Source organism: Paenibacillus sp. J22FR5, from assembly GCF_059691975.1.
Genome location: NZ_JCAUAN010000003.1, coordinates 286,256 through 343,926, shown reverse-complemented (window position 1 = coordinate 343,926; position 57,671 = coordinate 286,256). Strand labels below are relative to the sequence as shown.

51 protein-coding genes and 1 other annotated feature (2 of these 52 running past the window's edge) are annotated in these 57,671 nt (G+C 45.7%); of the genes, 13 read left to right on the top strand and 38 right to left on the bottom strand.

Annotated elements, in window-relative coordinates; genetic code table 11:
• The 3 genes from AC58P7_RS07880 to AC58P7_RS07870 form a co-directional block, all read right to left on the bottom strand.
• Positions 1 to 1,565, bottom strand: partial view of a bifunctional homocysteine S-methyltransferase/methylenetetrahydrofolate reductase gene (locus tag AC58P7_RS07880; protein WP_497341501.1) — the 5' portion only. It extends 310 nt beyond the left edge of the window; only the first 1,565 of its 1,875 coding nucleotides appear in the window; the start codon lies at positions 1,563 to 1,565; its stop codon lies off the left edge, out of view.
• Positions 1,566 to 1,688: 123 nt separating this feature from the next.
• Positions 1,689 to 2,519 (bottom strand): diaminopimelate epimerase, encoded by an 831-nt coding sequence (gene dapF / locus AC58P7_RS07875; RefSeq protein WP_497341499.1) that lies wholly within the window; start codon positions 2,517 to 2,519, stop codon positions 1,689 to 1,691.
• 168 nt (positions 2,520 to 2,687) lie between these two features.
• Positions 2,688 to 5,492 carry a calcium-translocating P-type ATPase, SERCA-type gene (locus AC58P7_RS07870; protein ID WP_497341497.1) on the bottom strand — a complete coding sequence of 935 codons (2,805 nt, stop codon included), beginning with the start codon at positions 5,490 to 5,492 and terminating at the stop codon, positions 2,688 to 2,690.
• A gap of 226 nt (positions 5,493 to 5,718) precedes the next feature.
• Here AC58P7_RS07870 and AC58P7_RS07865 point away from each other — a divergent pair, with 226 nt between their 5' ends.
• Positions 5,719 to 7,473 (top strand): Rqc2 family fibronectin-binding protein, encoded by a 1,755-nt coding sequence (locus AC58P7_RS07865; RefSeq protein WP_497341495.1) that lies wholly within the window; start codon positions 5,719 to 5,721, stop codon positions 7,471 to 7,473.
• 59 nt (positions 7,474 to 7,532) lie between these two features.
• Here the strand turns inward: AC58P7_RS07865 and galU are convergent, their stop codons facing one another.
• From galU to AC58P7_RS07840, 5 genes are all read right to left on the bottom strand, one after another.
• Positions 7,533 to 8,414 (bottom strand): UTP--glucose-1-phosphate uridylyltransferase GalU, encoded by an 882-nt coding sequence (galU, locus tag AC58P7_RS07860; protein WP_497341493.1) that lies wholly within the window; start codon positions 8,412 to 8,414, stop codon positions 7,533 to 7,535.
• Entirely contained in the window at positions 8,411 to 9,268 is an 858-nt protein-coding gene (locus AC58P7_RS07855) for a PHP domain-containing protein (protein WP_497341491.1), read from the bottom strand. The genes galU and AC58P7_RS07855 overlap by 4 nt, the downstream gene beginning before the upstream one ends.
• A gap of 12 nt (positions 9,269 to 9,280) precedes the next feature.
• Complete coding sequence (locus AC58P7_RS07850; RefSeq protein WP_497341489.1) at positions 9,281 to 10,192, bottom strand: selenium metabolism-associated LysR family transcriptional regulator; 912 nt, start codon at positions 10,190 to 10,192, stop codon at positions 9,281 to 9,283.
• 112 nt (positions 10,193 to 10,304) lie between these two features.
• Positions 10,305 to 10,742, bottom strand: a complete 438-nt coding sequence (locus AC58P7_RS07845; protein WP_497264055.1) for a hypothetical protein — start codon at positions 10,740 to 10,742, stop codon at positions 10,305 to 10,307.
• A 234-nt stretch (positions 10,743 to 10,976) separates the two neighbouring features.
• Complete coding sequence (locus AC58P7_RS07840; protein ID WP_028558190.1) at positions 10,977 to 11,240, bottom strand: YlbG family protein; 264 nt, start codon at positions 11,238 to 11,240, stop codon at positions 10,977 to 10,979.
• 47 nt (positions 11,241 to 11,287) lie between these two features.
• On the opposite strand from AC58P7_RS07840, the gene AC58P7_RS07835 reads away from it, so the two are divergent.
• Positions 11,288 to 12,292: an asparaginase gene (locus AC58P7_RS07835; RefSeq protein WP_497341487.1), complete on the top strand. Its 1,005-nt coding sequence runs from the start codon at positions 11,288 to 11,290 to the stop codon at positions 12,290 to 12,292.
• A gap of 6 nt (positions 12,293 to 12,298) precedes the next feature.
• On the opposite strand, the gene AC58P7_RS07830 is transcribed toward AC58P7_RS07835, so the two are convergent.
• The 4 genes from AC58P7_RS07830 to AC58P7_RS07815 all read right to left on the bottom strand — a co-directional run bounded on the left by AC58P7_RS07830 (position 12,299) and on the right by AC58P7_RS07815 (position 16,818).
• Positions 12,299 to 12,736 carry a YlbF/YmcA family competence regulator gene (locus AC58P7_RS07830; RefSeq protein WP_497341485.1) on the bottom strand — a complete coding sequence of 146 codons (438 nt, stop codon included), beginning with the start codon at positions 12,734 to 12,736 and terminating at the stop codon, positions 12,299 to 12,301.
• Positions 12,737 to 12,798: 62 nt separating this feature from the next.
• Positions 12,799 to 14,859, bottom strand: a complete 2,061-nt coding sequence (locus AC58P7_RS07825) for a helicase-associated domain-containing protein (protein ID WP_497341483.1) — start codon at positions 14,857 to 14,859, stop codon at positions 12,799 to 12,801.
• A gap of 15 nt (positions 14,860 to 14,874) precedes the next feature.
• Positions 14,875 to 16,548 carry a DNA repair helicase XPB gene (locus tag AC58P7_RS07820; protein WP_497341574.1) on the bottom strand — a complete coding sequence of 558 codons (1,674 nt, stop codon included), beginning with the start codon at positions 16,546 to 16,548 and terminating at the stop codon, positions 14,875 to 14,877.
• A gap of 81 nt (positions 16,549 to 16,629) precedes the next feature.
• A complete protein-coding gene (locus AC58P7_RS07815) occupies positions 16,630 to 16,818 on the bottom strand; it encodes a hypothetical protein (protein WP_497341481.1) in 189 nt (62 codons plus the stop codon).
• Between the two features lie 117 nt (positions 16,819 to 16,935).
• Between AC58P7_RS07815 and AC58P7_RS07810 the strand changes: the two genes are divergently transcribed.
• On the top strand, positions 16,936 to 17,862 hold the full coding sequence (locus tag AC58P7_RS07810) for a LysR family transcriptional regulator (RefSeq protein ID WP_497341479.1): 927 nt from the start codon (positions 16,936 to 16,938) through the stop codon (positions 17,860 to 17,862).
• Here AC58P7_RS07810 and AC58P7_RS07805 read toward each other — a convergent pair.
• The 5 genes from AC58P7_RS07805 to AC58P7_RS07785 all read right to left on the bottom strand — a co-directional run bounded on the left by AC58P7_RS07805 (position 17,807) and on the right by AC58P7_RS07785 (position 24,119).
• Entirely contained in the window at positions 17,807 to 18,880 is a 1,074-nt protein-coding gene (locus tag AC58P7_RS07805) for a Gfo/Idh/MocA family protein (RefSeq protein WP_497341477.1), read from the bottom strand. The two genes, AC58P7_RS07810 and AC58P7_RS07805, sit on opposite strands and share 56 nt — an antisense overlap.
• 20 nt (positions 18,881 to 18,900) lie before the next feature.
• A complete protein-coding gene (locus AC58P7_RS07800) occupies positions 18,901 to 20,052 on the bottom strand; it encodes a Gfo/Idh/MocA family protein (RefSeq protein WP_497341475.1) in 1,152 nt (383 codons plus the stop codon).
• Between the two features lie 136 nt (positions 20,053 to 20,188).
• A complete protein-coding gene (locus AC58P7_RS07795; RefSeq protein WP_497341473.1) occupies positions 20,189 to 22,294 on the bottom strand; it encodes a PAS domain-containing protein in 2,106 nt (701 codons plus the stop codon).
• A 138-nt stretch (positions 22,295 to 22,432) separates the two neighbouring features.
• On the bottom strand, positions 22,433 to 22,846 hold the full coding sequence (locus tag AC58P7_RS07790; protein WP_497341572.1) for a CBS domain-containing protein: 414 nt from the start codon (positions 22,844 to 22,846) through the stop codon (positions 22,433 to 22,435).
• 103 nt (positions 22,847 to 22,949) lie between these two features.
• A complete protein-coding gene (locus AC58P7_RS07785; RefSeq protein ID WP_497341471.1) occupies positions 22,950 to 24,119 on the bottom strand; it encodes an amidohydrolase in 1,170 nt (389 codons plus the stop codon).
• Positions 24,120 to 24,323: 204 nt separating this feature from the next.
• Here AC58P7_RS07785 and AC58P7_RS07780 point away from each other — a divergent pair, with 204 nt between their 5' ends.
• Positions 24,324 to 24,671: a YugN family protein gene (locus AC58P7_RS07780; RefSeq protein ID WP_056612435.1), complete on the top strand. Its 348-nt coding sequence runs from the start codon at positions 24,324 to 24,326 to the stop codon at positions 24,669 to 24,671.
• A gap of 13 nt (positions 24,672 to 24,684) precedes the next feature.
• Entirely contained in the window at positions 24,685 to 25,860 is a 1,176-nt protein-coding gene (gene ftsW / locus AC58P7_RS07775; protein WP_497341469.1) for a putative lipid II flippase FtsW, read from the top strand.
• A gap of 27 nt (positions 25,861 to 25,887) precedes the next feature.
• Here the strand turns inward: ftsW and AC58P7_RS07770 are convergent, their stop codons facing one another.
• Positions 25,888 to 26,265: an Asp23/Gls24 family envelope stress response protein gene (locus AC58P7_RS07770; protein WP_497341467.1), complete on the bottom strand. Its 378-nt coding sequence runs from the start codon at positions 26,263 to 26,265 to the stop codon at positions 25,888 to 25,890.
• A gap of 162 nt (positions 26,266 to 26,427) precedes the next feature.
• Between AC58P7_RS07770 and cax the strand changes: the two genes are divergently transcribed.
• Positions 26,428 to 27,474 (top strand): calcium/proton exchanger, encoded by a 1,047-nt coding sequence (gene cax / locus AC58P7_RS07765; RefSeq protein ID WP_497341465.1) that lies wholly within the window; start codon positions 26,428 to 26,430, stop codon positions 27,472 to 27,474.
• 37 nt (positions 27,475 to 27,511) lie between these two features.
• Here cax and AC58P7_RS07760 read toward each other — a convergent pair whose 3' ends face one another.
• From AC58P7_RS07760 to AC58P7_RS07745, 4 genes are all read right to left on the bottom strand, one after another.
• A complete protein-coding gene (locus AC58P7_RS07760) occupies positions 27,512 to 27,799 on the bottom strand; it encodes an Fpa/YlaN family protein (protein ID WP_497341463.1) in 288 nt (95 codons plus the stop codon).
• 124 nt (positions 27,800 to 27,923) lie between these two features.
• Entirely contained in the window at positions 27,924 to 28,172 is a 249-nt protein-coding gene (locus AC58P7_RS07755) for an HPr family phosphocarrier protein (RefSeq protein WP_497341461.1), read from the bottom strand.
• Between the two features lie 115 nt (positions 28,173 to 28,287).
• On the bottom strand, positions 28,288 to 28,971 hold the full coding sequence (locus AC58P7_RS07750) for a TVP38/TMEM64 family protein (RefSeq protein WP_497341459.1): 684 nt from the start codon (positions 28,969 to 28,971) through the stop codon (positions 28,288 to 28,290).
• Between the two features lie 309 nt (positions 28,972 to 29,280).
• Positions 29,281 to 31,266: a diguanylate cyclase gene (locus AC58P7_RS07745; protein ID WP_497341457.1), complete on the bottom strand. Its 1,986-nt coding sequence runs from the start codon at positions 31,264 to 31,266 to the stop codon at positions 29,281 to 29,283.
• Between the two features lie 350 nt (positions 31,267 to 31,616).
• Between AC58P7_RS07745 and rpsD the strand changes: the two genes are divergently transcribed.
• A complete protein-coding gene (gene rpsD / locus AC58P7_RS07740) occupies positions 31,617 to 32,216 on the top strand; it encodes a 30S ribosomal protein S4 (RefSeq protein WP_056612460.1) in 600 nt (199 codons plus the stop codon).
• Between the two features lie 54 nt (positions 32,217 to 32,270).
• Here the strand turns inward: rpsD and tyrS are convergent, their stop codons facing one another.
• Complete coding sequence (gene tyrS, locus AC58P7_RS07735; RefSeq protein WP_497341455.1) at positions 32,271 to 33,530, bottom strand: tyrosine--tRNA ligase; 1,260 nt, start codon at positions 33,528 to 33,530, stop codon at positions 32,271 to 32,273.
• Positions 33,531 to 33,591: 61 nt separating this feature from the next.
• Positions 33,592 to 33,866, bottom strand: a binding site (T-box leader).
• A 127-nt stretch (positions 33,867 to 33,993) separates the two neighbouring features.
• Here tyrS and AC58P7_RS07730 point away from each other — a divergent pair.
• On the top strand, positions 33,994 to 37,122 hold the full coding sequence (locus AC58P7_RS07730) for a transglycosylase domain-containing protein (RefSeq protein ID WP_497341453.1): 3,129 nt from the start codon (positions 33,994 to 33,996) through the stop codon (positions 37,120 to 37,122).
• Between the two features lie 103 nt (positions 37,123 to 37,225).
• Here the strand turns inward: AC58P7_RS07730 and acsA are convergent, their stop codons facing one another.
• Entirely contained in the window at positions 37,226 to 38,950 is a 1,725-nt protein-coding gene (gene acsA, locus AC58P7_RS07725) for an acetate--CoA ligase (protein ID WP_497341451.1), read from the bottom strand.
• A 221-nt stretch (positions 38,951 to 39,171) separates the two neighbouring features.
• Here acsA and AC58P7_RS07720 point away from each other — a divergent pair, with 221 nt between their 5' ends.
• Both AC58P7_RS07720 and AC58P7_RS07715 read left to right on the top strand, forming a co-directional pair.
• Positions 39,172 to 39,810 (top strand): GNAT family N-acetyltransferase, encoded by a 639-nt coding sequence (locus tag AC58P7_RS07720; protein WP_497341449.1) that lies wholly within the window; start codon positions 39,172 to 39,174, stop codon positions 39,808 to 39,810.
• A 69-nt stretch (positions 39,811 to 39,879) separates the two neighbouring features.
• Positions 39,880 to 41,067, top strand: coding sequence for an acetoin utilization protein AcuC (locus AC58P7_RS07715; protein ID WP_497341447.1), 1,188 nt, complete (start codon positions 39,880 to 39,882; stop codon positions 41,065 to 41,067).
• 90 nt (positions 41,068 to 41,157) lie between these two features.
• Here the strand turns inward: AC58P7_RS07715 and AC58P7_RS07710 are convergent, their stop codons facing one another.
• The 6 genes from AC58P7_RS07710 to AC58P7_RS07685 form a co-directional block, all read right to left on the bottom strand.
• On the bottom strand, positions 41,158 to 41,859 hold the full coding sequence (locus AC58P7_RS07710) for a 5'-methylthioadenosine/adenosylhomocysteine nucleosidase (RefSeq protein ID WP_497341445.1): 702 nt from the start codon (positions 41,857 to 41,859) through the stop codon (positions 41,158 to 41,160).
• 89 nt (positions 41,860 to 41,948) lie between these two features.
• Complete coding sequence (ccpA, locus tag AC58P7_RS07705) at positions 41,949 to 42,956, bottom strand: catabolite control protein A (RefSeq protein ID WP_497341443.1); 1,008 nt, start codon at positions 42,954 to 42,956, stop codon at positions 41,949 to 41,951.
• Between the two features lie 180 nt (positions 42,957 to 43,136).
• Positions 43,137 to 43,544 (bottom strand): hypothetical protein, encoded by a 408-nt coding sequence (locus tag AC58P7_RS07700; protein ID WP_497341441.1) that lies wholly within the window; start codon positions 43,542 to 43,544, stop codon positions 43,137 to 43,139.
• Positions 43,545 to 43,668: 124 nt separating this feature from the next.
• Positions 43,669 to 44,211: a type 1 glutamine amidotransferase domain-containing protein gene (locus AC58P7_RS07695; RefSeq protein WP_497341439.1), complete on the bottom strand. Its 543-nt coding sequence runs from the start codon at positions 44,209 to 44,211 to the stop codon at positions 43,669 to 43,671.
• Position 44,212: 1 nt separating this feature from the next.
• Positions 44,213 to 45,952 carry a phosphoenolpyruvate--protein phosphotransferase gene (gene ptsP / locus AC58P7_RS07690; protein WP_497341437.1) on the bottom strand — a complete coding sequence of 580 codons (1,740 nt, stop codon included), beginning with the start codon at positions 45,950 to 45,952 and terminating at the stop codon, positions 44,213 to 44,215.
• Positions 45,949 to 47,838, bottom strand: a complete 1,890-nt coding sequence (locus tag AC58P7_RS07685; RefSeq protein WP_497341435.1) for a glucose PTS transporter subunit IIA — start codon at positions 47,836 to 47,838, stop codon at positions 45,949 to 45,951. The genes ptsP and AC58P7_RS07685 overlap by 4 nt, the downstream gene beginning before the upstream one ends.
• A 230-nt stretch (positions 47,839 to 48,068) precedes the next feature.
• Between AC58P7_RS07685 and AC58P7_RS07680 the strand changes: the two genes are divergently transcribed.
• Positions 48,069 to 48,635, top strand: a complete 567-nt coding sequence (locus AC58P7_RS07680) for an NAD(P)/FAD-dependent oxidoreductase (RefSeq protein ID WP_497341433.1) — start codon at positions 48,069 to 48,071, stop codon at positions 48,633 to 48,635.
• 81 nt (positions 48,636 to 48,716) lie between these two features.
• Here AC58P7_RS07680 and AC58P7_RS07675 read toward each other — a convergent pair whose 3' ends face one another.
• The 3 genes from AC58P7_RS07675 to aroA are packed head-to-tail and all read right to left on the bottom strand — an operon-like array spanning position 48,717 to position 51,307.
• Entirely contained in the window at positions 48,717 to 49,142 is a 426-nt protein-coding gene (locus AC58P7_RS07675) for a CoA-binding protein (RefSeq protein WP_497341431.1), read from the bottom strand.
• Between the two features lie 13 nt (positions 49,143 to 49,155).
• A complete protein-coding gene (locus tag AC58P7_RS07670) occupies positions 49,156 to 49,977 on the bottom strand; it encodes a C39 family peptidase (RefSeq protein ID WP_497341429.1) in 822 nt (273 codons plus the stop codon).
• Between the two features lie 31 nt (positions 49,978 to 50,008).
• Positions 50,009 to 51,307 (bottom strand): 3-phosphoshikimate 1-carboxyvinyltransferase, encoded by a 1,299-nt coding sequence (aroA, locus tag AC58P7_RS07665; protein WP_497341427.1) that lies wholly within the window; start codon positions 51,305 to 51,307, stop codon positions 50,009 to 50,011.
• A 264-nt stretch (positions 51,308 to 51,571) separates the two neighbouring features.
• Here aroA and AC58P7_RS07660 point away from each other — a divergent pair, with 264 nt between their 5' ends.
• Entirely contained in the window at positions 51,572 to 51,862 is a 291-nt protein-coding gene (locus tag AC58P7_RS07660; RefSeq protein ID WP_497341425.1) for a rhodanese-like domain-containing protein, read from the top strand.
• Positions 51,863 to 51,885: 23 nt separating this feature from the next.
• Here AC58P7_RS07660 and AC58P7_RS07655 read toward each other — a convergent pair whose 3' ends face one another.
• Positions 51,886 to 52,395, bottom strand: a complete 510-nt coding sequence (locus tag AC58P7_RS07655) for a shikimate kinase (protein ID WP_497341423.1) — start codon at positions 52,393 to 52,395, stop codon at positions 51,886 to 51,888.
• 168 nt (positions 52,396 to 52,563) lie between these two features.
• Between AC58P7_RS07655 and AC58P7_RS07650 the strand changes: the two genes are divergently transcribed.
• A complete protein-coding gene (locus AC58P7_RS07650) occupies positions 52,564 to 52,878 on the top strand; it encodes a hypothetical protein (RefSeq protein ID WP_497341422.1) in 315 nt (104 codons plus the stop codon).
• Between the two features lie 9 nt (positions 52,879 to 52,887).
• Here the strand turns inward: AC58P7_RS07650 and gnd are convergent, their stop codons facing one another.
• The 4 genes in view from gnd to AC58P7_RS07630 are tightly spaced (at most 60 nt apart) and all read right to left on the bottom strand, a layout consistent with a single transcriptional unit that may run on beyond the window.
• A complete protein-coding gene (gnd, locus tag AC58P7_RS07645) occupies positions 52,888 to 54,303 on the bottom strand; it encodes an NADP-dependent phosphogluconate dehydrogenase (protein ID WP_497341420.1) in 1,416 nt (471 codons plus the stop codon).
• Positions 54,304 to 54,335: 32 nt separating this feature from the next.
• Entirely contained in the window at positions 54,336 to 55,103 is a 768-nt protein-coding gene (locus AC58P7_RS07640; protein WP_497341418.1) for an SDR family oxidoreductase, read from the bottom strand.
• Positions 55,104 to 55,163: 60 nt separating this feature from the next.
• The gene (gene gntK, locus AC58P7_RS07635; RefSeq protein ID WP_497341416.1) at positions 55,164 to 56,726 is read right to left on the bottom strand and encodes a gluconokinase; all 1,563 of its coding nucleotides are present in this window, start codon (positions 56,724 to 56,726) and stop codon (positions 55,164 to 55,166) included.
• Positions 56,723 to 57,671, bottom strand: the 3' portion of a protein-coding gene (locus AC58P7_RS07630; RefSeq protein ID WP_497341414.1) for a nickel pincer cofactor-dependent isomerase, group 22. 323 nt of this gene lie beyond the right edge of the window; 949 of the gene's 1,272 nt are visible here — the last part of the coding sequence; its start codon lies beyond the right edge, outside the window; it ends in the stop codon at positions 56,723 to 56,725. Before AC58P7_RS07630 ends, gntK begins: the two co-directional genes overlap by 4 nt.

Here is a 57,671-nt window from a genome sequence, read left to right as displayed (position 1 = left end):
AAATGCTTGGTAGCTTCATATATCTGTTCGATCAGCTTGGCATCGTACACTGGCTGCGTCATGATATAATCCGCACCTGCTTCGATTTTGCGTTCCAAGCGCTGAACAGCTTTATCTAAATGTTTCACATTAGGATTGAATGCCGCACCTACAACGAAATTAGCCTTCTGCTTCAGCGGCTTGCCGGAGAAGGCGATGCCTTCGTTGAGCTGTTTAATCATCCGAATAATTTCGAATGAGGTGAGATCGTACACCGAGCTGGACCCGGGGAGATCGCCAAACTTGGCGGGATCTCCGGTCACGGCCAGCACGTGATCTATTCCGAGCGCGTGCAAGCCCATGAGATGGGACTGCGTCCCGATCATGTTGCGGTCACGACACGCGATGTGAATGAGCGGACGTGCGCCCAGGCGTTCCTGCACGAGGTAGCCGAGGGCCAGGTTGCTCATGCGCGTAACAGCAAGGGAATTGTCGGCCATCGTAATGGCGTCGACATGGGCCTCTTGCAGGGCCTTCGAACCCTGCATAAATTTCTCGATGTCGAGATCCTTCGGAGGATCCAGCTCGACAATGACGGTTTTGCGCTGCTTCACGATGTCCAGCAGCGAAGGAATGCCTGCCGGAGGCGCAGGCTTCGCCGGCACGGGCTCGATCACGCGCACAGGAGCTGCATCAGCGGCAGCGCCTGGCGCGGCCGGCACGTAGCCTTGCAGCGCCTTCGCCACAGCGGCGATGTGCTCTGGCGTCGTGCCGCAGCAGCCGCCGATGATGCGCGCGCCAAGATCGGCGAAGCGCAACGCGCTTTCGGCGAAGTACTGCGGCGTCGCCGCATACGTATAGTGCCCGTCCACGTAGTCGGGCAACCCTGCGTTCGGGAACGCCGAGAACGGAATACCCGGGATCTGCGCAAGCTTCTCCATCGAACGAAGAATCCCATTCGGACCTACGCGGCAGTTAAAGCCGATCACATCAGCACCCTCGTCACGCAGTCGCAGGAATGCTTCTTGCAACGGAACACCATCCTGTGTGCTGCCCGTACCTTCGTTAGCAAACTGGCAAATCACGGGAAGCCCGCTCATACTACGGATAATACGCAAAGCAAGTTGAAGTTCTTCCAAATCATAGAACGTCTCAAGTAACAGCCCGTCCACCGGTGAGTCTAGCAGAACACTGATTTGTTCACGCAGTGATTCCTCAACGTCTGACGTTCGCACGTTTTTACGCTTGCCTGCACGAATAGAACCAATTGCGCCTACAACATACGCATCATCGCCAACAACTTTACGAGCCAGTTCAACGCCCGCGCGGTTAATGGCTTCAACGTCGCCTTCCAAACCATACTTCGACAGCTTCTCCCGATTCGCCGAAAAGGTATTCGTTTCAATAAGACGAGCACCTGCCTCGAAATAACGGCGGTGCACGTCAGCGACTGTTTCCGGTCTAAGCAAATTCAATTCTTCATATGAAATGCCCACGGGAAAACCCATCTGATATAAGTATGTCCCCATAGCGCCGTCACCGGTCAAAATTTCCCGTTGCAACGCTGAGCGAAGATCCAATTTCATGTAACATTTCCCCTATCTACCCGACATGTAGTCAAAATAAACGGCTGCTTCGTCCTCTTAGGACGAGTTCGTTTATCAAGATAATAGCCGACTTATCGTATGAACCTATCAATTCTTATATTTTTACAAAGTGCCCGTGAACACTTCTTCCGCAGGTCCCGTCATGTAAACGTGATTATCCTCTTCCAACCACTCGATGAACAGATCTCCACCTTTGAGTGAAACGGTCGCTTCTCGATCTGATAAACCGTTAAGGACAGAGGAAACTAGTGTAGCGCAAGCACCCGTTCCGCACGCAAGCGTAGGTCCAGCACCTCGCTCCCAAACTCGCATATCCGTATAAGCACGATCGCGAACGGTTGCGAATTCGACATTGATTTTACGCGGAAACATCGGATGAGCTTCTAGTTTAGGCCCCCACGTTGCGAGGTCAAAATTCACAGCATCCTCCACATAAATGACACAGTGCGGGTTCCCCATGGAAACCGCTGTGAAGCGGAACGTTGTGCCATCCACCTCAATCGGGTAGTCGACCACCTTGTTGGCATCAACGGTCGTTGGCACCTGAAGACCTTGCAGGATAGGCTCGCCCATATCCACGCGCGCCGTTACGACTTTCCCCTCTTGCACTTGGACTTGAACCTTCTGTACACCTGCACCAATGGTCTCAATCGTAATCTCTGTGGCATCAATTAACTTATGATCGTACACATATTTAGAAACACAGCGAATCGCGTTGCCGCATTGCTCGGCCTCAGATCCATCCGAGTTGATAATGCGCATTTGAAAATCTGCTTTCTCTGAAGGAAGAATAAACACAACGCCATCGGCACCGATGCTAAAAAATCGATTACATAGCTGAATGGCCAGCTGATCCGCCCCTACAGGTAGCTCTTTCTCCCCGGCAACGACGATAAAGTCATTGCCAAGTCCGTGCATTTTCGTAAAATTCATGTCAAGCACCCCTAATGTGCGGTTTAGCCATTATCATAGCGTAAAAACGTCTGTATGCATAGCCCTACGCCTCCGCAGCACGCCACAGTCTCAAAATCGCCATAACTTGTTAGCCAGCTAGAAGAGTACGAAAAAAAGCCGCCTCACGGCAGCTTTTCCTACTCTCCATTACCTAAAACTAGGCTTGGAAGATTTATTATAAACAGAGGAACTTGAGCCTCTCGAACCTTTGGTGCGTTTTGGCGACAACACACTGCCTAGCCCCATAAAGAAGGTTGGAATGCCAGCGGCGATCAGAACGAGAATCCAATCCTTCCAGCCCAGAGGCACGGTTTTGAAGATCGGTTGGAGGGCATCGACATACATAACGCCAAGCATCAAAATGAGCGATGACAAAACAGCGAGCACTAAGTACTTATTTTGCAACGGATTACGATGGAAAATGGAACGTGAACTGCGACAATCGAACACATGGATGAGCTGCGCCATCACCAGAGTTGCGAAAGCAACACTTTGTGCTTTTAATAACGTATCCGCATCAGACGGATTCACGCGTAACACGAGCCAGAAGGCACCTAACGTACACACCCCGATGAGCATACCGCGGGAAATAATTTTCCAACCTAATCGTCTTGCAAAAATACTTTCCTTGGCCGAACGCGGCTTATGCTGCATTAAGTCCTTCTCCGCTTGATCCACACCAAGTGCCATCGCCGGCAGACCATCGGTGACCAAATTCACCCATAGGATCTGAATAGGCACGAGCGGAAGCGGCAGTCCCGCCATCATAGCGATGAACATCGTCATAATCTCACCAACGTTAGACGCAAGCAGATAGCGAATAAACTTACGAATATTTTCATATATACTGCGCCCCTCTTCAATTGCTGCAACAATCGTTGAGAAATTATCATCGCTCAGTATTAAGGAAGAAGCTTCTTTCGATACATCCGTTCCCGTAATCCCCATGGCAATCCCAATATCCGCAGCCTTAATCGCTGGCGCATCGTTAACACCATCCCCCGTCATGGCAACAACGTGTCCATTGCGCTGCAGCGACTTAACGATCCTTAGCTTATGCTCAGGGGATACCCTAGCATAGACGTAGGTATCATTAACTTTGGCATCGAGCTCATCGTCCGAAAGCTGCCCGATCTGCTGACCGCTCATACTGACGCCATTGGCCGGAATCATTCCCAACTGCTTCGCAATAGCTTCCGCTGTCGTTTGGTGATCACCTGTGATCATAACGGTCTTGATGCCCGCTTTACGGCACTTGGAGATCGCTTCACGCACTTCTTTACGCGGAGGATCAATCATGCCGGTTAGCCCTACAAAAACTAAACCATTTTCAACATCCTCATAATCATCATACCGATCGCTCACTTTTAGTTCTTTATACGCAATACCCAATACGCGAAGGGCGGATTTGGCCATGCCTTCATTCGCTGAGATCACCTTTTGTTTCAGGGTCGATGTAAACGGAATAACCTTACCGTCCCACAAAATATAACTGCAATGCTGCAGAAGTACGTCTGGCGCACCCTTCGTGCAAGCCATACGGCCATGCTCAGAAGACACGAGCACAGACATCCGTTTACGTTCCGAGTCAAAAGGAAATTCGGCGATCCGTTTATATTTTTCCCTCAACGAATCTTGGGTAATCCCGCTCTTGGCGCTGAGAACAACTAACGCTCCTTCGGTTGGATCCCCTTTAATATTCCATATAGAGGCAGGTCCGGCGGAACCTTCTTTACCTTTCTTTCTTTTCGTTTCTTGCTTCTCTTCTATTAACGTCGCGTTATTACAGAGAGCAGACACATGAAGCAGCTTGCTGAGGGAAGGATGTTTGTGTGCGTCCGTATGCTGACCGCTTAGTAGAATGTTCCCAACCGGTGCATAACCATCCCCTGTTACCTCCATCACATCGCCGCCAACCCATAAATGGGTCACGGTCATTTTGTTCTGAGTCAACGTCCCCGTTTTATCTGAGCAAATGACAGAAGCACAACCTAAAGTCTCCACAGAGGGCAGCTTTCTAACGATGGCTTTCCGCTTAATCATCCGTTGTACGCCAAGTGCGAGCGCAATCGTGACAATCGCAGGGAGACCTTCGGGAATGGCAGCAACAGCTAAGCTAACACCAGCCAAGAACATCGCATAAGGTGGTTGTCCATGCATAATACCTGCAACAACAACGAGAATGGTTAAGGCGATAGCAACGATGATTAGAATTTTACCTAATTGCTCCAAGCGGTGCTGAAGCGGCGTTTCCATAGAATCCGTATTTTGAATAAGATCGGCGATTTTACCCATTTCGGTGCTCATCCCGATGCGAACAACAACAGCCTTCGCTGTGCCACGAGAAACCATGGTCCCCATAAAACCCAGATTGCGCTGATCGCCAAGGGGCACTTCCTCGTGCGGGATGGATGCTGTGATTTTGCTTACCGCAATCGATTCCCCGGTGAGCGCTGATTCCTCGATATAGACGCCATTCGTTTCAAGGAATCGCACATCTGCAGGGACTCTGTCGCCGCTTTCCAGAAAAACAATGTCACCTGGCACTAAGTCACGAGCTGGAATTTGATGTACAGCCCCTTCTCTCCAAACATTCGCGTTAGGCGCAGACAACTCTTTCAGCGCACGAAGCGAACGCTCCGCACGAAATTCCTGCGTAAAGCCCAATATCCCATTCATCACGATAATGATAACAATCGTAATTGCATCTAAATATTCACCAAGCAAGCCTGATATCAAGGTCGCCCCCAATAAGACCAGCACCATGAAATCTTTAAATTGATTCAAAAGCAGGGTGATTGGAGAAACACGCTGCCCCTCAGAGAGTTCGTTTCGCCCTATCTCCGCCTGCCTTTTCCAAGCTTCTTCCCAGGGCAATCCTTGCTGCATATTCACCTGCTGATCTCGCAAGACATCCTCCGAGTTCATCTGGTACCACTTATTCTGACTCATCCGCCCTTCTCCCTCCCACATCCACTTGATCTTATCTCACACTTATACGTATTTGTATTCAGACAAGCAGGAAAATATCCCTGAAATCATCTTTCCTCTCCAGCACCCCTTAAGTTTTTGTGAAAAGTATGGCATCATAGAGATTAGCAAAATTTTTATGCATAGAGCTCATTGACATGTCACTAAGCAAATCACAATGAGTTCCCAGAATGGAGTTGTATGTATCATGGCTTTAGACGGACTCGTCCTTCATGCAATTGTTCACGAGCTTCAAATGTATGTCGGAGGCCGAATTAATAAAATTCATCAACCGAGCGAAAATGACATTGTGCTGCAAATTCGCACGCAAAGGCAGAACGTGAAGCTGCTGCTTTCTGCTAATCCTACTTATCCACGGGTTCAAACCACAGAACAAGTGTCCATCAATCCAATGGATGCCCCCATGTTCTGTATGCTCTTGCGTAAATATTGTGAAAGTGGCGTCATTGAGGCCGTAGAGCAAATTGGCATGGAACGGGTGATCCGGTTCCAGATTCGTCATCGTGACGAACTAGGCGATGTCTCCCTGAAGCATATTATTGTGGAAATTATGGGACGTCACAGCAACATTATTCTTCTCGACCCTGAGACAGGCACCATTCTAGATGGCATCTATCATGTGACACCAGCGATTAGTTCATATAGAGTTGTCATGCCAGGAAGCAAGTATATGACCCCGCCTGAACAGGATAAGCAAAATCCACTAGAAGTGGATGCCGCCGAATTCGCGCGAGCACTTGAGGGTACGCAGTCGGATGAGGAAGATGCACCGCCAGTCAAACCCGAGCAACAGTTGGTTGCTGCATTCAGCGGACTCAGTCCCCTGATCGCCAAGGAAATTGTGTATCGCAGTCTGCAAGGAAAGAACGAAGTCGATAACGTATCTCTGTGGCAGGCGTTCAGCGAAGTAATGACCGCCATGCGCGAGAACCGTTATGAACCTGTCATTGTAGAACAAGAAAAAACAGGAAAGCTGTTCTTCGCGATGACGCCACTCACGCATATCACTGGTACTTCAAAGTTCTATCCAACACCTAGTGCGTGTTTGGAGCAGTTCTACGGCGATAAAGCCGAAAGAGATACCGTGAAGCAACGTGTCTCCGATTTATTGCGCTTTTTACAAAATGAAGTGAACAAAAATGTTAAAAAACTGGAAAAACTTCAGGATACTGTGGAAGACTCCAAGGACGCGGATAAATTTCGAATTCTAGGAGAGCTGCTAACCGCTTCCCTGCATACGATTAAGAAAGGCGACAAGGAAGTCCAAGCCATTAATTACTATGATGAAAATCAGCCTATGATGACCATCACATTGGACCCGCTCCTTGGCCCTTCGGAAAATGCACAGCGCTATTTTAAAAAGTACAACAAATTAAAGAACAGCACCGTGATCGTCGAGGAGCAAATTGCTCAAACACATCAAGAAATTACGTACCTAACAACCCTGCTACAACAGCTAAGTGTCGCCTCCTTGCCCGATATTGAAGAAATTCGCGATGAGCTTATGGAGCAAGGCTATGTGCGTGACCGCAACAAGAAACAGCGCAAGAAAAAGAAAAAAGATAAGCCTGCACTAGCCTGCTACGAATCCACCGAAGGCGTTCCCATCTATGTTGGGAAAAATAATACGCAGAACGAATATTTAACGAATCGACTTGCTTCCTCTATGGATACATGGCTGCATACCAAGGATATTCCCGGCTCCCATGTCGTCATACGCGGAGAATTCACCGACACCACCTTGCTCGAAGCCGCGCAGCTAGCTGCTTACTTCAGTCAAGCCAAAAATTCCAGCCAAGTGCCTGTCGATTACACGACGATCAAGCATGTCCATAAGCCGAACGGCTCGAAGCCTGGATTTGTGATCTATGTGAATCAGAAGACGCTTTATGTGACGCCGGAAGAGGAAGAGATCAAACAATTGAAAATGACCATCAAATGAACAGCAAAAACCCTATCGGGATCCATGGATCTCGATAGGGTTTTCAACTTATATGTAGGCTACTGTTTGTCCCACTGACTAATCAATGAAAGTAAATAGGCCTTTACCTGGTCTTGCAGATCCGGACGCTGCAAAGCTAGCTCAATCGTGGCTTCGATATACCCCAACTTGTCTCCAACATCATAACGCTTCGCCTGCATCAAGTAAGCAGCCATCTGTTGCTCCTTATTGAGCACTCGCAGCGCGTCTGTTAATTGAATCTCGCCACCACGGCCAGGTTCTTGCCGCTCCAGAATGCGGAAAATTTCTGGCATAATAATATAACGCCCGATAACAGCCAAATTCGATGGTGCCTGATCACGATCCGGCTTCTCCACCAAATCCTCAATCAATCGATAGTTGGCGTAACTCGTCGCTGGAGAAATGATGCCGTATTTGCTCACGTCGGCCCAAGGTACTTCTTGAACAGCAATGACCGAGGTTTCCGTTTGTTCATAAATATCCATCATTTGCTTAAGTCCCGGTGGTGAAGATTGGAGAATATCATCTCCGAGCAGAACGGCAAAGGGCTCATCGCCAATAAATTTACGCGCACATTGAATGGCGTGGCCTAAGCCGAGTGGCTGCTTCTGACGGATGTAATGCACATCTGCCAAATTGGAAACCGACTGCACAATTTCAAGCAGCCGTGTGTTCCCTTTTTCTTCAAGCATCATCTCCAGCTCGACCGATTTATCAAAATGATCCTCAATCGCACGCTTGTTACGACCTGTCACAATGATAATATCTTCAATGCCAGATTCGATCGCTTCTTCCACAATATACTGGATAGCGGGTTTGTCGACGATGGGCAGCATTTCCTTCGGCTGCGCTTTGGTTGCGGGTAAGAACCGAGTGCCAAGTCCCGCCGCGGGGATAATGGCTTTACGAATTTTTTTCATGAATGCTCCTCCTTCTTGGACTGCAATCGCTCAACGACGTCCATACCTATTCGTCTCGAACCAATAGCCGCATGGAAAGCGACGCCATCTCGAACGCCATGGAAATCGGAGCCCGCAGTCATCAGAAGACCCTTGCGCTGAGCAAGTAGCCTATACCTCTCTTCGTCTTCTGACGAATGATCGGCATGATACACTTCAATGCCATCTACTCCCTGTAGGGTAATAGCCTCAACAAGTGCATCATCGTGATAAATACCTGGATGAGCTAGCACCGCTTTGCCCCCAGCATCATGAATCCACGAGATTGCGGTAGCTGGCTCAATACGCGGTGGATTGGCATAAGCGGCCGCTCCTGTTGCCAAATAACGATCAAATGCTTCCGTGATCGTGCTCACATAGCCTTTATTTAAGAGCACCGCAGCAATATGAGGCCGCCCTACGGTGTCCCCTTTTCGCTTCACATTCGCAACTTCTTTGAGAACTTCCTCCATCGTGATTTCAATCCCAAGCTCCTGTAACCGCGCTACGATCATCTCGTTCCGTGTATCCCGTGTGTCACGTAAAGATGCCAAGCGTTGCAGGAATTGATCATCCTCGATATTGATGAAATAGCCAAGAATGTGAATGTCCTGTCCACTCGCAACCGTTGAAATTTCAACCCCAGGTACAACAAAGATGCCCAGCTCGGAGCCCGCCTCTAGCGCTTCCGCTACCCCGGAAATCGTATCGTGATCGGTGATCGCAATTGCACCTAAGCCTGCGTCGAATGCCATTTGTACATTCGCTCTAGGCGATTGCGTCCCGTCTGAAGCCGTTGTATGTGAATGCAAATCTGCTTCCATGCGATCCCCCATTTTCTCCTCCTATTATAGAAACCGGCTTAAATCCTCTTGTCTCAAAAAAGTCATGAAACTTACAGCAGAGATAGGCAGCAAGGTCGAGTTTAAGTAAATCGCATAAAAACTGCGTTCAAAGACGATATTCTCGATTTTCTTCACTTTAAAGAGCCCCAGCGTCACCTCATGCTTCACAGAGGATTGCGATAAGATAGAAATCCCCAATCCCGCTTCAACAGCTGATTTAATGGCTCCTGTGCTTCCCAGCTCCATTACGATCTTCATCGTGGAACAATCCATATTGCAGCGAGCGAATTCTTCCTCCATCACCCTTCTTGTACCAGAACCCTGCTCACGCAGCACAAAAGGGTACTTCAGCAGTTCTTCGAGCGTAACAACCTCAACATCTGCAAGCGGATGATCTGACGGCACAATAAGACGAAGCTCATCGCTGAGTATCGGTTCAGTATGAACATCTGGATGATGAATCGGTGCTTCTACAAGACCGAAATTGAGTTGATGACTAAGAACCTCGTCTAAGATCTGCGTCGTGTTCATAACCTTCATGGAAACGGAAATGTTCGGGTAATCTTTGCTGAAAGGGCCCAGAAGACGAGGTAAAATATATTCCCCCATCGTCAAGCTGGCGCCAAGCTGAAGACGCCCCTCAATCATCATCGTAAATTTCGACATCGCCACATCGGTGTCACGAATGAGCTCAATGCTATTTTTGGCAAAAGGCAGCAGTGCTCGTCCCGCCTCCGACAATTCGATCTTTTTGGTGCTCCTATGGAAAAGCTTGACACCAAAGTAATCCTCAAGCGACTGTACTTGCATCGTCACCGCAGGCTGGGTCATATGTAATGCTCCGGCTGCATGTGAGAAACTGCCTTTTTCCGCAACGGTATAGAAAATGTGTAATTGATGAAAATTAAGTGCCATGGTATACCGCCTCTCTCTTTGTTACCATTATATGAAATCAAGCACGCACAGTCCAATCAAGACGCCAAAAAAGAGTATGTCTGCCCCAGACATACTCTGATCAATTGAATGATTAACGACGCTTGCGACTATTCTTAATTAAGGTCATACGACGAGAGTGCCTTAACCAGGAATAGTACGACTTCAAATCACGCAGCTCCATGGTCTCTGACATTTTACCAAGAAAGGTGACTATTATCATTTTGTGCAGAGGATTGCCTACGAGATCGGTCTCATGTTCCAAATGCGAAAATTCAGCCACAACCACCAAATCATCATCAATTAAATAAACGTCTTCTTCATTCCGATAATAAGGGACCATGCTATCATTTTTAAGCTTTTCCCACAAGAAAGCGCAAATTTCCTCGAGTGAATTGTTATTGCTTGAAATACGATCGCTCCATCTCAGCTTTGCATGATTCGTGATCACGATATCCGCCACTTTTTTGTCGCCTAGCTGTACGAAGAATGGTTCGTAAGTACTCCATCTCCCCATCACCTTATCTTTCATGATCACATCCCCTTTCCTATTTAAATGGGACCTATTACCTACTCCCTGACGTTTGTAAGTTATATTTTACTGTATTATAACTTTTTTTCCCATGTAAGAATATATAAAATTATTAATAAGTATTTATGAAGACAAAAAACTATGCCTAATTTTCGGAAAATTGCGAAAACTTCTGTCGATGCGCCTAAAAAATAAAAAAAGCTTCTCACGAAGCTTTCATTTTGCACTGCAGTCTCAAAGCGTGTAAAATCTAGTTTTGTCAGGCACGTCACTACTATATTCCGTTTTGATTTCATTCCGGTATGATTTCTCAACCTTTTTGACGTAAGGCAGCTTGAGAAGGCTGCGTGTGGTCTCTTCCACTTTACTGGCATGTATATAAAGAACTGCATAATTCATTTTCTTGGATATGTAATGAAGGGAACCGAACCGCTCTAGATTTCTTGCGGCTTTGATATCGTTTACCCAAATGATTAATCCGCTTCGCTCAATCATCATGATTGCAACCTCTTTTCAATAATCCTAATATGGAGTGATCTCACAACATGAAGCCAACAGACACTATTGTCCGCGTTTATCGCGGAAACGTAACTGAAAGTATACATCGCGTCCACCTTGCTGTTGTGGACACCCAAGGAACGCTCCTGCACAGTGCAGGCGATCCGCATCTACTAACCTTCGCCCGTTCGACGGTGAAGCTGATTCAAGCCTTGCCGGTCATTGAATCCGGCGCTGCTGATCATTTCGGCCTGACGGAGGCCGAAATTGCCCTATGCTGTGCTTCCCACAATGGGGAAGCTCAACATGTGAGCACGGCCCGCGGCATCCTCGGCAAGCTTGGGTATCATGCCATGCACCTGCAATGCGGTGCGCACGAGCCTTTCCATGCGCCAACTGCGCAGGCGATGCGCGAACGCGGGGAGTCCCCCTCAACCTTGCATAACAATTGCTCGGGCAAACATTCGGGTATGCTATCTCTAAGTAGCCACCTCGGCGCTTCACCGGATACGTACATGAGCCCTGAGCATCCTGTTCAGCAGTTGATGCTGGATGCTGTCAGCGCCATGTCTGATGTGCCTAAGGAGCAGATGGAGCTTGGTATCGATGGCTGTGGCGTGCCCGTGTTCGGCATGCCAATCGACCATCTCGCACTCGCCTTTGCCCGATTGGGCAGCCATGAAGGGCTATCTGCAGAGCGTGCAAACGCTTGCCAGAGAATTGTCGATGCTGTGCGAAAATATCCTCAATTCCTCGCAGGAAGCGATCGCTTCGATACGCGATTAATCGAGGTAACAAAGGGTCGAATCGTAGGCAAAATGGGCGCCGAAGGGATCTTCGCCCTTTCAATCCCAGAACAAGCCATTGGCTTTGTCTTAAAAATAGAAGACGGAAATGTTCGTGCCTTATATCCCGCGGTCACCGAAGCGTTGAAGCAGCTAGATTATCTCTCGGAATCCGAAGTTAGTGAACTCGCTGCCTTCCATACACCAGCTGTTCACAACTGGCAAGGAACCGAGGTCGGACGAATCCGCCCCGATTTCTGCCTGTAAGTAATACTAACCGCAATTCCCGCTGCAGCTTCCACCAGAACTGCAGCCTTTGCCGGTTGGCAATGGGTTGTTGCTTGGGACTTTAATCGAATCAGATACAGCATGAGCAATCGTTGTAGAGACAGTAAACAATAAGTCGTCCAAACGATCTTCAGCTTCTTTATACTTGCGAACAGCTTCTACAGCTAAGAGTTTCTCTTGCACGTCATTCACAGCCGCTAGCGCATCGTGATAACTCGGATGGTAATGACCAAAACGCTCGCATTCCTCAAAGGCATCTTTTTTCCTAGCAAAAACAGCCTGCAAATCTTTAACTTCCTTGCTGTTCTCAACCGCGTTCTTCCAATATAAATAATCTGCAACTTCCGCAGAAGAATTAATCATGTCACCCATATCGTAGGCCTGCATTAGGATAGCCGACATATCCAGTGTTTCTGTTTCCATTGTTTGTAACATTACGACAATCCCATCCTTCCTCTCGAAAAATCTATAACACTTCTATCATATCACAGTTCGCCAAGAGTTTCTTCCTTTTCTCTAACACAGCCATCGTTGATCCCCGGTAATATGAGCTTCATCTCCTTCCACTCCTCACTTGGCCAAGAAATCTCCTGATATTCTTCCCAACCATCCAGAATCCAACCGGTCCGATCTTCACGCAGCATCCGAGGAATAATGAAACAGTCGCGGCCTTCTTTCCGCAGCTGTAACACGCTTTTCCATTCAATGGCCTTACGAATCATATCTTTCCGTGTTGATACGTGATAGTCGCGAAACTCCTTGATCCAACTCATTGGAATTTGCTGCATATCTGGATAAAAGTCATTACGTTCTGGCAAATGGGGGTCAATTTCATAGAGCTGAATTGTATCTCTGGAGTAGCATAGCCCTACAACTGGCTGCTCATTTATGGTTGGAAGATTACCTTCATTCTCGATAGATGAATTTGGAGTTAAGCGACGATTGGGATGGAACCCCATCGTTTCCAAGCATTTCGTCAAATGTTTCACATGCTCGTAAGAAATAATAAAAGTAGTTTCGCTAAGGCGATCCCCTAGCAATGATTGACACTTCTCATTTCGGAGCAAAGCCTCCGCAATATCTGCAGATTGACAACGAAGCAGCGTGACGTCCTCGACATAAAGCTTATCCTTTTGCTCCTCCCATTGCTGTAGTGTGATGACGATCTGATCAGGCACCTCATAGTAAGCATTCTCTTGCAAAATGCGAATAACGTCTGAACTCTTCAGCTCATGATCTAGCGCGCGTTGGAAGCTCTCTTTGGTCAAACGGTAGGTTCGTACGAGATCCGTGCTTTGGAGGTCTGCAAACGCAGCAACTTCCCACTCTAATCGAAGCGTGGCATCAGGAGGCAATAACAATTCGAAATCTGGCTGGACGTAGAGAGAGGGCGAAATGTTAGGCGATTGATTAATTGGAGTAACGGGTAGCGCTCCAAGAGCCTGCTGAGGGCTGATTAGCCATCTGAACCAAAGATGTTTCGCCTGATCTTCCGCTAATTCGAGGAAACGAAAAACAGTCAACGGCTTCAACCAAGTCGTAACCAATTCCTCTCGAAAGGCGGCTTCGTCCATTGGTTTAGGTTCTATTGAACAACCTGTTTGGATAGCTAGAAGCAGTTCATTTAGGTTGTACCATTGCCCATCAATTGCCCTCTCCATGATGGCAATGCCATGCTCTAACCAGACTGGTGCGGGAATCAAAGCCTGACGCCAAATGTGATACAGCTGAGCTTGCTGGTGGTCATAAGAGCTCTGGAGCCAGCATTGCAACAGCGGTTTATGAATAAGAAAAGCATTACCCGCTTCATTTCTATAAAGAAACCCCATCCGCAGAGCCATTTCAAGCATCAACGCGGAAGACTCCTCATACACGTCAGTAAAGGCATAAGAAACCCCTGACATCGTGAGGATTCTTCTCGGCAGGCTGACATGTTCAGTAAGCTTTTGCAATTGCTTTTTATGTAAGGTTCCTTTATTCGTAAGGGGAAATGCTGGCTGTCGTGAGCAGCTTACCAGAAAATGAAACAATTGCTGCGCTATTCCTCGGGGATTTCCTTGCATTTCTTCATCCATTTCTACACGGTGGTCCCCAACTTCTCCTGCTGGCAATAGAAAAAGTTCAGTTCTTAACTCGTTCATGGGGTTCAGCGCAGTAGGAAATAACAAACGCTGCCATCCCGCAAAAGCATCCTCAGGAAGAATAAATAATTGATCACCCCATGATTTGCGAAATGCAACAATGATGCCATATCGTCGTAGTCCCCATAAGCCCAAACTTACTTGAGCGCCTGCCATTTGGAGTGCGGCTTCCTTTTCCAACTTATCGCTTGTAAAGGGAAGACAGCCAAACGTTGACATCACAAGACGTAATGTTCGCCTCTCATCCGAAGATAGCCTGTTGTGTAGTTCAACGAGATGACTAGGAAGGGTGAGCAGCTCCTTCAGTGACTCGCAAGGCGTTCGAAGTGTAGAGCACCAAGTCTGATTTAGGATCCGCTCCTTTAACGCATGCGGCATTTTCCGTTCGATCTGTTCGTATTTCATTCTGCCCCCCCTTTCTCATCTTGCTACTTGATGCCAGCTCGTAATCTCATACTGATAGCCTTGTTCAACGAGAAATAGTTGCCGTTTCAACGCAAAATCCTGTTCCTTCGTGTCTGAACTGACTAGTGAATAAAAGACAGCTGTGTTTTCGCCGTTCCTTTTGGGTCTGAGAATACGCCCGAGTCGCTGGGCTTCTTCTTGCCTTGAGCCATAGCTGCCGGAAACCTGTATGGCGATCGCCGCATCCGGGAGATCTACCGCAAAGTTAGCTACCTTCGACACGATCAGGAGCGGAAGCTGCCCCTTTTTGAATCGCTCATAGAGCTCCTCACGGCGTTCATGTGGCATGCTGCCGCATATCATAGGTGCTCCTGTATGGGCCGCGATTTGTTCGAGCTGATCGATATATTGACCGATAATTAACGTTGGCTCTTCGGGATGAAGCTTCAGTAAGTGATCGATGACTTCTAGCTTAGCTACATTCTCTCCTGCGATGCGGAACTGATGTCTTGCGCCTAAGGCACTGTAACGATCACGGTCAAGCGAAGACAGCGGTACGCGTACTTCTTGGCAGGTTACCTTCGCTAGCCAGCCCATCGTCTCTAGCTGCTTCCACGCCATGTCATATTTCTTAGGCCCGACCAAAGAAAATACATCCCCTTCTAAGCCATCCTCCCTGATCAGCGTCGCAGTTAATCCGAGTCTACGTGTAGCTTGAATGTCAGCTGTCGCCCGGAAAACAGGGGCAGGTAGAAGATGAACCTCATCATAAATGATGAGCCCCCATTCCCTCTCACTAAACAACCGCAAGTGCGAGAACTCGGCCTCCTTACTCCCCCGATGAGTTAGGATTTGATACGTGGCAATGGTGATCGGTCGAATCTCCTTCGTGGTGCCATTATACTCGCCTACCTGATCGCTCGTTAGGCCAGTCTTACTCAGTATTTCGCGTTTCCATTGCTTCACTGAAGTGACATTGGACGTAAGGATCAGCGTCGCGCAGCTTGCCTTCGCCATGGCTGCGATGCCCACCACCGTCTTTCCTGCTCCGCAAGGAAGCACGAGAACACCACTCCCATCGTGACCTACCTGTTGGAAAGCTTCTACAGCTTGCTTTTGATAGTCACGTAATTGGAAAGGCTCATCCGCTTGGTCATCTTCTCGCCATGGAATTTTCAAGAATTCACCGCTGCGATACGAAGCCAAATCCTCTACTGGATAGCCGAGTTTCATCAACTCTTGCTTCAAAATCCCGCGATAATTCGGTGATATGGCAATAGCCCGTTCACCACGGGTGTCCTTCAGATATGTTTGTAATGATTCATACGCACAAATTTCTTTGAAAACGACCGTATCCTCGCTTACTAAAAAAAGCTCATTCCCCACATGCAGCATACGAAGAATCCCATACCGCTTCGTATATTTGCGAATCGTGCTTAGAACAGAAGAAGGGACACCGAATTTGGCATTTTGCTGTAAGCAAGCCGTCATTTCTTCCAATCCCATACCTGCTGCAGCCGCATTCCATAAAGACAACGGTGTGACCCGATAGGTGTGAAGATGCTCCGGGCTTTTAACTAAATCCGCAAAACGAGCCAGCTTGCTCTGGAGCCTTTCAAATTCAGGATGATTCGTTTCGAGGAGGATAGATAAATCACTCTGAATAATCAGAGGTCTTGAAGGATCCATAGTCAATCGTGTACTCCCTCCTTTTTCATTAGTATGAAGGGAAAGTACTTGATTTAAACATGGACTCCATGCTAACGTATCTCAAAAGAGTTCGTAAACCGCGATAAACAGGGTGGTAAGAACCGCTAACAGTGACACCCAACGCACAATAATGCCAGAACGAAGAACCATTTTCTCCTCTTTCGTGTACCAATGTGCTTTCCTCGAGCGCTCTTCAACTTCTTTCACATGAGACTCGAATTTTTTCTCTATGTCGTATAAGTTCCACATGGTCATTCCCCCCATCCTTTGGTTGGAATTGATTTTAACATGGCAGGAAGTACCAGAGTTATCTACAATAAATGATCGTTTCAATCGAAAATAGTGATGGTTGAGGAGTGCATGCTTATGGATCTTACGTTATACAAAACACTGCTCGAAGTAGCTAAATGGCAGAACTTTACGAAAGCTTCGGAAAAATTGGGCTATGCCCAGTCCAGTGTAACCTCACAGATTCAGAAGCTCGAGATCGAATACGGGGTCGAAATCTTTGAACGCATCGATAAAAAGATGAAGCCGACGCCTGGGGGAGAAATTTTACTGCGGTACGCTGCGAAGATTTTGAAGCTATACGAAGAATCTAAAATCAATGTGGCCGGTCAAACAACAGGAAGCTTCATGATCGGTACACACGAAACAACACTCTTCTCCTATATGCTGCCTCCGTTCCTTGGGACTTTCAAAAAGTGCTTTCCGAACATTACGATCACCATCAATGAATTAGTGGAAAATGATACCTCACGCGCACTGAAGGCAGGCGAATGTGATTTAGGGTTTATCGTCGATCGGGAGATCAGTGACCCCGACTTGATATATAGGACAATACAAGAAGAGGAATTCGTGATTGTGGCGGCAACTGACCATCCCTTAGCCGCGAAATCTGCTATCGTCCCAGAGGATCTTAATGGCTCTGAAATCCTCATGTCGATCTCGGGAGGACGCTGCCGGAAATTATTCGAAACGATGCTTCACAAGCACAATGTGCAGTATACACTCACTTATGAGATCAATAATTATGAAACCATTAAGAAGTGTGCCATGTACGGGCTGGGACTCTGCTTACTCCCGAAAACAACCGTTACGACAGAAACACAAAACGGGCAGCTAGCGATTTTACCGCTCCACTACCCGAATTTTAAATTACATGTGCAATTATGCTATCATGCCAAACGACAATTATCCGTGCCATTGAAAAATTTCATCCAATTGATGTGCGAAACTACTCCACACGAACGGCTTTCTCTTGGGCAAGCAAACACAACTCAGCCGCTTTAAACGTATGTGCTTGTGTCATAGCCGTCTCCGTACGGTGAATGCAATCCAAGATCAACTGACCGAAGAAAGGAAAGCCTACTTGTCCATGAAGACTGTAGTGCTTTTCTCCTTGTTGGTTGACCAAGTATAGCTGATCTCCCTGTGGATCGCGAGCGATATCGATATACTTACGCAGCTCGATATAGCCTTCTGTACCAAGGATCAACGTACGCCCATCTCCCCATGTCCCCAAGCCACTTGGTGTCAGCCAGTCTACGCGGAAATAGTTCGTTGCCCCATTGTCCCCAATCAGTGTCGCATCACCGAAATCCTCAAGCTCCGGATAATCCTTCGCATGATAATTTGCAACCTTGCTGCTTACCACTGTCGCATCCTTACAGCCTGCATAGAAGAGGAACTGCTCAATTTGATGGCTTCCGATGTCGCACAGAATGCCGCCATATTTGTCCTTCTCGAAAAACCAGTCCGGACGGCTTGGGGCATTCAAGCGATGAGGCCCAAGACCAATGACCTGAAGAACGCGACCAATCGCGCCCTCTTCGATCAACTGACCCGCGAACACGGCACTTTCCACGTGAAGTCGCTCACTGTAGTAAACGGCGTATTTACGGCCCGTTGTTTCAACTACAGCCTTAGCTGCAGCAAGTTGCTCCAAGGAGGTAAATGGCGTTTTATCTGTAAAATAGTCTTTGCCATGCTGCATTGCGCGAATCCCTAACGGACCGCGTTCAGAAGGAACAGATGCGGAAGCAATTAGCTTCACTTCAGGGTCATTGAAGATTTCATCTTCGGAAGCTGCAACCTTAGCCTGAGGGAACTTCGCAACAAATGCGGCAACTTTCGCCGGATCTTGATCATACACCCATTTCAGCTCTGCGCCTGCTTCTAGAAGTCCATTACTCATGCCATAAATATGGCCGTGATCCAGCGCGATAACCGCGAAAGTGAACTCCCCTTTTTGAACAACAAGGTTCGGTTTCCCTTTTGGAGCATAATTCATGCCATCATTTTTTTGCATTTCGAATTTCCCCCATGATCTTAGACATCAAGTGTTTTGAAGCTGCCAGCCTCTTTATTGTTTTTGGAGTTTTTGATTTTATCTTCCAGATGCTGTTCGAAAAGATCTTCATCGATCGGCAGGTCAACCCAGTTGTCTGTGAATGTTGACAGCATGATCGCATTGGAAATCATTAAACCTTTAATGCCTTCTGCTCCCGGAGCAATCAATGGTGTTCCGTGTAGAATCGCATCGACAAAGTTCTGTGTGATTCCCATGTGGCCCGTTTCCGTGCCCTCAACAGGAATTTCACATTTCCAGCATTCCGGTTGACCGAAGCCGCCTTTGTACGTTTCATTGAATTCTCTTTCCGATACGCGTAGACGCCAGAACGTCAATTTACCGTCTTCAATCACGATTTTACCGCGATCGCCTGACAATTCGAAACGATTCGTTCCCGGCGCTTCACCCGTCGTAGTCACGAACAGGCCAGTAGCGCCATTTTCATACTCAACAAATGCAGTTACATCGTCTTCGACTTCGATATTACGGTGTTTACCGAAATAACAGAAGGCGCGAACGCGCTTCGGTATCATGTCAATCGTCCACTGCCAGAGATCCAGCTGGTGCGGATCTTGATTAATCAGTACGCCGCCGCCTTCACCAGCCCAAGTTGCACGCCAGCCGCCTGAATCGTAATAGCTTTGTGATCTATACCAGTTCGTGATAATCCAGTTCGTTCTGCGAATTTCACCAAGTTCGCCAGAAGAAACCAGATCCTTTAGCTTTTTATATAAAGGATTTGTGCGTTGGTTGTACATCATGCTGAATACTTTACCTGAAGCTTCTGCCGCTTCATTCATTTGACGCACTTGTTTGGTATACACGCCTGCTGGCTTCTCACAAATAACATGTAGGCCCGCTTGGAATGCTCGTACAGCTGTTTCAGGGTGATCATAGTGAGGTGTTGCAATCAAAACCCCGTCAATGAGGCCTGAGACCAGAAAATCGTCAAGATTGTCAAACAATTGGACGCCTTCACCTAAGTTTTCTTTTGCCCACTCCAGACGATCTGCTCTCGGTTCACAAATAGCCGTGAGTACGCCGCCCTTCACTTCATTTTTCACCAAATATTTGGCATGTCCGGTTCCCATGTTCCCCAGACCTACGATACCAATCCTTACTTTATCCACTGTACGTCACCTTTTTCTTGTCAGATTCACAATTATTGAGCACGTTTTCACTTTAGCATATTTACAGAGATGCATCTTGTCGCAGATTGACTACCTTATTGCGAACTTTGACAGTTGCATTCGAACAAGACAGAGTTTACTGAGTGGATGCTGGTAATTGGATAAGTACCGTAGTTCCAACACCAAGCTTACTTTGATAGCAAATTAAACCATGGTGTTCTTCAATGATAGTGAAGCTCACCATCATCCCAAGCCCTGTCCCTTTTTCCTTCGTCGTGTAAAAAGGTTCCCCTATCCGTGGCAGTCTCTCCTCCGAGATGCCTTGTCCTTGATCCGTAAATTCTAATACGACGCCTTTCCCTTGTTTTTGTGCTGTTATGGTCAAGGTGCCGCCAGTAGACATCGCCTCAATCGCATTTTTGATAACGTTCACAAAAACTTGCTTTATTTGATTTCGCTCACATTTGACCGCCGGAAGAACTGGAGAAGCATGAAGAATAATCTCGACATTATTCATGATCGCTTCCGTGTTTAACAGCTGAATCACTTCTTCGAGAATCGTTAATGGATCGTGCGGCATATAAGCAACGGCCTGTGGTTTGGCAAGAATCAGAAGCTCGCCTAGAATCAGCTCAATGCGATTAAACTCTTCTTGCATAATGTGATAATAACGCAATTTACTTTCTTCATTCGCGTGACACATCAGCTTAACAAAGCCCTTAAGTGCCGTTAATGGATTACGAATCTCATGAGCGATACCTGCAGCCAATTGCCCTGCAACATGTAATTTCTCTGTTTTGCGGAGCAGTTCTTCCGTCTGTTTCTGCAGCGTGATGTCCTGTACCGTGCCAAATAGACGTAAGGCTCTCCCCCATTCGTCATACGATGTCCTCGCTAGCGTATGTAAAATGCGCACATCGTCACCAATCACGATTCGATAAACGAGATCTAACGTTCCTCCATGAAGAGCCTCTTTTAAAGCTGTTTTCATTTTGCTGACGTCATCGGGATGAATGGTTTGAAAAAGAATTTCCAATGGCACCTGTTGCTCAGCATCTGGGCATCCAAATAACGATGTCAGCTCATCTGAGATATAGACAAGATTGCTGATTATATCCCAATCATAATGCCCCAAACCTGCGATTTCTTGCGCAATTTCTAACTTCGCTTTACTTCGAATGAGCTCTGACTCAATTTGCTTATGTATCGTGATATCATGGACGAGCCCGCGTACAGCCATTCGACCCCCGTCTAAGAACACTCGCTCGATTTGTGAACGTAAATGACGGACTTCCCCATCCTGACGTACGATCCTGTATTCTATATCTGACATGCCGAGCAGAACTGCTTGATCAATGGCAAGCACTACTTTCTCACGATCATCAAACAAGATGGGTTCAACCGCTTTACTCAAATCAATCCATAAAGCTGGCTCAAGACCATATATCCGGAACATCTCTTCCGACCACATGATGGAATCCTCTTCTAAAACTCGTTCAAAGCTACCGAATTGACCTAAACGTTGAGCTTGTATGAATCGTTCTTCAACAATCTTGCGTTCAGATATATCTCGCCAAACTCCTAATTTCTGACTGCGCTTACCCTGTGCGTCCAATAACCACTTGAAATTGTTTTCGAACCATACGTACCATCCCTGCTTGTGAAGGAAACGACAAGTTATTATTCCTTGGTCATTCGACATATACTCTTTGTCATTCACGAAAATTTTCTTAAGAACATCAATATCCTCAGGATGGCAAAAAGCTAGTACATTGGAACCGTACATATCCTCAAGTTCATAGCCTAGAAGATTTTTGACCGAAGGAGAAACGTAAAGTAGAATACCATCCTCGGCAGTTATGGTGATGAGATCTTGTACGTAGTCTGAATACTTTTGATACAGATCGGTTTCAATTGCGAAATGGTTTGCGAACATCTCTGTTGCACGAAAAATAATATGTAAGTTGTCACCAATTGGGTAGGCATTTACATGAATCCATTGATTAGATGGCCTCACATATTCCTTAAAAGCAATTTCTTTACCCTCTCTCCGAGCTTGCTGAAATTGACTAAACGTGGCATGTCGGATCGCCGCGGGAAACTCGGTCCACGCCATTTTACCTAGAAGTTCTTCAGGTGATCGATTTAAAACACTTGCCCCATAGTCGTTTGCGTATATAAAATGCCAGTTTGAATCTAGAATGATTATACCAATGGAAGCGTTGTCTTCAAACTTGTTCATCTTTCGTATACGTACCCCCTTCACCCAGTTCGCTATTATTATCGCTTACTTGGATGCACCTCGTAAAGCGAATTAGATAAAAAAAGCAGCTTCCCCTCAAAATTGGGAATAGCTGCTTATGGATTGAAACTGATTTACTTAATGACTGCCCACAAGTGTCTGATCTTGTGAAATTCGGCTTAATGCTTCTCCAGCCTCATCTTCAAAATTGCCTCGAATCGCCAAATCGCCTATAGCAACGATACCAACAAGTTTACCATTTTCGATAACGGGTAACCGCCTAATTTGATTTTGAGCCATGACTTTCGCGGCTTCCTCAACAGACGTATCTGGATTAACGGTGGTCATATTTTTCGTCATTACGGTTTCAACACCGGTTGAACCAGAATGCTTTTCGGCATAGCCTCGAATAACAAGATCTCGGTCCGTCACTCCGCCTATAAACTTCTCCCCATCGAGAACCGCAACGAATCCAATATCGTGCTGCTTCATTTTCAAGGCAATTTCAAATACATTATCCAGCAGGGTAACACTCACGCAATCTTTACTCATTATTTCTTTGACTTTTTTGTCGGGCAACTCCATCATCCTCCTTGGCGTCATGTTGTGCAACAAATTATTGCTACACTAGCATTCTCCAAAGAAGCGAAGACATTCATGCCATATAATCCAAGGCCATAGACAGCAGCAATTTTGCCGCGTTTAGCATCGATCTTTCATCAATGTCGAACTTCGAATGGTGATGTGGATACACAATACCGGCCTCGACATTTCCAGCTCCCACAAACATGAAACAACCAGGTTTCTCTTGCAAATAATAGGAAAAGTCTTCTCCGGCCATAATAAGAGGAGATTCATGTACTGCCTCTTCGCCGAACAACGCTGCGCCTACTCGAAAGAATCGTTCTGCTTCGCTGGTGTCATTGATCACCGTCGGATAGCCTAGTTTATACGCCATCTCGTACGTTGCTTGAGACATGTCACAAGTCGCCTGTACAATTCTCTCGATCCGCGCACTCACATCTTGTCTTAGCTCCGGATTAAAGGTACGTACGGTTCCATTGAGCACACTTGTTTCAGCGATTACATTGAAGCTGGTACCACCATGGAAAGAGCCAACGCTAACGACACAAGGTTCAACAGGGTCTACTTGGCGACTCACAATGGATTGTAAATTGACGACTAATTGGGAGGCCACATACACACTATCAATGGTTTGGTGAGGCAAACCACCGTGTCCGCCTTTTCCTTGTATACGGATCGTAAATTCATCTGGCGCAGCCATGAAAGCCCCAGAACGCGTATAAACATGTCCCACCGGGAAAGGTGTCCATAAGTGAACGCCGAACACGGCGTCTACGCCATCAAGCGCTCCTGCTTTAATCATCGAGTCAGCGCCGCCAGGGGAAATTTCTTCTGCATGCTGGAACAGAAAAACCAAATTCCCTTTGAGTTCCGCCCGATGCAGGCTGGCTACCTTAGCAATTCCGAGCAAAGTTGATGTATGTGCATCATGTCCACAGGCATGCATTATCCCGTTCTTAGTTGATGTATAGCCACAATTCTTCTCATCTTGAATCGGAAGAGCGTCCATGTCTGCACGAAGAGCAACCGTCGGTCCCTCGCCGCTGCCGCGGAGCAAACCGACAACGCCATTTCCTCCTACGCCTGTACGCACATCTATGTCCCAGCTAAGCAAATGCTTCGTGACGAACTCTGCTGTCTGGTATTCATGGTAGGAAAGCTCAGGATTTTGATGTAAATAACGTCTCCAGCCCACCATTTCTTCATATATGGCTTGGAGATCTTCATGAAAATGGTTCATAAGATACATCCACCTCCTGTCCTCGATCACTTACTTTTATCTAAAATGATGTCTTGGAACCTATTCTATCAAATATCCACCATGGTTTCATCTCTAAAGTGCCATCAAATATTAGAATTTACAAACGTTAATCGACTTGCAGAACCATTAGAAACATACTATCATGAGAAAAGAATGCATACGTACAATATGGAGGCGTTAAAATTGATTATTGAAGCAACTGGTTTAAAAGGCCTAAAAAGCGATTTGGCTCACTTGGACGAAGTAACAACTAAACTTGGTTTCGTTCGCTGGCAGTGGGAGTACACCCGTGCTACTTACGATTTTAAAATGGAAGATAAAGCAAGTAAGGCTGTCTATTTCTTACGTGTAAATGCACGGGTAGAAACGGGTAAGCTCGAATCTCCTTATGCCGTGTTATACCTAGAAGAAGCATACATAGGAAAAGAAACATTCCCACATGGCTTAGATTACAATTCTCCAATCCCAGAGAATGTACTGAAAATTTCCAAACAGAAATTAGATCAACTGCAACAATTATTAGCAGACTAGGCGCGGTACCAGCATGAATCCCCCTCGAAGAGGAACGCCGGATTTTCTGCTGCTCTTATTAACCTTTGTACTGGTCTGTTTTGGTTTGGTCATGGTGTTCAGTGCAAGTTCGATGACAAGCGCCTATCGGTGGGACGATCCCTGGTTCTTTACTAGAAAGCAGCTATTTGCTGTCGGAATCGGTACAGCTCTCATGCTGTTTGGTATGAATCTCCACTATACGAAATTAAAAAAGCTCGTTATCCCTGTCTTCTTCATCGTTGTGCTCGGTTTAATTTTCGTAATCTTCACAAGTAAAGCGAATGGTGCGAGCAGTTGGTACTCACTTGGAAGATACGGCATTCAGCCGACAGAGTTTGCCAAATTAATTGTTATTCTCTATTTAGCTTCTCTGATCAGCAATAAAGAAGAAAAATTTCGGAATTTTCGCAAAGGCTTGCTCCCTGCTATCTTTATTGTTGGCTTTGTTTGCGGCTTGATCCTCTTACAGCCTGATTTTGGATCCTGTATGATACTATTGACGTGTTCAGCCATTGTGATCATGGTAGGCGGCTCAAATCTGAAGCACATTTTCTTTATCTGTGCTATTCTTACAGTCGTTCTAAGTATAGCTGGGCTTCTGTATTTCCTCTTAGGCGATACGGATTCTAACTATAGGATTCATCGGTTAACGTCCTTTCTAGATCCTTTCGCTGATCCGCAAGGCTCAGGCTTGCAAGTTGTACAATCCTTATATGCATTCGGACATGGCGGATTAACCGGTGCTGGATTTGGACAAGGTATTCAGAAGCTTCACTATTTGCCGGAAGCACATAATGATTTTATTTTTGCTATTATTGGCGAAGAACTCGGATTCATTGGCAGTTCCTTATTCCTACTCATTTACCTGCTCTTCATTTGGCGAGGTATTCTGATTGCGGTCCGCTGTCCTGATATGTTTGGTATGTTAGCCGGGGTAGGAATTATGGTCATGTTCGCCATTCAAGCCTTTATCAATATCGGCGGCGTAACAGGTACCATTCCACTTACAGGCGTAACGCTTCCGTTCATCTCGGCAGGAGGTTCCTCCATGATGGTCTCTCTAGCCAGTATGGGAGTCATTCTTGGGATCTCACGCGAACAATCCCAGAAAGAGTTCCCTTCTACACAAAAAGCACAGAAAAAAAGACCCTTATCGACAAGACATTGAACGTCGAAAGGGTCTTTTTCTCAACTCTTACTTTACTCGCAGCTGCTCTTCCGTTTCCTCTTCTGTAAATGCGACACCTTCTACCTTCACATTTACTTCAACCACAGTTAAGCCCGTCATATTTTCAACAGCTTCCCGCACATTCTCCTGGAGATCCCTGCATACATCCTGGATACGGGAACCGTATTTAACGATAACTCGCAAATCGATCGCTGCTTCAACTTGGCCAACCTCAACGGAGACGCCGCGTTGCACATTTTTACCACTCAGACGCTTAGCTAAGCCCTCCGAGATGCCGCCAGACATGCCTGCTATGCCTGCTGTTTCCAAGGCCGCTAGACCTGCAATTGTCGATACTACGTCATCAGAAATTCGAATTAAGCCAGTTTGATTGTCTTCGGACATACGGATCACTCCCTAAACTTGGTATAAATCTATTGTAATAAGAACAAAAGCTTAAAGCAAGAACTGCCTGCTCGTCCTCATTTTAATTTACATTAGCGCAGAAAGTGGGTATATTAAAAAGAAGTTAAAAAGTTCCAATATATGAGAGTCGGAGGGTTTCCATTGAAAGGAAAATTGTTCTACCTAGGGTTGCTGGTTTCTTTCGTTGCAGCTGGTGCCGTGCATTACATGCACCTGAATGCGACGCTGCAATTCATTATCGCTTGCATAGCCGTTATTTTTGTGGCTGGGTTCTTAGGGAAAGCAACAGAAAGTGTTGCTCATTATGCGGGAGATCGCATGGGCGGCTTCCTCAATGCCACATTTGGGAATGCAGCCGAACTCATCATCGCTTTCTTTCTAGTGCGAGATGGCCTATACGATGTCGTCAAGGCGAGTCTCACAGGCGCCATTATCGGAAATTTGTTGCTTGTTCTTGGATTGAGCATATTCGCAGGCGGCCTCAAATTCAAAGAACAATCCTTTAACATTAAACTCGCTTCACACAATTCCTCACTGATGATTCTTGGTGTTGTCGCACTCTTCATTCCTGCTATTTTCACCGGCGGTTTGACCACCAAAGAAACATCCTCTATGAGTATGATCGTAGCGATTATCCTCATTGTAGCCTATCTGCTCTGGCTGTTTTTCTCGATGGTCACTCACAAAAATGTGCTTTCCGATGAAGCCATTGAACACGGTGAGGCGGCATGGTCCAAAGGATTGTCGATTATCTTCCTAGTCGTGGCTACCGTCATGGTTGCCCTTACGAGTGAATGGTTAGTGGGTACATTGGAAGAAGTCACCCATAAGTTTGGGCTATCTGAACTATTTGTCGGTGCGTTCCTTATTGCCATTATCGGCAATGCCGCTGAGCATAGTGCCGCTGTTATGATGGCCATGAAAAATAAAATGGGAGCAGCCGTTGAAATTGCGATTGGGAGCTCCTTGCAGATTGCTTTGTTCGTCGCACCTGTGCTTATCCTGCTAAGCTTCTTCATTAGCGGTACACCCATGAACATTGTGTTCTCCACCTATGAAATCGCAGCAATTGGTGTAGCGGTGTTCATCACCAAGTCCATCACGCAGGATGGATCAACGAACTGGTATGAAGGTCTTCTCCTCCTGTTCGTCTACATCATCCTAGGTGTCGTATTCTTCCTCGTTTAATTGCATGTACCGAAACAAAAAAAGTAACCCCTCGGGGTTACTTTTTATTGTTTAACGCTTCATACAGCTGCGCAAGATTACGTTCAAGCTTATTGAGAATTTGTTTGCCTGGCAATTCGGAGATGAGTCCCGCTCGAATGGCAAAATCAATTTCCCGCGATAGTCCGTACATTTGCGTATCTAATACCTCTTCGTATAGAGGACATTGACGTGTCGTCAAGTTTTCCATCTGTACTTCGATCAGCTTTTCGATTTTATCTGCATCTTCTTGAAGAAGATTAAGCGCCTTTTGATTCATATCCAGAAATAAATCAGATGAAGACATTCCCAACTTCCCCCTATACGCAAAGTCATCCGTCCTTATATGATCTATATTAAGCGAAATTGCCGTAATATACAAGAGAAGGTACCCTCAGAGATTCTGAGAATACCTTCACTTAGGATTTAAACTATTCTTGAACGACGTTTACACCCAAATTGTGCTTTGCAAATACTTCAGCCATAGCAGCTTTCGCTTCTTCAGCATCTGGACCATGAACATGCAAATCATAGTTGCTGGAGCTAAGTAGTGTCGTAAACAATCCAAGAATACTTTTTACATCGATATACTTATTGTCGTATTGAAGAACGATGGATGATCTGAATTTATTCGCTGTTTGGGAAATCTCAACAATTGCTGCATTATTAGCACTTGGCATATTTCATTCCTCCATTATAGTCGCGTATGAGTTGTTCGTCTTACTTCCTCTATGATAACTTGGAATAGTAAGGGAAAGCAACTACAAAATTTCCTGCATTCTCCATGTAAGCCCTTTATTTCGTCTTTGGCGCTAGCGCTCTCTTCACACTATTTCCAAGGAACAGTAATAGCACTAATATCCCTAGCAATAGAAGTAATCTCCCCTTATACCTCTGGAAATGAAACAGATCATGAGCGATCATCGATTCTAGAAAAACAATAGGAAACTTCCCTAATAATGTGCCCCATAAAAAATGACGGAATCTCATTCGAGTTAGACCCGCCGAGAAGTTAATGGCAGAAGACGGTAGAATCGGAATCAAACGTCCAATCAGCACATAGAAAAAACCATGCCGCTCCATTCGCTTACTAAATTGTGTAACTAACGGAAAACGCTCCAGTTTCTTTTCTACCCAAGCATGTCCATAATAACGCGCAAAATAAAAGGAAGCGATTGCTCCTAAGCACGACATTACATAGTTCACAAGAAATCCCATCTTAATCCCAAATATCGCAACGTTGGTACCCGCTACAAGAACGAACGGAATAAACGGAAAGAACGTTTGGAAGAAAATCAAGCTCATTCCAATTATTTTACCAGGCCAGCCGATGTCTCTTAAATGTTCGGCCAATTGCCGCATGTTGCTATGTGCCAGTTTAATGCCTACAGGATTAAAGAAGAAGAAATAAAGCAAGCCAACGAGCCCAATAAAAATAAAGATAAGCAGTCCTATACGTTTACTTTTTAGTGCCGACAAAATTCGACCATCCTCCCTTAGACCAAATCATTGTAACATGTTACAAGAGGTTCAGGAAGAGTAAACTAGTGATCGTCACCCAACGATTTTTCTCAAAGTTCTTTGGCATAAGTTAATCTCGATACTCACTTCAGTTTTCACCACTTTACCAAGTATTATGGAAAAACCTCTTCCCAGGCAATTCAAGGATGAACGACCGCGTTTGGAGGCAAGTGTTAGAGCCATTGAGAAACTATGTTCAGAGGCCAAATATGGCTTTCTAATGCGGTTTTAAAAAAGCACTTGTCCGAAGACAAGTACTTGAATCACTTAACCGATTTGAATTTGATTACGGCCATTATGTTTGGCCTGGTAAAGAGCCATATCTGCTCTATAGAAGAGTGATTCCACGCTAATTTTATCTTCTTCCCAATTCCAATCCGATACGCCGCAGGATACCGTAACTTGTGGATGCGTCTCCTCCATCACGCTCCTGCGAATACGCTCAGCAATCCGAATCGCTTGATCCTTAGAAACTTGAGGTAAATAGACGGCAAGCTCTTCTCCGCCCCATCTAGCCGCGATATCATTTTCTCTAATACTGGACTTAATGATCTGGCTAACATGGATTAGGATCTTGTCTCCAATTTGGTGACCGTACGTGTCATTTACCTTCTTGAAATTGTCAATATCTACAACAATCAGAGATCCACAGAAATCTTTCTTCTGCATCAGATTAGCCTGTTCATCCAAATAATGCCGGGCATAGAGCCCCGTTAAATTATCCGTAATTACCATCCGCTTCACTTCTGCGTGCAAAGAGGCGTTCGTCATAGCTAGTCCAATATGGCTAGAAAGTACCTGCAATAGCTTGTAATTGTCATATGAGAAAAAGTTCGGTAAACGATGTACGATGAGGATGACACCTTCTACATTGCCGTTAACCAGGATCGGCGATCCGATCAATGACCGTGAATTCGTTCGTTGCATTAAGCTAGAGCTTACTTTGTCATTATTCCAATAGTCGGAGATAATGATTGGCTCCTTAGACGAATAGATCAGACCTGAGAATCCTTCGTCCAGCGTAAATGTCTCATGAAACATGGCAGGTAAGTTCGTCGCTTGAACGATTAATTGATCACTATCTTTCGAATTTTGCAGGATACAGCTATAATCAGCACCAAAGATGCTTAAAATTTCACTCGAAGCTGAATTGAAAATCTCATTTAGACGTAAACTTTGATTAAGCTGCTTCGTAATTTCATTAATCAGTCGCAGTTCGTTAATCATCAGATTGGATTGTTCATATAATTTCGCATTTTCAAATGCGGTGCCCGCTGAGTCCGCTAGCAGCGAAATGAATTGCAAATCAGAAGCATCTATCGACTCATCTCTAAATTCCATGTACAGAACACCATACACGCCCTGCTTTCCTGATAAGGGGGCTGCGATATGACCTGAGCTCGAACCGCTCCCCATCGTAGATGGTTCACAGATAACTTGACCTTCCATGAATGCTCGCGTTCGAATATCCGATTCTGTTCGTTGAAAATTCAATGGCTTCACAGCTAGATTCGTAGAATCGTTATCTTGTGAAAGCAATAAATCAACACGCATGTTAGGGTATACACGGCCCATGCACTCAATAACTTCTGTCAACACAGAATGAACATCGATCTTCGCAAGCAGCCTCTTAGAAGCTTCGAAAAGAATAACGTGCTTCTTGGATTCTATTTCCTTCAGATGGTGAAGGTTATTGAGACGATCATACTTTCTACGTTCCTCAACAATCAGCATGGAACTTTGAAAGGATAGCGCAAGACTATATAGCAATTGTGCTAAATCTTCCATATTTAGATTAAATTGGGTAAATAGTCCTAAATAAAATTGTACATTGCCTTGATTGTCTCTAACTGGTGTGACCGCAGCAAGACATGATTTGAGCTCACGCACATGCCATTCATCGCCATCCATAAACTGCACATTGTCTGCATTGCCACTGCGAGCAAATGGATTATCTCCACGTTCCTCAACCTTCCAAGAGGTACCTGGTTCCAAGTACTTGTCAATCGTCGGCGTGTCATTTGAGCAAGAGTCAATCACGCACAGGTGCTCATTTACGCACAGTAGAGCCGTTTGTCGAGGAAGCATGTTAGATCCGAATTGATGATTCCAGCTATCAAAGGCGTGATGTAAAATTAGGTTCGACTGCGAACCCGCGTAAGAAAAGTTGCCAGAAAGTATAAAGCCTTGCCGAAGAAACACATTAATGTGTTCTGCACGACTATGCTTTTGTATACTGCGAAGTTCACTCATAGGCTCTCCTTCACTTTCTAACAATAGTCCTGAAGTACCAAATTACTCTTACTATCTCTATCATACTATTTTTTTTCACCTATTGCACGATATTTTCCTCTCATTGGGACGATGAGAGACTTGACACTTGCCACTGTTTTTAATAAAATTAGAAGTCGAGTAACACCATGATTTCGGTGAATGCCATTTGTGATCACCCTCACTGCTTTTGCTCCTGACAAGACAGCGGCTGAACTACTCTTGACAGGGAATCACATTATGATTCGTAAGCAAAATCGGGCACTTGTCTTCACCCTGACATCTAGATGCTATTTACTAAACTAATTGTCATGAGAAGGAGTTTTCCCTAAATGTCACGTTATACAGGACCTAAATTTAAATTAAGCCGTCGTGTTGGTATTTCCTTGAGTGGTAACGGTAAAGACTTGAAACGCCCATTCCCTCCAGGTCAACATGGCCCAGGACAACGTAAAAAAATGAGCGGTTACGGCGTACAATTGAATGAGAAGCAAAAACTTCGTCATATGTACGGTTTGAACGAAAAGCAATTCCGCAACTTGTTCGACAAAGCTTCCAAGCTTAAAGGTATTGCCGGTGAGAACTTCATGGTATTGCTTGAAAGCCGCCTAGACAACTTGGTTTACCGTCTTGGTCTTTCCAACTCCCGTGCAGGCGCACGTCAACTGGTTGCTCATGGTCACGTGACTGTGAATGGCAAAAAAGTTGATATCGCATCTTACATCGTATCCACTGGTGATGTGATTTCACTTCGTGAAAGAAGCAAAGGCCTTTCCACTGTGAAAGAAGCTCTTGCTAACCGTAACTACCTTCCAACTTACCTTGAGTTTAACGACGCAAGCGTAGAAGGTAAATACATCCGTTTACCAGAACGTTCCGAGCTCCCACAAGAAATTGACGAGAAACAAATCGTCGAGTTCTACAGCCGTTAATAAAAGCAACCCCCTTAGGGATTTCCCTAAGGGGGTTATTTTTTGCATAAATGGTTAAGCAAATTTAACAAGGAAGTAATTCTTTTTACCGCGGCGAATAATGAGATAGGAATCTCCAAGCCGGCCTAATTGCTTAGCTGTCACTTCAAGCTCCGTTACCTTAACGCCATTCACCGTAACTGCTCCGCTCTCAATGTCTTGTCGTGCCTGACGTTTGGACGGCGCAGCACCTACAGAAATAAGGAGATCAATTACAGCGACATCATCTTCCTCTAATGTAGTCGAAGGTACGTCCTTGAATGCTTCTTCAATTTCAGTACGTGACAGTGATTGAATATCCCCACTGAACAGAGCAGCAGTAATGTTAAGTGCACTCTCTAGTGCTTCTCCCCCATGCACCAACTTCGTCACTTCTCGAGCTAACACTTTCTGAGCTTCTCTCTTCTCTGGCTGAGCTTGTACTTCAGCTTCAAGCCGTTCAATTTCCTCTTGGGATTCAAAAGTGAAATATTTCAAGAATCGAATCACATCGTTATCAGCTGTACCTAACCAGAATTGGTAGAACTGGTAAGGTGATGTTTTATTCGCATCCAGCCAAATCGCTCCGCCTTCTGTTTTACCAAACTTCTGACCATCACTTTTCGTAACAAGCGGCAACGTGACACCGAAAGCGCGTCGATCGGTCGATTTGCCAATAAGCTCAAGTCCTGCAGTTATATTCCCCCATTGATCGCTTCCACCAATTTGAACCGAACAATTCTTCGTTTCATTCAACTTCAAGAAATCATAGGATTGAAGAATCATGTAACTGAATTCCGTAAACGAAATCCCTTTCGTAATACGGGAATCTACCGAATCTTTAGCCAACATGTAGTTCACTGTAAAGTTTTTGCCCACATCTCGTAGGAATTCAATTACGTTCAGTGAGCCTAACCAATCGTAATTGTTCACCAATTCCGCACTATTTTCAATTTCTGTTGAGAAATCAAGGAAACGAGAAAGTTGGTTTTTAATACTTTGCGACCATGCCTCAACCACCTCTGGACCGTTCAGCGTGCGTTCGTTCGCTTTACCACTCGGATCGCCAATTAGCCCAGTTCCACCGCCAACTAACGCTAACGGAATATGACCAGCAAGTTGGAAACGTCTCAAGGTTAAAATAGGCAACAAACTGCCGATATGCAAGCTATCCGCTGTCGGATCAAAACCACAATACAGGACGACGCGCTCTTCGTTTAACTTTTTATCCAAACCTTCTCGATCTGTAATTTGATGCAGCAATCCACGAAACTCTAAATCCTTCAAAATGCTCATGTTCATCCATCCTTTGTTCATATTAAGTAGTACATTTACATACAAAAAAGCCTTCTTATCCCAAAGGGACGAGAAGACTTGACTCGCGGTACCACCCTAATTAAAACAGACGTTACGTACATCTATAACCAAAGTCGTAGGTACGGCGTGCTATTTTCACTCAAGAACCGGTAACGGGGTTTAATCGGTAAATACTACTTGTGCAGGCATTCCTGCAGGTTCCCACATACTGCTCAAGACCGTAATTCACTAACCTGCAGGTACCGGTTCGCACCCTCCACCGGCTCTCTGAAAGCATCCACAAGCTACCTACTGCTGATCCATCTACGCATTTGTACAAGTTATAACACAGGATTCTGATCCTTGTCAAACCTTCAATCGAACCTTTCTCCCTTCATCATTACCGCAAAAGGTGCAATTATGGTATACTATTAGGGTTCATGTAAGGAGGATATTGGAACTTATGCGCAATTTTTTCGCGAAATGGAATCGCCCCTGGGTTAGAACAACACTCAAAGTAACTGGGATTACCTTAAAATGGGCCATCATCTGTGTCTTTTTGGCTGGCCTTCTTGGTGGATCCGCCGCTTTCGGATATGTTAGTGCACTTGTTAAGAAGGATCCCATCCGAAGCGAAGAATCGATTCGCCAACAAATGCAAGAAAATGCGATCACGGGATTCGCCTATTTCAATGACGATGCTGTTATTGGGCAATTACGGACAGAAGAAGATCGACGGCTTGCACAGCTTGACGACATCCCGCAAGTCCTGTTAGACGCGGTCCTCGCCATTGAAGACAAAGATTTCTACAATCATCGCGGCATCGATTTCCGCGGGCTCTACCGGGCTGTCACTCAGAAATTGCTTAATGAAGATGTGCAAACCGGCGGCAGTACAATCACTCAGCAGCTGGCTCGGCGCGTTTTTCTTACCTTAGATCGAGACGACGGCCGAAAAGCGAGAGAGTTGCTGCTCGCATTACGAATGGAACGCATGATGTCGAAGGATGAAATTTTGCTTGCCTATTTAAACAAAATCCCTTACGGCAACGGAGCAACAGGCTATAACCTATATGGCATTAAAGCTGCTGCCAAAGGTTTGTTCAACATTGACGATTTGGACAAATTGAACATTGCGCAAGCCGCGTATTTAGCTGGATTACCACAATCCCCTTCTCAATACTCCGCATTCACTAGTAAGCCTGCTTTCGATGAGGAAGGCTACAAGAAAGCGGTAGCACGTCAACAATTAGTATTGAAGCGGATGTTGGAAGAGAACAAAATTACAAGTGATCAATATCAAGATGCCCTGAAATTCGATTTGAAAGCATCGATGCCAGCAGCGGCTCAAAAGGCTTACACAACGTACCCTTATCTAATGATCGAAACCGAACAGGAAGCTGCAGAAATCTTATTGAAGATTCAGCATCCTGAACTTGATCAGAAGACGAACCAAACCGCTTATAATGAAGCACTCAAAAACATACATACACAGCTATTACGCGGTGGGTATCAAATTTACACGACCATTGATAAAACTATTTATGATTCCATGCGTGAAATTTCAAACAATGAAAAGAATTTCGCGCCAACGGATGAGAAAAAAGGTGGTATCGAGCAAGTTGGAGCCATTATGATTGACTCTAAAACGGGTGCAATCAAGGGTATGATCGAAGGCCGTGACTTTTTCGATGAGCAGCTGAATCATGCGACCCAAGCTTACAGACAACCTGGATCAACGATGAAACCAATTGCTGCTTACATTCCTGCTCTTGAGAAAGGTGTCTTGCAACCTGCAAGCATCGTGGATGATATTCCGATTATTCTAAAAGACGGGGTAAAAGGCTTCCATCTTCCTGAAAACTGGGATCACAAGTTCCATGGTCTAATGACAGCTCGAAGAGCCTTGAATCAGTCCTATAACATCCCAGCCATCGACGTGTTTCTCAACAAGGTGGGCATTACGCAAGCATGGGACTTTGCTAAGAAGCTCGGCATTACGTCACTTACCAAAGAAGACAATACGGCGCAAACAGGTGTTATTGGCGGTTTAAGCCGTGGAACCTCGGTCAAAGAATTGACCGGAGCTTATGCGTCCATCCCGAATAATGGTGTTTTTAATGCCCCTTACTTAATTCGTGAAATCAAAGATTCAAATGGCAAAACGATATATGCACATGAACAGACGCCGACAACGGTATACTCACCGCAGAGCGCTTACCTCATTACAGATATGATGAAAACTGTCGTGAGTCAAGGTACAGCGACTGATCTTATGAAGAAATTTAAATCGTATGGCAAAATCGAAATCTCTGGAAAAACAGGATCAACGCAAGATGATGCTGACGCCTGGTTCATGGGCTTTACCCCAGATGTAACGGTAGGCGTGTGGATAGGTTATGATCAACCGATTAATAAATTGTCATCCAAAACACTGCAAACGTACCATGCCAAAGATATCTGGGCACTCATCATGAACAAAACAATCGAACAAAAACCAGAGCTTTTTCCGAATAAGAAATTCACTAAGCCTGATGGCATCGTTTCAGCAACGGTCTCCAGCTTATCAGGTATGCTGCCGAGTGAACTTACAACAAGCTCGGATCATCTTGTGACTGACATTTTCAACAAAAAGTATTTACCAACCGAAACCGATAATGTCATGGTTAAGATGAAAATCAGCTCGTTAAATGGACTCAATTATGTGGCGCAAGATAACACGCCAGCTGATTTCGTGCAAGAGAAGGTCGTTATCAAACGACAAAAATCAATCACCCAATTATTAAAAGAAATCGATGCTGCCATGCAGAAACTTCCTGAGAAAAGCAGAAAGCCACTCGATTTCTATAAGCCTGAAGATTACGACGTCGATGCACCAGCCGATGTCGATCCGCGGGTTGATGATGGCAAGGTACCACCAGCACCAAACAACGTTGTGACCGTCAGAACTGGCGATGTAGCGACGATCACCTTCCAACCGAACACAGATGCAGATATTGTTGGTTATCGGATTTATCGGTCAGATAACCACGGCAAGTTCCAACTCATGGGAGGCAAAGTCGTACTTGCAGGTACTGAAGCAAAATTTGTTGATCAGCTGCAAACGGCAAGTCTAACAGGATACTACGTAACCGCGGTTGATGTGGCAGGCAAAGAATCTGTACCAAGCCGGTCCTCTTATACCGATGGAAGCACCTTAGATTCGTTGCTAATTCCAGGTGTTGACAGCAATGGCCATCCTTTGCCGGATCTTACGAATCCCTCACCTGGGACTACGAATGGCGGAACTGGCACAGGCAATGGCAAACCGGTAGCAAAAGATGCTCCCGCTGCTCCAACCGGCATTAAAGCAAAGGCAGAAGACGCTTCACTCCTACTCACCTGGAAAGCGAATGATGCCAAAGACAAGGTTAAACAATATGTGGTTTACTTTAGCGACAAAGAAAAAGGAACATATATGAAGCTAGGGACCGTCGAGAATGGAACTGAATTTCATTACTATGCGGCTGCCTTTAATGGTTATTATAAAATAACAGCCATCAATGATGCCGGTGAGTCTAAGTTCTCTGCTACGATTGCTTATAATAATTAAAATGTGTTGAGGAAGAATCCGGCGGCTACTGCCGGGTTCTTTTTTTGCTACACAAAAAAGCTTCCTCAACACCACAGAGGGTGCAAAGAAAGCTTTCAAAAAATTAATCTTCAATTGTCGATAAGTCACCCGTCGGCAAGTTAAGCTCCCATGCTTTGAGAACACGGCGCATAATCTTCCCACTGCGTGTCTTAGGCAGTTTATCTTTAAATTCAATTTCGCGAGGAGCCGCATGAGCAGAAAGACCTTCCTTCACGAACTTAGAAATTTCTGCCTTTAGTTCATCTGAAGCAACGAAGCCTTCACGCAGCGCAATGAATGCTTTGATGATTTCTCCGCGCATAGGGTCTGGTTTCCCAATAACCCCTGCTTCAGCAACCGCAGGATGCTCAACAAGCTTGCTTTCTACTTCAAATGGACCTACGCGCTCACCCGCAGTGTTAATCACGTCATCCACGCGACCTTGGAACCAGAAGTAGCCATCCTCGTCCTGATAGGCAGAATCTCCTGAAACGTACCAGCCTGTTAAACGGAAGTACTCTTCATACTTAGAAGGATTGTTCCAAATTTTGCGCATCATCGATGGCCAAGGTGTTTTGATTGCAAGGTTCCCCATTCGATTCGGAGGCAGAACGTTCCCAGCGTCATCTATAATAGCCGCATCAACACCTGGAATTGGACGACCCATGGAGCCTGGTTTTATCGTCATGGAAGGATAGTTACAAATCAATTGTCCACCTGTCTCAGTCATCCACCAAGTATCGTGAATACGTTGGTTGTAGACCTTCATTCCCCAACGAACAACTTCTGGATTTAAGGGCTCTCCCACGCTTAACACGTGACGAAGTGCAGACAAATCATACCCAGCCGACACATCGTCGCCAGCGCCCATCAACATGCGGAAAGCAGTTGGCGCACTATACCAAACGGTTACTTTATATTTTTGAAGTGTATTGTACCAATCCTGTGGACTGAAGCGTCCTCCGCGGATCACATTCGTCGCGCCATTCAACCATGGAGCAAAGATCCCATAGGACGTCCCAGTCACCCAACCTGGATCAGCCGTACACCAATAGATGTCATCTTCTTTCAGATCAAGGACAATTTGTCCCGTATAATAGTGCTGCAGCATCGCATTTTGAACGTGGAATACACCTTTCGGCTTCCCTGTTGATCCAGATGTATAATGAATAATTAATCCATCCTCACGGTCCAACCATTCGATTTCAAGCTCTGTGGAAGCGCTCGCCATTTCTTTATGGTAATCCACTTGTCCTTCACCAAGCTCAATGTTCTCCCCAACGAGGATCACATGCTTCAAGTGAGGAAGTTCATTGTAAGGCACACGCGATAGCTGGCTAGGTGTCGTAATAATCGCAACAGCCTCACTATCCTCCAAACGGTCTCTAACCGCTGTTTCCATGAACGCTTCAAAAAGCGGGCCAACAACTGCGCCTACTTTAAGTGATCCAAGTAAAGAATAATACAGTTCCGGTGTTCTAGGCATGAAAATGAAAACTCTTTCACCTTTGCCAATGCCTAAGCCTCTAAGCACATTACCGAATTGATTGGATCTCTCTTTCATTTGCCCAAATGTAATTGCTTCATCTCGCGTGCTGTCGCTGTAGTATAAAGCGATTTTATCCTTCTTCGCGCCTTCTGCATGGCGGTCAATGGCTTCATATGCCATATTCACTTTGCCTGTTTCGTACCAGGAAAAGCTTTTCTCGATGTCTGTCCAATCAAATGTCGCATGTGTTTGTTCGTAATTTTCCATGTTAGGATTAAGGGATACTGATTCAATGAGTTCGTCTTTCATTTGATCCATAAACGTAAAACCCTCCTCACGAGATAAACCGCTTTCACTTTACTGATGAATTCGAGCAAAATGTGATCGATTTTTGACATGTTCTATTATAACATACTCAGAATATTTCGCCTATGTTTAAGTTTTACTATGATTTCAAACGAAAGTTTGGTATATAAATACTATGAATCTAACTAAAGGAAACGCCTATCATGTTGTTTTTTAGAAGGAGAGCCAAGGTTATGCAGCATATCAAAATCTACCACTCACAAAGCTTGCGCACTGCTCCCGATCAACCTGAAATAATTATTGAGGGCCCCGTTCCACCCGAAAAACTGCAGGAACTCACGATGCACGCGAAACTCGACGCCTTTCGTCGACCCAAGGAACAACTCGAAGCACTTATCGAGATCTCGGGGTTGCCTGAAGGCCGGATCATTCTCGCTCGGGATGGCACAACCATTGTTGGCTACGTCACCTTCCATTATGCGGACGAAATTGAACGTTGGTCACAGGGTAATATGAAGGATCTAATTGAGCTCGGCGCCATTGAGGTCGCAGATGATTACAGATCGATTGGGTTAGGCAAAAAGATGATCCAACTCGCATTTGAAAGTGATCAAATGGAAAATGTGATTTGCTTCACAACGGAATATTACTGGCATTGGGATTTGGAAACGAGCAAATTAACGGTTTGGGAATATCGTCAGATGATGGAAAAGCTCATGAAAAGTGTTGATATGGTCTGGTTTGCGACCGACGATCCGGAAATATGCTCGCATCCCGCCAACTGTCTCATGGTGAGAATCGGGAAACAAGTACCCATTTCCTCGATCGAACAGTTCGATCGTGTTCGTTTTCAGCAGCGTTTTATGTATTAGCTCCAGGAGACGAAGTCCGTCGCCAGTACTTCAAACGAAATTGTTAGCCAATTCGGGGGAATTTGGAAAATGAACATGAAGTTAACGCATCCTGTGTTTATATATGACGACCAAGAAATTAAGTATAAATTCAATGATAACCATCCGTTCAATCAAGATCGTCTCATTATGACGGTGGATCTGCTGCGCAAAGCTGGCGCACTGCCAGACAGCGCTCTACTCACTGCTAGTTCCGCGACAGATGCAGATCTTCTGCGCGTGCATACTGCCCCCTATATCGAGGCTGTTAAAGCACTTAGCTCACCTGTGCCTGACGAGCATTGGGTACGAGAGGCGACCCGGTTCGGGCTCGATACGGACGATACGCCTTACTTCCCTGGGATGCATGACATCACAGCGAAGGTTGTCGGTGGTTCCATCCTAGCTGTAGAGCTGGTGATGTCAGGTCAAGTCCCGCACGCCTTGCATTTAGGCGGCGGTCTTCACCACGCCCTGCAGAGCAAGGGCGCGGGCTTCTGCGTCTATAATGACGCATCCGCAGCCATAGCATACGCCAAAGAGAAATATGGCGCTAAGGTTCTTTACATTGACACGGACGTGCATCATGGGGATGGCGTGCAGTGGAGTTTCTATGCCGATCCGCAGGTCGGCACGCTCTCCATTCACGAAACGGGGAAATATCTATTCCCCGGCACAGGGGCTGTGAACGAACGCGGAGAAGGCGACGCGTTCGGCACGAGCGTTAACATCCCGGTGGAGCCTTACACCGAAGATGATTCCTGGCTGGAATGCTTCAGCGAGGTGCTGACCGAGCTGATCGCCCGCTTCCAGCCGGACGTCATTATCTCGCAGCATGGGTGCGATGCCCATGCCTTCGACCCGCTCGCGCATGTGCATTGCTCCATGCGCGTGTTTAAGGCCATGCCCGAGCTCATCCACAACCTTGCGCACCAATGGTGCGAAGGTCGGTGGGTCGCGCTCGGGGGCGGTGGGTACGACATCTGGCGTGTCGTACCGCGGGCTTGGAGCCTGCTCTGGCTCGTCATGAGCGAGCAGGCGGTGTTGGAGCAGCTGGAGGCGGAGCCCCAGCTGCGGCTGCCCCAGGCGTGGCTGGACGCCTGGCAGGGCAAGAGCCCCGTCCCACTCGTGGAGACTTGGCTTGACCCGGTTGAGGCTTGGGCGCCGATTCCTAGGCGCCAGGCGATAACCGATAAGAATCGGCAAACGAAAGATCTCGCCATGATGTATTTGAAATAATACTCTCTTTTATGAAAAAAGCTCAGAACCCGCCGATTAGGCGATGCTCTGAGCTTTTCACTTTGCATTTTTAATATCATTTCAAGCATGTTACAGCTGCTTAACCATCTCTTCAACCATTTTATACGAATTCTCCGATGCAATCACCGTGAACTCTGCAAAATTCACGTGTGCTGAACCATCCGCTTTATCGGACATGGAGCGTAGAACCACATAAGGAATCCCATTCATTGCACAAACCTGCGCGACCGAAGAGCCTTCCATCTCGACACATACCCCATTAAGCTCTTGATACAGATTAGCCACCACTTCTCTGCTTGCGATGAACTGATCACCTGACAGTACTCTGCCCTTCTTCACTTTACCTGCGAACAATTTCTCACCAGAAGCTACAGCTAAATCAACGAGTTTGCTGTCCGCTGCGTACACAGAATTCTCTGCATATGGAATTACCCCACGCGGAAACCCAAGTGCTGTCACGTCCATATCATGCTGTACGCATTCTGTGGAAATAACGAGATCTCCAATTTGCAGTTCAGGATCTAACGCCCCTGCTACACCAGTGAAAATCACAGCTTCAACACCGAACTGATCAATCAGGATTTGCGTCGTAACCGCAGCGTTCACTTTCCCTACGCCTGTGCGACATACTACAACGTCTTTACCATAATAAGTTCCTTCTCGGAACGTGATACCAGCTTTTACTGTTTCTCTTATATCCGTCATGTGAGCTACGAGCAGCTCAATTTCTTCATTCATCGCACCGATCAGGGCAATTTTGTTCCACGTCATATTATATTTCCTCTCTTTCTTCACACATGAGAAAACCTCTACCGCTTATTCCACAAGGGGATGTCGCGATTAGAGGTTTGTTTTTTCATTTAAGCTTGAGCTTTAACGGAATGACGGTTAATGATTTCGTGCGGTAGAATCACTTGCATGTTATCCGTTGATTCTTTATTCATCAACTTCGTCAGTAGTCTCATGGACACTGCCCCGATATCATACATCGGTTGAGCAACGGTTGTTAGGGTTGGTCTCACCATGGATGCCATGCGGATGTTGTCCACACTGATCACAGCAATATCTTCCGGAACGCGAAGTCCGTTGTCTTGAATCGTATGAATGGCACCAATAGCCATTTCATCGGTTGCTGAGAAAATCGCAGACGGTTTCGGTGAAAGCTCCAAGAAGTAATTTACAGCATCTACGCTTGACTCATACCGATAGTTACCAATCCGTACATACTCATCACGCACTGGAATACCCGCAGTTTCAAGTGCACGCTTATAGCCTTGATATCTTGCGAAACCATTCGCAGGATCTTGGAGCGTTCCAGATATCATAGCAATGTCGCGATGCCCAGCATCAATAAGAACATTCACTGCATCGAAAGCAGCCTTCTCATGATCGATATCGACGGAAGCCATCGCTTGGTTCTCATCCTTCGTGCCGCATAGAACAACAGGAACGGAAGATGTACGGAAAGCTTGAATATGTTCTTCGGTTACAACACCACCCATAAAGAGCAGTCCATCCACTTGCTTCTCAAGCAACGTATTGATAACACGAATTTCTTTTTCCTTCTTCTTGTCCGCATTACACAAAATAATATTGTAATGGTACATATTCGCAATATCCTCAATCCCACGTGCTACTTCAGCAAAGATAGAATTGGAAATATCGGGAATGACAACACCAACAGTCGTTGTCTTTTTACTTGCCAAGCCTCTTGCTACCGCATTTGGACGGTAACCTAATCGTTCAATGGCTTCAAAAACCTTCTTACGGGTTTGCGGCTTCACGTTCGGGTTGTTATTGACGACCCGAGAAACGGTTGCCATGGAAACGCCTGCTTCTCTCGCTACATCATAAATGGTTACGGTCACGGTTACTCTCTCCATTTTCACAAGTATTCTGCGAACCTAGTATATTATCGTTATGATACGACAAATTAATCCATCTTGCAATGCAAAATGAAAATGCTTTGAAAATAATTTTCATTTTATTTTCAAAAGTTTCACACAAACAATAAAAGCCAACCCCTTAACGAGATTGGCCGCCATTTATTAAGTCGAAATTGCGCTTTGAGTGATTTGTGATAACCGTTCGCGAATTTCCTCAGCCCATGGCTCATCCCCTAGCGATTGTGCTAGCAATAGGATGTCCAACAGCTCATTAATTCGTTCCTCAACAATTTTCTCCATCGAATCATTCATACGCTCTTTTTCTGTCACTTTCAGCAGCAAGAAGGCAACCTCCGAAACTTCATGAAAAAAGAACTGCTGCTTTTCTGGTTTACTCCCCAGTCTACCGATCAAACCCGTAAGTTCAGGTTTCACATGAGGAACAACCTCACTTCGACCACAGGCTTCACAGGAATAAATAGGGACATTCTCAATGTCTACTTTGTTTTGATAAATAACCGTACGCAGACGAAGGTTCATCGTGCGTCCGCACTTACAATACTTTTGCATTCTAACACTCCTTCACTGACAGGCGGCATGTACATGAGTTGCTTGTACTATGTTATTCTACGATATCGTCAGATTTCCTTCTGACATATGCATAGTAGTTTTTGCCACCTTTGGAAGCGAAATGTTACTTTGCCTGTTGTTTACTGAACGCGATAACCTCATCTACAAATCGTTTGGAAAACGCAGGCAGATCTGGCGGTCTACGCCCAGAAATGATGTTGCGATCAACGACCACTTCTTCATCGACCCAAGTTGCGCCAGCATTTTCGATATCATCTCGAATACCTGGGGTAGACGTCATGGTGTAGCCATTTACGATTTTAGCTGAGATCAATACCCAACCTGCATGACAAATTTGTGCAATAGGCTTCACATCTGCATGAAACTCCTGTGTGAGTCTAAGGACGTCTGCATAGCGACGTAGTTTGTCAGGCGCCCACCCGCCAGGAACGTATAGGCCGATATAGTCCGAAGACTTGACTTCATCAAAGGCATAATCCGTCGTGATCGGAACACCATATTTCCCATGGTAGACCGTTTTGGCTTTAGGGCCTACGATATCTACAATGGCTCCTGCTTCACGCAAACGGTAGACCGGGTACCACATTTCTAAATCTTCAAATTCTTCATCAACAAAAGCAAGAACCTTCAAGCCTGCTAATTCCATACTAATTACCTCCTACAATGGATTCAGTTTGTTCTGTTTGAGCAAGCAGCTCCAAGATTTCATCACTGGTTCTGCAAATGAGAATGCGATCCACCAACGCCTTGCATGTCGCGGCATCACTGCTAAGCAACCGATGCTTCACCTGTAAGAGCGTCTGCACGGATATGCTAAGCTCTTCGATGCCAAGTCCTAGCCAGATCGGCAGAGCCCGAATATCCCCCGCCATTTCGCCGCACACGCCAACAGGAATACCTATACGCTTGCCTGCGTCAATTACAGTTTTGAGCAATCGGATGACGGCAGGATGATACGGATTATATAAGTGCGCAATGTTCTCATTCATACGATCTACAGCTAATACATATTGCACGAGATCATTCGTACCAATGCTCATGAAATTCACTTCGCTTGCAAGTACATCCGCAATAATGGCTGCAGCAGGAACTTCAATCGTAAGCCCCACTTCAATATTCGCGTTAAACGGCAGACCAAGAGCGCTGAGCTCCAACTTTGCTCTTTCCAAATGTGATTTCGCTTGACGCACCTCATCTAAGGACGTCACCATGGGATACATAATCTTCACATTGCCATAATGGCTAGCTCTCAAGATCGCTCTTAACTGCGTCATAAATAGATCTGTGCGGTCCAGAGAGATACGAATGGCCCTGTAACCCAGGAAGGGATTATCTTCTTTGGCAAGTGGCATATAGTCCAGTTTCTTGTCCCCGCCAATATCCAATGTCCGGATTACAATGGGACGCCCTTTGAGCTGCATCGCCGCGTGACGGTACACTTCGAATTGTTCATCCTCACTAGGCAAAGAGTCACGATCCATATACAGATATTCCGTACGGAACAACCCAACTCCTGATGCGCCATTACGCAGCACTTGGTCAATTTCCATGACTGAATTAATATTCGCATGCAAATTCACAAAGCTCTTATCTAATGTCAGCGGAGCTATATCAGCAATTTCTTGCAAGCTCTCTTTGAACTCTAACCAGTTTTTCTTACGTGCCTGATAACGTTCGATTGTTGTCTTATCCGGATTAATATATAAAGTGCCTTCTTGGCCATCAATAATCAGGAAATCCCCATTTTGAATAGGACGGAGCAGTTTCCCTTCAAGACCTAGTACATAAGGAACTGACATCGCTCTAGCCATGATTGAAACGTGAGAATGCGTACCGCCAAGAATCGTCAACAGCCCTAAAACATTAGTAGGATCCAAATGAGCAAGCTGAGAGGGCGTAAGCTCTTTCGCTACTAAGATGTATGGATGGTCAATAGGAGGCACTGTCGTACTTGTATCCCCTAATAAATGCTTCAAGAGCCGATTCCCAACATCTTTAATGTCCAGTGCACGTTCTTTCATGTATTCATCATCAATCAAATTAAACATACCAACAAACTTATCAATGACTTCTTTCACTGCAACTTCAGCGGCTTTATATTGCAGCTCGATAATTCCTTGAATCTCATTCATGAAAATGGGATCTTCCAAGATCGCCAAATGTGCATCAAAAATATACGCTTGCTCTTGCCCCACCACTTCTTTGATCTCTTGCTTGATTAGCTCAAGCTCATCTTTCGAATGCCGAATACCATCATATAAGCGCTCGAATTCATAAGCTAAATCCGTCACATCAATCATCTTCTCAGGAAAATCCCATTCCCATGTAGGAATAACAAAAGCTTGCCCCATTGCTATTCCCGATGACGCACCTACACCTCTAATCATCCGTTCGTCCCCCCCTCGGATTTAGTTGGCTTAAGGACAACGGACATAACAGAGCCTTGGCCTTTCTTAACTGGCTTAAACGGAGCAAAGCTCCATGATTTCACGATATCTGGATTCGTAATAATCATTGGTGTAGCTAAGGAAGAGGCGAATTTCTTCACCTTGTTATAATTGAATTTCACTAGCAGTTGACCTGCTTCCACACGATCCCCTTCCTTCACCACCGCATTAAAGCACTTACCCGGTAGGCTGGAAGTATCGATACCGATATGCAGCAGAACCTCAAGTCCTTCATCCGTTAAAATCCCGAGCGCATGCATGGTTGGATAAATGTGCATGATTTTACCTGCAACGGGAGAAACCAACTCTCCTTTTTCAGGAATAAAAGCAACACCATTACCGACTAACCGGGAAGCAAAAATACGATCAGGCACTTCTTCGATCGGGATCATTCGCCCCTGCATCGGTGAAGTAAACAAAACAACATGAATATCTTTGCGCAATACTTTCATGATTTCTTCACGTATAAGCTCTGAAAATGTTCCAAACACGACTTGAACATTGCCTCCTCCAAGACGTATGACGCCTGCTGCTCCTAAGTGTCGTAATGCCGTGATGTCCATCAGACGATCATTGACAAGCGTAAGTCGCAATCGGGTAATGCAGGCTTCAATCTTCTTAATATTGTCTTTTCCACCGAGTGCTTGCAAAATCAAAGGAGAACGATACGGAATGTCTCCTGCCCATTCTTCTAACGGTGAGCCTTCTTCCCTACCAGGTGTAGGAATTCGGAACTTCTGAATCGCCCATCGGAATAAGAAATAATAAAGTAAACCATAAACCAACCCAATCGGAATCAACAATAAGCCATTGTGTGACAAGTGCAAATTAATGATGTAATCAATAGCCCCCGCTGAATAAGAGAATCCATGGTGGATATTTAACTCATAGGCGATCCACATGGCCACGCCCGAAAGGATGGCATGAATAACAAACAAATAGGGAGCTACAAAAAGAAAGGCAAATTCAATTGGCTCTGTCACGCCAGTTAAAAAGGAAGCTAATGCTGCGGTCAAGAAAGTAGCCTTGATCTTCGGCTTTAAATCTTCCCTGGCTTCCCCGATGATCGCGAAAGCAATAGCTGGCAAAGCAAACATCATAATCGGGTATAAGCCTGCCATATACATACCTGCTGTGGGATCCCCTGCAAAAAACCTTGGCAAATCTCCGTACGCATATTGGCCAGACGGAGTCTCATACGCCCCAACTTGAAACCAAAAGAAGTTATTCAGGATATGGTGCAAGCCAGATGGCACGAGCAAGCGATGGGCGATCCCATATATGAATGCCCCGAAGCCGCCTAACCCGAGTAAGCCATTTGAAATTTTGCTCATAACCGTTTCCAAATAAGGACCAATCGCAATCATGATATAAGACACGATGAGCGTAGCGAGTCCCATGACGAGCGGTACCATGCGTGGTCCACCAAAAAATTGTATGTACTCTGGGAGTTTAATCTCCTTACAGCGATGATAGATGATCGCAGCCAACAGACCAATTAAGATCCCGCCAGACACGCCTAATTGAAATTGCGGGCCTAGCTCATGCTCGATCAGTCGGGTAAACATAAAATAACCCAACATGGCAGATAAACCAGCTATTCCGGCGCTTTCTGTTAACCCTAATGCCACACCGACAGCAAAAATAATTGGTATATAATCAAAGATTGTATTTCCAGCCAATGATAACATATCCCCAAAGCTTGAAGCATGTATGACATCCCAAGGTAATTCCCCTAGACAAAGCAGCACAGCAGCAATAGGAAGCGCAATGGTAGGCAGCATTAAGGAGCGGCCAAGCTGTTGTAAGTTCCCCATCCAGTTCAAACGAATGCTACCTCCTTAACAAATTCAAAGAGTATCTTTCACTTCATCATAAGATTCTCTTATCAAATCGTAAAGCTTGTTCGTCCTTTTGTCAAAACCAAAATAAGCAGATCGTCTATTTCTAATCGAGGGGTTTTTCTACATACGAAACGTAAAAGTTGACTAAGTCACCTGGAAGCTGTCATAATTTACCTGTACCCCATTTCATGATCTTAGGAGGAAATACGCTTATGTCTTATGATGTTATTATTATTGGTGCTGGTCCTACTGGCGCTAGCGCAGCACTTTTCACTTCAAAGGCAGGCAAGAAGACGCTCGTTATTGACAATGAACAAAGTGTTACAAAGCGTGCATGGATCGAAAATCATTATGGTGTTGAAGCGATTGGCGGGCCTGAATTAGTTGAAATCGGCAAAAAGCAAGCCGCCAAATTTGGTACTGAATTCGTCCAGGGCAAAGCCACTCAGCTCGTAAAAAGCGAAGATAGCTTTCAAGTTTCCACAGAAAATGGTACATATACAGGTAAGCACGTAATTCTGGCAACAGGCTTGTCCGTTGAGCTGGCTGAAGCAGCCGGCATCACGACAAAAGAAGGAACTGAGCCGCGGATTAAAGCGATTGTTGACTGCGACGCACAAGGGAATACGAGCCTGAAAGGCGTATGGGCAGCAGGCACGACCGCTGGTGTCAGCATGCATACGATCATCACAGCTGGTGATGGAGCCAAAGTCGCAATTAATGTTATAAGTGAGCTTAATGGCGCGCGCTATGTCGATCATGATGTTTTGAAAGCTTAGTTCCCACGTATGAGAAAACCGCTAATCGATACCCTGCAAAGGCGATCGACTAGCGGTTTTATTTGATTTATCCGTCCTGCCTTAGTTGTTCCGCGGATTCAGAATGGCGTCTTCCACTTTGATGCAGCGGTCCATGATGACCTCTAAGCCTGCTTCACTAGCAATACGTCCTGCTTCTTCATTCACGATGTCTAACTGCAGCCAAAACACCTTCGCTCCAATCTTAACTGCCTCTTCGGCCACAGGTACAACTTGATCGGCACGACGAAATACGTTAACGATATCAACAGGTTCAGGGATGTCCGATAAAGAAGCATAACATTTCTCGCCTAAAATCTCATCTGCATTTGGATTAACAGGAATGATCCGATACCCTCGGCTTTGCATAGCTGCTGAAACCATATAGGATGTTCGATCTGGTTTATCCGATAAGCCAACTACAGCAATATTCCCTGCATGTGCAAGCAACTCTTTGATGTGTTCTCTGGACGGATTTTCAAATGTCATAAGGATCGCTCTCCTATTTATTCAAGTAGGTTAAACCTTGTTTGCCCATAGCTGTCCAACTGTCGACAAACTGGGCTTTATTGACTTGTACTTGTTTTTTTCCGCTCAATGGGTCATTTAAATAGACATTTGTCTCATCAAAACCAACAAGTACAACCGCATGCTCCGAATACGTCGTTTTTAATGGGCCAATTGGTGTATCCCAGGTTACCCATTTGTACGGTTGGTTATAATCAATCGTCGTCCAAACGATGACTGGGATCCCATACGCCACTTGCCCCTCATACAGTTCGAATGCTTCGCCCGTTATATCAATGGCTTGCGGGACATAGTTCTTCAGCAGAGGGAACAATCCCGCATGATAGATGCCGAATCCTCTTTGATTACGAGTAACATCTCCTACGAAGCCGGTATTCGGATTTCCCCAATACCCGATGGAACCATCTGAGTTAAGCGTTGCTGGCGTACTATCTCTAGGCATTTCTGCAACTAGTTCCATCTTCGTTTTGTTCACCCCGTAGAACTGCAGCAGCATCGTGAGACTGGTGATCTCACAGCCCGCTGGCAATTCAGGCAGCTGTTCAAAGATGGGAACATCCAGCATCGCTGATTTTATTTTGGCAGGGGCGGGCGACGGTGTCGGTTTCACAGTGACCTTCGTCGTTGCTGCGGGTTTATCAACTGCTAAGACTACTGGACCAGACGCGAATAAAGCTGGCTCTTTCCCCGTTGCCTTCGCATACAGCAATACAGCAAATACACTGCTTGCAAATGTAAGACCTGCTACGAGAAACAATCCAAACGTCACCTTCAATCCTTGCCAAATAATCCTCATGCTGACTCACCCATTCATTGTAATTGAGATTCTAAGACTCACTCACAAGCTCAACCTGTGCGCCGATCGAACGCAAATGGTCGAAATATTGTGGATAAGACTTCGCCACATGATGGGCATCCCGAATCGTTAAACCCTTCTCAGAGCGCAGACCAACAACGGTCAAAGCCATAATAACGCGGTGATCGAAGTGTGCATTGATTTCTACGCCGCCTTCAACACCTTGTGGCTTACCATGAACAATAATTTCACTCTGACGCTCTTCAACATGGGCTCCAGCCTTGCGAAGCTCATTCAAATAATCTGTGATACGATCACACTCTTTATACCGAAGGTTTTCAACATTGTAGAAACGTGAAGTTCCTTCCGCAAACACTGCAGCAGCAACCATAGCTAGTACAGCATCTGTAAAATGGTCACCATCAAATTCACCGGCAACAAGACGTTGATTGCCTCGCACATGGACAACACCATTATCATGCGTTAGATTTACACCCATTGCCTTTAGAACATCTACACAAGCCTTCTCACCTTGCTTGCTGTTCTCTTCAAGACGAAGCACGCGCACATCCGAATTCGTAACTGCAGCCGCAGCAAGAATGGCTGCGGAGCCTGGATAGTCACCTTGGATGACATATTCTTTGGCTTCATAAGATTGTCTACCTGGGATGCGGTAATGCATTAAATCTTCACTTGCATGAACAACAATACCTGCCTGTGCCAATACCTCAAGTGTTTGGCCGACAATAATTTTGGATTTCAAATCGTGCAGAACTTCAATTTCACTATCTTCCTCTAGCAAAGGGGTCATAAACAACAAGGAACTTAAGAACTGAGAACTCACATTACCCGAAACAGTGATTTTACCGCCGCGGGGTTGTCCCCCTTTAATCGTTATCGGCAAACGACCGTTATTATGTTGTACTTCTACACCCATTTGTTGCAAAGTATCAATTAAATCATCATGAGGACGTTTTCCTAAGGATTCCGGATATGTATTAACGAACGTCACATCAGGACAGAAAGCAGCAGTTGACATTAGAAAGCGCAACACAGCTCCAGCATTGCCAACGTTCAATTCAGACACGTGCCTCGGGTTCTTGCCAAATCCAGTGATCACAATTTTCTCATCGTCTTCTTCAATAATCGCACCAAGATCTCGCACACAGCGTCTCATGGCATCACTATCTTCACTATGAGCTGGATAATAGATCGTACTTGTCCCATTCGCAAGAGCGCCGATGAGCAGGTAGCGAGTTGTGTAGTTTTTGGAGGATAAAGCATTGATTTCCCCTTGGAGATGGGAGGTTGGTTTTACGATGGCTTTCATGTCGTTTGATAACTCCTTCGCAAGTAGTTTATATGAAGTATCCGGTATGATGAACGTTAGACAACAATCATCAATGGGATGATAGAGATCCTAAGATTTATTGACAGTGTACCATACGAAATCTAACTTGGAAACCTACTTCCGATGCAGGATAGTCTAGGAAAAGCTAGATAAAGCAACACATCGTTTGACATATCAACTTTATATTTCTATCATACTAAGTAAGGAGAATTCTTCCGAAATCACAAACATGGAGGCATAGTCATGGATACGATTCTACCATCCGAAATCAAAGCAAGACTTGCGCAAGGAGAGCATTTAACGCTCATCGACGTTCGCGAAGATGATGAAGTAGCCGAAGGCATGATACAAGGCGCTATCCATATCCCATTAGGCCAATTGCCAGACCGTCTAAGCGAGATTCCTCAAGCCGACGAAGTCATCTTAGTATGTCGCAGCGGAAACCGCAGCGGACGTGCGCTAGGCTATTTGGAAGCCAATGGCTTCAAAGGGCTTAAGAACATGACCGGCGGCATGCTGGAGTGGGAAGACTAAGCTGACAAGCTTGTCTTCTCGCTCTAGTGTAGCCCAGCTTGCTGAATGATGCGATCCGTAATTTGATCCTCAGTTAGTTCTGTTGTATCAATGGACGTATGCGCAAAATCATACGCATGTTTTCTTTGTTCCATGAGTGTATGAACCCGTTCTTCCAAATTACCTTGCAGCAAAGGACGATTGGTATCGCTACTTACTCTTTGGATAATCGTTTCTGCTGATGCATTCAAAGCGACGACAAAGCCATGCTCCAGCATGCACGCTCGGTTGGACGCTGCGAGAACCGCGCCGCCTCCCGTAGCTACCACTTGTCCTTCACTATCTAATATACGAGCTAACGTCTCTGTTTCGAGAGCGCGAAAATGAGCTTCTCCTTGATTCCGAAATAACTCGGATATACTTGTCTCTTGAACTTCTTCTAGAACCGCGTCAGAGTCACAAAAGCTCCATCCTAGTCGCTCAGCCAGCTTCCTGCCTACGGTTGATTTCCCAGTCCCCATGAAACCTACAAGCACTATATTTCTTACTGTCACACAAATCCCCTTTTCTCATATGCTAGTCATACAAACTTTCCCAACATCATACCATAGCCCTTCCAACATGAATACAATCCACCAAAAAATCATATAGTAGTGTGAATAAATTCTAGCACAAACAGTTAAGATTTTAGAGAGACCATGCCGACAAGGAGAGATGGAGCTTTGAACCCTACTGTTTTAAACCAAACTGTCACCTTTACCAATCGCACACAACGCAAACTGGAGCAAATTTTGCACCCAAGCTATACGCTATGCAAAGAGGATGTCGTCTGGATTCTGGAATTTATTAAGAAAAAAGTGGCTGAAGAAGACCCGATGATGCAAGGTCTCACTCAACCACGATTATTAAGAAACTTTCGTTATTTTGCGGAGGTCTCTCTCATGCTCATCCATCGTCGCAATGGCTTCGATCAAGAAGCTGACCGACTTAAGATGTGGCTAAGAGAAGCCGCATATGGCTTGCAGGAAGAGGCTTAACGCCTATTCCTATTCGTTACCCATCCAGTTGTAGTGGAAGGATCCTTCTTTATCCACACGCTGGAACGTGTGAGCACCGAAGTAATCACGTTGCGCTTGCAACAGATTAGCCGGCAATCTTTCAGTGCGGTAGCTATCATAGTATGCAAGTGCTGATGCAAAGGAAGGTACTGCGATACCGCGAGTAACAGCTTCTGCGATGACTTGTCTCCATGATTGTTGGTAGTTATCGACTACGCCTGTGAAGTACGAATCGAGCAACAGATTTTTCAATTCAGGATTGCGATCATACGCATCCTTGATATTTTGAAGGAATCTAGCACGAATGATACAGCCGCCACGGAAAATCATTGCGATGCTGCCATATTTCAGATCCCATTTATATTCTTCGGAAGCTGCTCTCATTTGAGCAAAGCCTTGCGCGTAAGAACAAATTTTGCTGGCGTAAAGAGCTTGACGAACAGCCTCGATAAACGCTTTGCGATCGCCTGTAAATGCTGGAGCATCAGGTCCTTTGAGAACTTTGCTAGCTGCTACGCGTTCTTCCTTCATCGCGGAGATGAAACGGGAGAATACGGATTCTGTGATGATAGAAAGCGGCACGCCAAGGTCCAGAGCACTTTGACTGGTCCATTTTCCTGTTCCCTTTTGTCCAGCGGAATCTAAGATCACATCAACCATTGGTTTACCTGTTTCAGCGTCATATTTGGTGAAAATATCACGCGTGATTTCGATCAAGTAGCTATCAAGCTCCCCGTTGTTCCACTCCGTGAAAATCTCATGAAGCTCTTCTGTGCTTACATTCAAAACATCTTTCAGCAATTGGTAGGCTTCGCAAATCAACTGCATATCGCCGTACTCAATGCCGTTATGCACCATTTTCACATAGTGACCGGCACCATCTGGTCCGATATACGTACAGCAAGCATCTTCGCCAACTTTAGCAGAAATCGCTGTAAGGATTGGCTCTACCAATTTATAAGCGTCTTCTTGACCGCCTGGCATAATCGCAGGTCCTTTAAGCGCGCCTTCTTCACCGCCGGAAACACCTGTTCCAACGAAACGAATACCGTGTGCTTCAAGCTCTTTGTTACGACGTTGTGTGTCTGGAAAGAAAGCATTACCGCCGTCGATCAAAATATCGCCTTTATCCAAATGCGGCAGCAATTGGTTGATTGTATCATCCGTAGGTCCGCCTGCTTTGACCATGATCAAAATTTTACGCGGCACTTCAAGCGATTGAACGAATTCTTCAACACTGTATGTACCAACAAGTTGTTTACCTGGTGCTTCTTGAAGAAGCTCCTTCGTTTTCTCAGCAGAACGGTTGAATACGGATACTGTAAAGCCTCTGCTCTCAATGTTTAATGCTAAGTTTTTCCCCATTACCGCTAAACCTACAACACCAATTTGTTGCTTAGACATGTCTCTTCTACACCCTTCCGATATATAAATAGTTAAATCGTCATCGCGCCAAAACCGCCGTCCACTCTCAAAACAGTTCCTGTAACAAAGCTTGAAGCTTTCTCAGAAGCTAGATATACTGCAGCACCTTGAAGCTCTACAGCTTCACCAAATCGATTCATCGGCGTATGACGCATGATGGATTCGATTCGTTCCGGCGACAAAATCTTACGATTCTGCTCTGCAGGGAAAAAGCCAGGAATAATAGCGTTCACACGCACGCGACTCGGAGCAAACTCACGAGCTAAGTTCTGTGTAATATTATTCACAGCTGCTTTAGAAGCGGAGTAAGTGAATACACGAGAAAGTGGTGGATCAGAGGAAACGGATGAAATATTAATAATGCTTCCGCCTTGACCTCGTTCAACCATATATTTCCCAAACACTTGGCAGGCTAACACGACACTTTTCAAATTGACCTCCATAATAGAATCCCATTCTTCCATGGAAATGTCAAAGAAAGGTGTAGCACTATTTTTGCCTGGACAGTTCATAAGGATATCCGCACTGCCCGACCAAGCGATAACATCTTGAAGAACTTGCTCTAAATCCTCACGTTTGGTTGCATCTGCTTGGAATGTCTGAGCTTCGCCGCCAATCGCTGCAATGCTCTCGCGAACCTGCTCGCTTTTCTCTTGATTGCGTCCAACGATCGCTACCTTAGCGCCATGTCCAGCCAAAGCAAGCGCCATGGATCCACCCAGTGTGCTGTTACCGCCGATAATTACCGCTGTTTTCCCAGAAAGATCGAATAAGTTCATTGTCGTCATCCTCTCAATTGATGTTGCTTGGCAAACGTTGGTTGAAAGCCTATAGCTAAATTAGGATTGAGGACTCCGTAGGTGCTGACCTTGAAAAGCGGTGATCGCGTCGAATTGATCTTTTAACTGATGATATACGCTCGTATAAATAGATGTCAATTGCTGATAGACGCGATAATCGTTTTCATTCACCTCGTGAGCCTTACCTACTTGAATCCATTTGTGTGCATGTGATAAGTCTTCGATCTCTCCCATAGCAAGTAGACCAAGCAATGCTGCGCCAATTCCTGAACTCTCAATCGAGTCTGGAACGGTAACCGCTGTACCGAGCATGTCGGTCATCATTTGACGCCAGAACTCCGAACGGGCGAAGCCGCCGGATGCGCGAATGACCGTAGCAGGTCCCATCATCCGTTCCAACGATGCAGCAACGGCTTGAATAGAGAACATAACACCTTCTAGCGCAGCGCGAATCATATGCTTTTTCTGGTGACTGAGTGAAAGTCCGAAATAGACACCTCGCGCATTCGCATTCCAGTAAGGAGCTCGTTCACCAGACAGCAATGGCAAGAAGAGCAATCCATCTGAACCTGCTGCCACTTCAGCAGCAAGGGCTGTCAGGTGGTCGTAAGGATCCATACCCATGCGGCGTGCTTCTTCCGCTTCTGCTGTCGCGATCTGATCTCTCACCCAACGGAACACGATACCTCCGTTGTTAATTGGTCCACCTACGACCCAGAAGTTTTCGGTTAGTGCGTAACAGAACAACTTGCCTTCTGGATCTGTTTGCGGTTTGCTCACCACGCTGCGAACAGCGCCGCTCGTACCGATGGTAACGGCAACAACGCCAGGTTCAAAAGCGCCAACGCCGAGGTTGGCCAGGACGCCGTCGGAAGCACCAACAATAAACGGCGTGTCCGCTGCCAAGCCCATCGCAGCCGCATGTGCTTGACTTAGTCCTTCAACACGATGCGTCGTTGGTACTAGCGTGGACAGCTGCTTCGGTGTCACGCCGGCATAGTCTAGTGCGCCAGTATCCCAATCCAACTGCTTCAGATTGAATAAGCCTGTCGCACTTGCCAATGAGTGGTCGATGAGATACTGACCAAACAGCTTAGCAAACACATACTCTTTAATCCCGATAAATTTATGTGTATTTTGAACAAGCGCTGGTTCATGCTCACCGAACCACTTGAGCTTCAGAAGCGGTGACATGGGATGAATCGGTGTGCCTGTTCTCGCATAAATCTGTTGTCCGAGCCCGCTGCGCTTCAAATCCTCCGCATACTGGCTGCTTCGATTGTCCGCCCAAGTAATACATTGTGTAAGCGGCTTATTGTGCTCATCTACGGCGATTAAGCTGTGCATGGCGGAGGAGAAGGACACGCAAAGCACTTGCTCAGGCGTGATGCCTTGTTTACGTACGACGACGCCAATACCCTGTACAACAGCATTGAAGATTTGATCTGGATCCTGTTCAGCGCGATCCGCAGCCGGTGTGAACAACGGATATTCAATGGAATGTGAGGCAAGAACGCGTCCATCACGATCAATGACAAGCGTCTTGGTGCTCGTTGTTCCAATATCCGCTGCTATGATGTATGGCTTCTGACTATCCGTCATTTGCAAATATTCCCCTCTGCATCGAATGTGAGCTCAAATGGCTCTGACAAAATTTCAATATCCGGATGCTGACGAGCAGCTTCAAGGAGATTCACCGAGATTTCAATTTCACCAAGGTGGAGTGTGTCTTGAATGCGTACCAGCTTACAGGTTGTGTAATCCAAAATGTTACATGTTTTCACGGCCGCTTTGATCGCGTAAAAATCATTCTCAAGGGTAGTAGCTATCTTCGTAGGCGCACAAACCGTAGAGGTTAACCCATTCGCATAGGTGAATTCTAAGTTTGTCTTATCTACTAGACGCTGTGTAGTAAAATCAGCCGTACCAACACCATTCGCGTTGCCTTTGGTTTCATGTGTCAAATCGAGTACAACCATCTTGGACACTTCTGGCCCCCCATGCGCATAAGGGGTAGGGTAACGCCCTGTCACGTTGGGATCCATGCCATCGCCGCTAATATTTTTACCGATGTAATCAATCACAAGCACATCGATCTCATCGAATAAAATTTTCGGCAGGCGTGACTTCGCTTCGATGAGCAGAAGCTCTTCCCTTGCTTCAATTTCCGCGGCAGGCAACACTTCAACTTGACAGGTCTCATCGTAAGCATTCTCAACGAGGGCTACACCGAAGACGATTGGCAGCTTCTCAATCATCAAATTCGCCATTGCTGGCACATTCTCAGCCATGTACTTAAAGCCTAGTTGATGACAAGCTTCCGCACCTTTTTGCTTGCCAAGACCAATCGCGATCATCTTCATGATGCCGCTCTCAATGCGTCCGCGGAATGCCGTATGCGGCTTCACGCGGTTGATGACAACAATGGCATCCGCTTCCGAAGCGATGCGATCCACATAAACCGGCAAGCCGTTCGGCAATTGATCGATTTGAACGACATCCATTGAGGAGCGAATCGGTGCTCCCATTGTTTCTTCTGTAATCCCA

Coding starts and splice junctions, on each gene's coding strand:
- dapF (WP_497341499.1), bottom strand. CDS start 2,519: ATGAATTTTACGAAAATGCACGGACTTGGCAATGACTTTATCGTCGTT.
- AC58P7_RS07870 (WP_497341497.1), bottom strand. CDS start 5,492: ATGAGTCAGAATAAGTGGTACCAGATGAACTCGGAGGATGTCTTGCGA.
- AC58P7_RS07865 (WP_497341495.1), top strand. CDS start 5,719: ATGGCTTTAGACGGACTCGTCCTTCATGCAATTGTTCACGAGCTTCAA.
- galU (WP_497341493.1), bottom strand. CDS start 8,414: ATGAAAAAAATTCGTAAAGCCATTATCCCCGCGGCGGGACTTGGCACT.
- AC58P7_RS07855 (WP_497341491.1), bottom strand. CDS start 9,268: ATGGGGGATCGCATGGAAGCAGATTTGCATTCACATACAACGGCTTCA.
- AC58P7_RS07850 (WP_497341489.1), bottom strand. CDS start 10,192: ATGGCACTTAATTTTCATCAATTACACATTTTCTATACCGTTGCGGAA.
- AC58P7_RS07845 (WP_497264055.1), bottom strand. CDS start 10,742: ATGAAAGATAAGGTGATGGGGAGATGGAGTACTTACGAACCATTCTTC.
- AC58P7_RS07840 (WP_028558190.1), bottom strand. CDS start 11,240: ATGATGATTGAGCGAAGCGGATTAATCATTTGGGTAAACGATATCAAA.
- AC58P7_RS07835 (WP_497341487.1), top strand. CDS start 11,288: ATGAAGCCAACAGACACTATTGTCCGCGTTTATCGCGGAAACGTAACT.
- AC58P7_RS07830 (WP_497341485.1), bottom strand. CDS start 12,736: ATGGAAACAGAAACACTGGATATGTCGGCTATCCTAATGCAGGCCTAC.
- AC58P7_RS07825 (WP_497341483.1), bottom strand. CDS start 14,859: ATGAAATACGAACAGATCGAACGGAAAATGCCGCATGCGTTAAAGGAG.
- AC58P7_RS07820 (WP_497341574.1), bottom strand. CDS start 16,548: ATGGATCCTTCAAGACCTCTGATTATTCAGAGTGATTTATCTATCCTC.
- AC58P7_RS07815 (WP_497341481.1), bottom strand. CDS start 16,818: ATGTGGAACTTATACGACATAGAGAAAAAATTCGAGTCTCATGTGAAA.
- AC58P7_RS07810 (WP_497341479.1), top strand. CDS start 16,936: ATGGATCTTACGTTATACAAAACACTGCTCGAAGTAGCTAAATGGCAG.
- AC58P7_RS07805 (WP_497341477.1), bottom strand. CDS start 18,880: ATGCAAAAAAATGATGGCATGAATTATGCTCCAAAAGGGAAACCGAAC.
- AC58P7_RS07795 (WP_497341473.1), bottom strand. CDS start 22,294: ATGAACAAGTTTGAAGACAACGCTTCCATTGGTATAATCATTCTAGAT.
- AC58P7_RS07790 (WP_497341572.1), bottom strand. CDS start 22,846: ATGAGTAAAGATTGCGTGAGTGTTACCCTGCTGGATAATGTATTTGAA.
- AC58P7_RS07785 (WP_497341471.1), bottom strand. CDS start 24,119: ATGAACCATTTTCATGAAGATCTCCAAGCCATATATGAAGAAATGGTG.
- ftsW (WP_497341469.1), top strand. CDS start 24,685: ATGAATCCCCCTCGAAGAGGAACGCCGGATTTTCTGCTGCTCTTATTA.
- AC58P7_RS07770 (WP_497341467.1), bottom strand. CDS start 26,265: ATGTCCGAAGACAATCAAACTGGCTTAATTCGAATTTCTGATGACGTA.
- AC58P7_RS07760 (WP_497341463.1), bottom strand. CDS start 27,799: ATGTCTTCATCTGATTTATTTCTGGATATGAATCAAAAGGCGCTTAAT.
- AC58P7_RS07755 (WP_497341461.1), bottom strand. CDS start 28,172: ATGCCAAGTGCTAATAATGCAGCAATTGTTGAGATTTCCCAAACAGCG.
- AC58P7_RS07745 (WP_497341457.1), bottom strand. CDS start 31,266: ATGAGTGAACTTCGCAGTATACAAAAGCATAGTCGTGCAGAACACATT.
- rpsD (WP_056612460.1), top strand. CDS start 31,617: ATGTCACGTTATACAGGACCTAAATTTAAATTAAGCCGTCGTGTTGGT.
- tyrS (WP_497341455.1), bottom strand. CDS start 33,530: ATGAGCATTTTGAAGGATTTAGAGTTTCGTGGATTGCTGCATCAAATT.
- AC58P7_RS07730 (WP_497341453.1), top strand. CDS start 33,994: ATGCGCAATTTTTTCGCGAAATGGAATCGCCCCTGGGTTAGAACAACA.
- acsA (WP_497341451.1), bottom strand. CDS start 38,950: ATGGATCAAATGAAAGACGAACTCATTGAATCAGTATCCCTTAATCCT.
- AC58P7_RS07720 (WP_497341449.1), top strand. CDS start 39,172: ATGCAGCATATCAAAATCTACCACTCACAAAGCTTGCGCACTGCTCCC.
- AC58P7_RS07715 (WP_497341447.1), top strand. CDS start 39,880: ATGAACATGAAGTTAACGCATCCTGTGTTTATATATGACGACCAAGAA.
- AC58P7_RS07710 (WP_497341445.1), bottom strand. CDS start 41,859: ATGACGTGGAACAAAATTGCCCTGATCGGTGCGATGAATGAAGAAATT.
- AC58P7_RS07700 (WP_497341441.1), bottom strand. CDS start 43,544: ATGCAAAAGTATTGTAAGTGCGGACGCACGATGAACCTTCGTCTGCGT.
- AC58P7_RS07695 (WP_497341439.1), bottom strand. CDS start 44,211: ATGGAATTAGCAGGCTTGAAGGTTCTTGCTTTTGTTGATGAAGAATTT.
- ptsP (WP_497341437.1), bottom strand. CDS start 45,952: ATGATTAGAGGTGTAGGTGCGTCATCGGGAATAGCAATGGGGCAAGCT.
- AC58P7_RS07680 (WP_497341433.1), top strand. CDS start 48,069: ATGTCTTATGATGTTATTATTATTGGTGCTGGTCCTACTGGCGCTAGC.
- AC58P7_RS07675 (WP_497341431.1), bottom strand. CDS start 49,142: ATGACATTTGAAAATCCGTCCAGAGAACACATCAAAGAGTTGCTTGCA.
- AC58P7_RS07670 (WP_497341429.1), bottom strand. CDS start 49,977: ATGAGGATTATTTGGCAAGGATTGAAGGTGACGTTTGGATTGTTTCTC.
- aroA (WP_497341427.1), bottom strand. CDS start 51,307: ATGAAAGCCATCGTAAAACCAACCTCCCATCTCCAAGGGGAAATCAAT.
- AC58P7_RS07660 (WP_497341425.1), top strand. CDS start 51,572: ATGGATACGATTCTACCATCCGAAATCAAAGCAAGACTTGCGCAAGGA.
- gnd (WP_497341420.1), bottom strand. CDS start 54,303: ATGTCTAAGCAACAAATTGGTGTTGTAGGTTTAGCGGTAATGGGGAAA.
- AC58P7_RS07640 (WP_497341418.1), bottom strand. CDS start 55,103: ATGAACTTATTCGATCTTTCTGGGAAAACAGCGGTAATTATCGGCGGT.
- gntK (WP_497341416.1), bottom strand. CDS start 56,726: ATGACGGATAGTCAGAAGCCATACATCATAGCAGCGGATATTGGAACA.